This is a genomic window from Paenarthrobacter sp. NPDC056912, assembly GCF_042786555.1.
GTDB lineage: Bacteria > Actinomycetota > Actinomycetes > Actinomycetales > Micrococcaceae > Arthrobacter.
This window is the reverse complement of record NZ_JBHUCD010000019.1, coordinates 31,769-87,519: the sequence shown is the minus strand read 5'-3', so window position 1 is coordinate 87,519 and position 55,751 is coordinate 31,769. Positions and strand designations below refer to the sequence as shown.

Annotated in this window: 53 protein-coding genes; 18 read left to right on the top strand and 35 right to left on the bottom strand. The window is 64.1% G+C overall.

Annotated elements, in window-relative coordinates:
- Positions 1-24: 24 nt before the first annotated feature.
- On the bottom strand, positions 25-2,574 hold the full coding sequence (locus tag ACFRJ9_RS18985; RefSeq protein WP_377671131.1) for a LuxR C-terminal-related transcriptional regulator: 2,550 nt from the start codon (positions 2,572-2,574) through the stop codon (positions 25-27).
- A gap of 255 nt (positions 2,575-2,829) precedes the next feature.
- Here ACFRJ9_RS18985 and ACFRJ9_RS18980 point away from each other — a divergent pair, with 255 nt between their 5' ends.
- Positions 2,830-3,330: a potassium channel family protein gene (locus ACFRJ9_RS18980; RefSeq protein WP_377671129.1), complete on the top strand. Its 501-nt coding sequence runs from the start codon at positions 2,830-2,832 to the stop codon at positions 3,328-3,330.
- A gap of 83 nt (positions 3,331-3,413) precedes the next feature.
- On the opposite strand, the gene ACFRJ9_RS18975 is transcribed toward ACFRJ9_RS18980, so the two are convergent.
- The 3 genes from ACFRJ9_RS18975 to ACFRJ9_RS18965 all read right to left on the bottom strand — a co-directional run bounded on the left by ACFRJ9_RS18975 (position 3,414) and on the right by ACFRJ9_RS18965 (position 5,282).
- On the bottom strand, positions 3,414-3,812 hold the full coding sequence (locus ACFRJ9_RS18975; RefSeq protein WP_377671127.1) for an SHOCT domain-containing protein: 399 nt from the start codon (positions 3,810-3,812) through the stop codon (positions 3,414-3,416).
- A 54-nt stretch (positions 3,813-3,866) separates the two neighbouring features.
- Complete coding sequence (locus ACFRJ9_RS18970) at positions 3,867-4,145, bottom strand: hypothetical protein (RefSeq protein WP_377671124.1); 279 nt, start codon at positions 4,143-4,145, stop codon at positions 3,867-3,869.
- A 306-nt stretch (positions 4,146-4,451) separates the two neighbouring features.
- Entirely contained in the window at positions 4,452-5,282 is an 831-nt protein-coding gene (locus tag ACFRJ9_RS18965; RefSeq protein WP_377671122.1) for a class II glutamine amidotransferase, read from the bottom strand.
- Between the two features lie 130 nt (positions 5,283-5,412).
- Between ACFRJ9_RS18965 and ACFRJ9_RS18960 the strand changes: the two genes are divergently transcribed.
- From ACFRJ9_RS18960 to ACFRJ9_RS18945, 4 genes are read left to right on the top strand one after another with little or no spacing between them, the layout of a single operon-like run.
- Positions 5,413-5,841 (top strand): DUF6325 family protein, encoded by a 429-nt coding sequence (locus ACFRJ9_RS18960; protein WP_377671120.1) that lies wholly within the window; start codon positions 5,413-5,415, stop codon positions 5,839-5,841.
- Positions 5,842-5,866: 25 nt separating this feature from the next.
- A complete protein-coding gene (locus tag ACFRJ9_RS18955) occupies positions 5,867-6,139 on the top strand; it encodes an SHOCT domain-containing protein (RefSeq protein WP_377671118.1) in 273 nt (90 codons plus the stop codon).
- Positions 6,136-7,455, top strand: coding sequence for a hypothetical protein (locus ACFRJ9_RS18950; protein ID WP_377671116.1), 1,320 nt, complete (start codon positions 6,136-6,138; stop codon positions 7,453-7,455). Before ACFRJ9_RS18955 ends, ACFRJ9_RS18950 begins: the two co-directional genes overlap by 4 nt.
- 33 nt (positions 7,456-7,488) lie before the next feature.
- The gene (locus tag ACFRJ9_RS18945; protein ID WP_377671113.1) at positions 7,489-8,784 is read left to right on the top strand and encodes an ion channel protein; all 1,296 of its coding nucleotides are present in this window, start codon (positions 7,489-7,491) and stop codon (positions 8,782-8,784) included.
- Between the two features lie 17 nt (positions 8,785-8,801).
- On the opposite strand, the gene ACFRJ9_RS18940 is transcribed toward ACFRJ9_RS18945, so the two are convergent.
- Complete coding sequence (locus tag ACFRJ9_RS18940; RefSeq protein ID WP_377671111.1) at positions 8,802-9,353, bottom strand: hypothetical protein; 552 nt, start codon at positions 9,351-9,353, stop codon at positions 8,802-8,804.
- A 203-nt stretch (positions 9,354-9,556) separates the two neighbouring features.
- Between ACFRJ9_RS18940 and ACFRJ9_RS18935 the strand changes: the two genes are divergently transcribed.
- Genes ACFRJ9_RS18935 through ACFRJ9_RS18925 form a run of 3 tightly spaced genes read left to right on the top strand, consistent with a single transcriptional unit; the run spans position 9,557 to position 12,877 of the window.
- The gene (locus ACFRJ9_RS18935) at positions 9,557-10,972 is read left to right on the top strand and encodes a DUF2252 domain-containing protein (protein ID WP_377671108.1); all 1,416 of its coding nucleotides are present in this window, start codon (positions 9,557-9,559) and stop codon (positions 10,970-10,972) included.
- Between the two features lie 60 nt (positions 10,973-11,032).
- Complete coding sequence (locus tag ACFRJ9_RS18930; RefSeq protein ID WP_377671106.1) at positions 11,033-11,410, top strand: PLDc N-terminal domain-containing protein; 378 nt, start codon at positions 11,033-11,035, stop codon at positions 11,408-11,410.
- 60 nt (positions 11,411-11,470) lie between these two features.
- Positions 11,471-12,877: an ATP-binding protein gene (locus ACFRJ9_RS18925; RefSeq protein ID WP_377671103.1), complete on the top strand. Its 1,407-nt coding sequence runs from the start codon at positions 11,471-11,473 to the stop codon at positions 12,875-12,877.
- Here the strand turns inward: ACFRJ9_RS18925 and ACFRJ9_RS18920 are convergent, their stop codons facing one another.
- From ACFRJ9_RS18920 to ACFRJ9_RS18890, 7 genes are read right to left on the bottom strand one after another with little or no spacing between them, the layout of a single operon-like run.
- Entirely contained in the window at positions 12,878-13,282 is a 405-nt protein-coding gene (locus ACFRJ9_RS18920) for an acyl-CoA thioesterase (protein WP_377671100.1), read from the bottom strand.
- Between the two features lie 7 nt (positions 13,283-13,289).
- The gene (locus ACFRJ9_RS18915) at positions 13,290-14,648 is read right to left on the bottom strand and encodes an MFS transporter (protein ID WP_377671098.1); all 1,359 of its coding nucleotides are present in this window, start codon (positions 14,646-14,648) and stop codon (positions 13,290-13,292) included.
- A gap of 2 nt (positions 14,649-14,650) precedes the next feature.
- Positions 14,651-17,041, bottom strand: a complete 2,391-nt coding sequence (locus tag ACFRJ9_RS18910) for a bifunctional salicylyl-CoA 5-hydroxylase/oxidoreductase (protein ID WP_377671095.1) — start codon at positions 17,039-17,041, stop codon at positions 14,651-14,653.
- Positions 17,042-17,055: 14 nt separating this feature from the next.
- Positions 17,056-18,741 carry an AMP-binding protein gene (locus ACFRJ9_RS18905; protein WP_377671093.1) on the bottom strand — a complete coding sequence of 562 codons (1,686 nt, stop codon included), beginning with the start codon at positions 18,739-18,741 and terminating at the stop codon, positions 17,056-17,058.
- Between the two features lie 44 nt (positions 18,742-18,785).
- Complete coding sequence (locus ACFRJ9_RS18900) at positions 18,786-19,658, bottom strand: acyl-CoA thioesterase (RefSeq protein ID WP_377671091.1); 873 nt, start codon at positions 19,656-19,658, stop codon at positions 18,786-18,788.
- Between the two features lie 3 nt (positions 19,659-19,661).
- Positions 19,662-20,144: a cupin domain-containing protein gene (locus ACFRJ9_RS18895; RefSeq protein WP_179017946.1), complete on the bottom strand. Its 483-nt coding sequence runs from the start codon at positions 20,142-20,144 to the stop codon at positions 19,662-19,664.
- Between the two features lie 32 nt (positions 20,145-20,176).
- A complete protein-coding gene (locus ACFRJ9_RS18890) occupies positions 20,177-21,037 on the bottom strand; it encodes a fumarylacetoacetate hydrolase family protein (protein WP_377671088.1) in 861 nt (286 codons plus the stop codon).
- 137 nt (positions 21,038-21,174) lie between these two features.
- Here ACFRJ9_RS18890 and ACFRJ9_RS18885 point away from each other — a divergent pair, with 137 nt between their 5' ends.
- On the top strand, positions 21,175-21,573 hold the full coding sequence (locus ACFRJ9_RS18885; protein ID WP_377671086.1) for a RidA family protein: 399 nt from the start codon (positions 21,175-21,177) through the stop codon (positions 21,571-21,573).
- 39 nt (positions 21,574-21,612) lie between these two features.
- Entirely contained in the window at positions 21,613-21,957 is a 345-nt protein-coding gene (locus ACFRJ9_RS18880; RefSeq protein ID WP_377671083.1) for an iron chaperone, read from the top strand.
- On the opposite strand, the gene ACFRJ9_RS18875 is transcribed toward ACFRJ9_RS18880, so the two are convergent.
- The 12 genes from ACFRJ9_RS18875 to ACFRJ9_RS18820 all read right to left on the bottom strand — a co-directional run bounded on the left by ACFRJ9_RS18875 (position 21,958) and on the right by ACFRJ9_RS18820 (position 33,561).
- Positions 21,958-22,761 carry an IclR family transcriptional regulator C-terminal domain-containing protein gene (locus tag ACFRJ9_RS18875; RefSeq protein ID WP_377671081.1) on the bottom strand — a complete coding sequence of 268 codons (804 nt, stop codon included), beginning with the start codon at positions 22,759-22,761 and terminating at the stop codon, positions 21,958-21,960.
- Between the two features lie 230 nt (positions 22,762-22,991).
- On the bottom strand, positions 22,992-23,660 hold the full coding sequence (locus tag ACFRJ9_RS18870; protein WP_377671079.1) for a 3-oxoacid CoA-transferase subunit B: 669 nt from the start codon (positions 23,658-23,660) through the stop codon (positions 22,992-22,994).
- 2 nt (positions 23,661-23,662) lie between these two features.
- A complete protein-coding gene (locus ACFRJ9_RS18865) occupies positions 23,663-24,346 on the bottom strand; it encodes a 3-oxoacid CoA-transferase subunit A (protein ID WP_026547714.1) in 684 nt (227 codons plus the stop codon).
- Between the two features lie 3 nt (positions 24,347-24,349).
- The gene (locus ACFRJ9_RS18860) at positions 24,350-25,570 is read right to left on the bottom strand and encodes a thiolase family protein (RefSeq protein ID WP_377671077.1); all 1,221 of its coding nucleotides are present in this window, start codon (positions 25,568-25,570) and stop codon (positions 24,350-24,352) included.
- A 77-nt stretch (positions 25,571-25,647) separates the two neighbouring features.
- Complete coding sequence (gene pcaC, locus ACFRJ9_RS18855) at positions 25,648-26,088, bottom strand: 4-carboxymuconolactone decarboxylase (RefSeq protein ID WP_377671075.1); 441 nt, start codon at positions 26,086-26,088, stop codon at positions 25,648-25,650.
- Positions 26,085-26,888, bottom strand: coding sequence for an alpha/beta fold hydrolase (locus ACFRJ9_RS18850; protein ID WP_377671073.1), 804 nt, complete (start codon positions 26,886-26,888; stop codon positions 26,085-26,087). Before ACFRJ9_RS18850 ends, pcaC begins: the two co-directional genes overlap by 4 nt.
- Positions 26,881-28,302 carry a lyase family protein gene (locus ACFRJ9_RS18845; protein WP_377671070.1) on the bottom strand — a complete coding sequence of 474 codons (1,422 nt, stop codon included), beginning with the start codon at positions 28,300-28,302 and terminating at the stop codon, positions 26,881-26,883. Before ACFRJ9_RS18845 ends, ACFRJ9_RS18850 begins: the two co-directional genes overlap by 8 nt.
- Positions 28,299-28,892 carry a protocatechuate 3,4-dioxygenase subunit alpha gene (gene pcaG / locus ACFRJ9_RS18840; protein WP_377671067.1) on the bottom strand — a complete coding sequence of 198 codons (594 nt, stop codon included), beginning with the start codon at positions 28,890-28,892 and terminating at the stop codon, positions 28,299-28,301. The genes ACFRJ9_RS18845 and pcaG overlap by 4 nt, the downstream gene beginning before the upstream one ends.
- A gap of 4 nt (positions 28,893-28,896) precedes the next feature.
- Positions 28,897-29,766: a protocatechuate 3,4-dioxygenase subunit beta gene (pcaH, locus tag ACFRJ9_RS18835; RefSeq protein WP_377671064.1), complete on the bottom strand. Its 870-nt coding sequence runs from the start codon at positions 29,764-29,766 to the stop codon at positions 28,897-28,899.
- A gap of 42 nt (positions 29,767-29,808) precedes the next feature.
- A complete protein-coding gene (locus tag ACFRJ9_RS18830) occupies positions 29,809-31,680 on the bottom strand; it encodes a bifunctional sugar phosphate isomerase/epimerase/4-hydroxyphenylpyruvate dioxygenase family protein (RefSeq protein WP_377671061.1) in 1,872 nt (623 codons plus the stop codon).
- Entirely contained in the window at positions 31,680-32,585 is a 906-nt protein-coding gene (locus ACFRJ9_RS18825; protein WP_377671059.1) for a shikimate dehydrogenase, read from the bottom strand. The genes ACFRJ9_RS18830 and ACFRJ9_RS18825 overlap by 1 nt, the downstream gene beginning before the upstream one ends.
- A gap of 205 nt (positions 32,586-32,790) precedes the next feature.
- A complete protein-coding gene (locus ACFRJ9_RS18820; protein ID WP_377671056.1) occupies positions 32,791-33,561 on the bottom strand; it encodes an IclR family transcriptional regulator in 771 nt (256 codons plus the stop codon).
- A gap of 202 nt (positions 33,562-33,763) precedes the next feature.
- Between ACFRJ9_RS18820 and ACFRJ9_RS18815 the strand changes: the two genes are divergently transcribed.
- The gene (locus tag ACFRJ9_RS18815) at positions 33,764-35,086 is read left to right on the top strand and encodes an MFS transporter (RefSeq protein WP_377671054.1); all 1,323 of its coding nucleotides are present in this window, start codon (positions 33,764-33,766) and stop codon (positions 35,084-35,086) included.
- Between the two features lie 98 nt (positions 35,087-35,184).
- On the opposite strand, the gene ACFRJ9_RS18810 is transcribed toward ACFRJ9_RS18815, so the two are convergent.
- Both ACFRJ9_RS18810 and ACFRJ9_RS18805 read right to left on the bottom strand, forming a co-directional pair.
- Complete coding sequence (locus ACFRJ9_RS18810; protein WP_377671052.1) at positions 35,185-36,552, bottom strand: S-layer homology domain-containing protein; 1,368 nt, start codon at positions 36,550-36,552, stop codon at positions 35,185-35,187.
- Between the two features lie 117 nt (positions 36,553-36,669).
- Positions 36,670-39,387 carry an FG-GAP repeat domain-containing protein gene (locus ACFRJ9_RS18805; RefSeq protein WP_377671050.1) on the bottom strand — a complete coding sequence of 906 codons (2,718 nt, stop codon included), beginning with the start codon at positions 39,385-39,387 and terminating at the stop codon, positions 36,670-36,672.
- A 272-nt stretch (positions 39,388-39,659) separates the two neighbouring features.
- On the opposite strand from ACFRJ9_RS18805, the gene ACFRJ9_RS18800 reads away from it, so the two are divergent.
- Positions 39,660-39,896: a hypothetical protein gene (locus tag ACFRJ9_RS18800; RefSeq protein WP_090822585.1), complete on the top strand. Its 237-nt coding sequence runs from the start codon at positions 39,660-39,662 to the stop codon at positions 39,894-39,896.
- Positions 39,897-39,922: 26 nt separating this feature from the next.
- Here ACFRJ9_RS18800 and ACFRJ9_RS18795 read toward each other — a convergent pair whose 3' ends face one another.
- The 4 genes from ACFRJ9_RS18795 to ACFRJ9_RS18780 form a co-directional block, all read right to left on the bottom strand.
- Positions 39,923-40,210, bottom strand: coding sequence for a MoaD/ThiS family protein (locus tag ACFRJ9_RS18795; protein WP_377671047.1), 288 nt, complete (start codon positions 40,208-40,210; stop codon positions 39,923-39,925).
- Between the two features lie 7 nt (positions 40,211-40,217).
- Positions 40,218-41,384: a WD40/YVTN/BNR-like repeat-containing protein gene (locus ACFRJ9_RS18790; RefSeq protein WP_377671045.1), complete on the bottom strand. Its 1,167-nt coding sequence runs from the start codon at positions 41,382-41,384 to the stop codon at positions 40,218-40,220.
- A 164-nt stretch (positions 41,385-41,548) separates the two neighbouring features.
- Positions 41,549-42,310, bottom strand: a complete 762-nt coding sequence (locus tag ACFRJ9_RS18785) for a glycoside hydrolase family 16 protein (RefSeq protein WP_377671043.1) — start codon at positions 42,308-42,310, stop codon at positions 41,549-41,551.
- A gap of 47 nt (positions 42,311-42,357) precedes the next feature.
- Complete coding sequence (locus ACFRJ9_RS18780) at positions 42,358-42,558, bottom strand: hypothetical protein (RefSeq protein WP_377671041.1); 201 nt, start codon at positions 42,556-42,558, stop codon at positions 42,358-42,360.
- Between the two features lie 405 nt (positions 42,559-42,963).
- Here ACFRJ9_RS18780 and ACFRJ9_RS18775 point away from each other — a divergent pair, with 405 nt between their 5' ends.
- Genes ACFRJ9_RS18775 through ACFRJ9_RS18765 form a run of 3 tightly spaced genes read left to right on the top strand, consistent with a single transcriptional unit; the run spans position 42,964 to position 46,386 of the window.
- Entirely contained in the window at positions 42,964-45,495 is a 2,532-nt protein-coding gene (locus ACFRJ9_RS18775) for a CHAT domain-containing protein (protein WP_377671038.1), read from the top strand.
- Complete coding sequence (locus tag ACFRJ9_RS18770) at positions 45,492-45,839, top strand: CU044_2847 family protein (protein ID WP_377671036.1); 348 nt, start codon at positions 45,492-45,494, stop codon at positions 45,837-45,839. The genes ACFRJ9_RS18775 and ACFRJ9_RS18770 overlap by 4 nt, the downstream gene beginning before the upstream one ends.
- Positions 45,840-45,879: 40 nt before the next feature.
- Positions 45,880-46,386, top strand: coding sequence for a universal stress protein (locus ACFRJ9_RS18765; protein WP_377671034.1), 507 nt, complete (start codon positions 45,880-45,882; stop codon positions 46,384-46,386).
- A gap of 307 nt (positions 46,387-46,693) precedes the next feature.
- On the opposite strand, the gene ACFRJ9_RS18760 is transcribed toward ACFRJ9_RS18765, so the two are convergent.
- The 4 genes from ACFRJ9_RS18760 to ACFRJ9_RS18745 are packed head-to-tail and all read right to left on the bottom strand — an operon-like array spanning position 46,694 to position 51,700.
- Positions 46,694-48,085: a GntP family permease gene (locus ACFRJ9_RS18760; RefSeq protein WP_377671031.1), complete on the bottom strand. Its 1,392-nt coding sequence runs from the start codon at positions 48,083-48,085 to the stop codon at positions 46,694-46,696.
- Between the two features lie 23 nt (positions 48,086-48,108).
- Positions 48,109-48,744 carry a bifunctional 4-hydroxy-2-oxoglutarate aldolase/2-dehydro-3-deoxy-phosphogluconate aldolase gene (locus tag ACFRJ9_RS18755; protein WP_377671029.1) on the bottom strand — a complete coding sequence of 212 codons (636 nt, stop codon included), beginning with the start codon at positions 48,742-48,744 and terminating at the stop codon, positions 48,109-48,111.
- Positions 48,741-50,393, bottom strand: a complete 1,653-nt coding sequence (locus tag ACFRJ9_RS18750) for an amidohydrolase family protein (RefSeq protein ID WP_377671026.1) — start codon at positions 50,391-50,393, stop codon at positions 48,741-48,743. The genes ACFRJ9_RS18755 and ACFRJ9_RS18750 overlap by 4 nt, the downstream gene beginning before the upstream one ends.
- 11 nt (positions 50,394-50,404) lie before the next feature.
- The gene (locus tag ACFRJ9_RS18745; RefSeq protein ID WP_377671024.1) at positions 50,405-51,700 is read right to left on the bottom strand and encodes an alanine racemase; all 1,296 of its coding nucleotides are present in this window, start codon (positions 51,698-51,700) and stop codon (positions 50,405-50,407) included.
- Between the two features lie 234 nt (positions 51,701-51,934).
- On the opposite strand from ACFRJ9_RS18745, the gene ACFRJ9_RS18740 reads away from it, so the two are divergent.
- The 3 genes from ACFRJ9_RS18740 to ACFRJ9_RS18730 are packed head-to-tail and all read left to right on the top strand — an operon-like array spanning position 51,935 to position 54,109.
- Positions 51,935-52,942 (top strand): sugar kinase, encoded by a 1,008-nt coding sequence (locus ACFRJ9_RS18740; RefSeq protein ID WP_377671021.1) that lies wholly within the window; start codon positions 51,935-51,937, stop codon positions 52,940-52,942.
- Positions 52,902-53,708, top strand: a complete 807-nt coding sequence (locus ACFRJ9_RS18735) for an IclR family transcriptional regulator (RefSeq protein ID WP_377671019.1) — start codon at positions 52,902-52,904, stop codon at positions 53,706-53,708. Before ACFRJ9_RS18740 ends, ACFRJ9_RS18735 begins: the two co-directional genes overlap by 41 nt.
- Entirely contained in the window at positions 53,705-54,109 is a 405-nt protein-coding gene (locus ACFRJ9_RS18730; RefSeq protein ID WP_377671017.1) for a RidA family protein, read from the top strand. Before ACFRJ9_RS18735 ends, ACFRJ9_RS18730 begins: the two co-directional genes overlap by 4 nt.
- 308 nt (positions 54,110-54,417) lie before the next feature.
- Here the strand turns inward: ACFRJ9_RS18730 and ACFRJ9_RS18725 are convergent, their stop codons facing one another.
- Positions 54,418-55,341 carry an AEC family transporter gene (locus tag ACFRJ9_RS18725; protein ID WP_377671015.1) on the bottom strand — a complete coding sequence of 308 codons (924 nt, stop codon included), beginning with the start codon at positions 55,339-55,341 and terminating at the stop codon, positions 54,418-54,420.
- Positions 55,342-55,751: the final 410 nt, after the last annotated feature.

Sequence of the window (55,751 nt, the reverse complement as noted above, 5' to 3'; positions counted from 1 at the left end):
AAGCGGCCTCGCCGGAAAGGAGCCTTACAGGATTCCCCGTGCCGCGGCGATCTTCAGGACGTCGCGCCGGCTCGCAGCTCCGAGCTTCCGGTAAATGGACCGCTGGTGCGTCTTGACCGTGTTCACCGATATGAACAAAGCGCTGCCAATATCGGCCGCGGTCATCATTGAGCGCATGTAGGTAAGGACCTCAAGTTCTCGCTCTGTGAGGCTCCAGTACAGGAACGTCGTCATGCTGTCGTCATGCGTGCTTGGCGTCATCCGCGCGGCTACAAATGCTTCGTGGGCCGTGCCCCACACGGCGTGCTGGACAAGGAGACCCGAAAGGTCGTCATGGCGTTCAGCGAATGGTCGCAGGACGCACTGCGGCTCGGCCAGGGAGATCGCGTGCTCAATCCGCTCATGGGCGGTGGTCATGTCACCGGACTTCGCAGCAATAAGCGACTCGGTCAACGCCATGCTGGTTCCGATATAGGCGTTGCGTTGGCGTTCCGGAAGGGATTCGGTGCAGCGGAGGGCGTCAGCGAAATTCCCTCCACGCCTGAGCAACTCGGCCAGGAACGTTTCCACCAAAGGAGGGTGTCCTCCCACACCCAGCGGCTTGACCATCGCCAAGGCACCGGCAAGGTCTCCACTGGCTTCTGCAAGTTTCGCTCGTGCCATGACGGAAAATGTCTGCCAGGAGGGCCCAAACAGCCCACGGTTCTGAGGCGAGGCCAACTGGCTGCGCGACGCGGCAACCTGGACCTCGTCGCCTCCGGCGCAATCGATCAGGACCCGGTAGAAAGCGCACAGTTTGGCTGCGGAAGTCACCCCGTTCCCCGCATGCTGGATCTTGTCCAGATGGCTCCGTGCGCTCACAAGGTCGTCCACCCAATAACAAGCGATTCCCCGCGCCAGCCAAGCGGAGTCCCCTGGACCGTCCGCGCTCCAGCCGAGGTCCTGGGCGCTTTCCAAGGCGTAGAGGGCAATTTTGTCGGCTCCCATCAGGTCGCCGGCGGCCGCATGGGCCAGCGCGATTTCCGAGGCCACCCCCACCCTTTCTTCCACTGAGGCATCAATCCCCCGAACTGTGCCCGCAACCGTATTAGCCAGCGGAGACCCGTCGCGCCCATGGATGTCCGTCCGCCTTAGGAGCGCCACCTCCGTCGTCGGTTCGCCGGCGTGGCCGCCGTCGTCGTTCTGCACGGCCGCGGCATGTCCAGCTGCCGTGACACTGTCCCGTGGTAGCAGTCCGAGCAGGTCCGCAAAGGATTCGAGCCTCTGCCTGCGCCCGGCGTCAATGTCCGCAACACCGGCCAGGGCTCGGCGGTTGAGGACCGCAGCGGACGAAACGTCTCCAGCAAGCGAGCGGCAGACAGCCCTGATCAGGAGGACTTCGGCGTCATCACACCAGGGCGCCGCAAGGTCGAGGCACAGCTGTTCCAGGGCGTGCAGGCCGTTGCGCAGGAGATACTCCACCCAGCGGCCTCCCAGCGCTTCCGCGGCCAACTGGGGTTCACGGCCCATCAACGCCTGCGCCACGCTTTCGGAGACGTCGACATCCTCGTAATAGCGGGCGGCGACCCGATGAAGATGCTCCGCAAGGACGGGGTTCCTGTACTCCAGAATTCCGCGGCATTGTGCTGCAAACAGCGGCTGCCAATGATAGACAGCCTCGTCCTCACGGAAGTCTGTCTCCTCGAGGAAGAGTCCCTTCCTCAGGCACTCCTGGAGCAGGATTCCGGCTGTAGGCAACCCGGACAGCTCGATTGCCAGTCCGCGCTCAAGCCAGTCGCAGGTGGTGGCGCGCAAAACGAAGTCGGCCAAGGGCTCGTCGAGCTGGCTGAGGACTTCCTCGGCGATGTAGTCCGCGAAAGCACTCTCCGAGGTGAACACACCGGAAGCGCCCTCCGGTTCAGTCTGCGCCTGGCGCACCCCCAGGAACGCTGCATGAATGGCCACAGGCCACCCTGCCGTCGCGGCCCAGATCTCTTCCACGTCCCAGCCAGGTGCCCGTCCGAGGCCATCGGCGAACCGGGCGGCCTCCTCCAGGGTGAATGCCAGGTCTCCGGTGCGGAACTCCTCCAACCCCCCGCTGTAACGCAGCCGCTCAAGTCGCAGCGAAGAATGGTCCCGACCAGAGAGAACCAACTTCAAGGAGGGGGGCGCAGACCGTGTCAGCACCCCCACGATGCCGTCCACCAATCCGGGCCCGGCCAAGTGAACGTCGTCGATGACCACGGCCAAGGGCTGATCAAGCAGTTCCAAGGCCCCCAGAAGATGATCATAGGACGCTGCTTCGTCCTGGACGAGTGCCCGGTCATGGCTAAGGAGGACTTCATTCATGGCAGGAAAATCTCTGGCCGCTGCTGATTGGATGGCAGCCAGTATGCCCCGGAACAGCCGTTCAGGCTGTGCATCAAAGCGGTCAAGGGTGAGCCACGCTGACGGCATGGGCGTATTGCGGACCCAGTCACTCAAGATAGTGGACTTGCCGTAGCCCGCTGGGGCTTCAACAAGTATCAGCCGGCGCGAACCGGCGGCCACGGACAAGCCATCATTGAGGCGGGGACGCTCAATTGCAGCGTCCACGCTACGGGGCGGCTGGATCTTGAACAGTGGACTGGGCCCAAATCCGCTTGCGGATAAGTGTCCCACGAGGCACAGAATAGGCCTCGACCGCTCCGGTATCAAGGCTTCCCGGATACGGCAGCGCAAGGCACGTAGGCGTCGTACCGGCGGCGCCGCGCCGCAGCCTGGCCAAGGTCGGGCGGGGTTAGCATGAGTCATGCTCCGGCAGCGCCGCGCAAAACGCCCGGCACTGCTCACTTCATCGATGGATCGACTATGCGACGAGTGGTATTAGGTGCGATCGCACGGACGGCTGCCGTGGTGGCCGCCACCCTTCTCCTGTACTTCTTCGTACCGGTAGACGGTTTTAACGAACACAATCCTGCCGCTGCCTGGTTCCGGCTGGCGGTTGTCGCACTGGTGTTTCTAGGGGCCATGAGCTTCCAGGTCCGGCGGGTGGCGTACGCCAAAGCCCCGCTGGTGCGCGCTGCGGAGGGCATCGTGCAGATCGTCGTGTTGTTCGTCAGTCTTTTCTCGCTGCTCTACACCGCCATAGCCACATCCGACCCACTCGCATTCACCGAGCCCCTTGACCGGCTGGATGCGCTGTACTTTACGACCACCACCCTGGCTACGGTGGGGTTCGGCGACATCACGCCGGTCACCGACTTGGCCCGCGCCGTAGTGACGGTGCAGATGCTTGCCGGGCTCGGCCTCCTGGTGGTGGTGGGACGGGCGTTCCTCTTCGCAGCGAAACGTCCGCGCCCGCAAGCATAAGCCGCGCCCGCACGTAAAGACCGCGTCAGCCGACGTCGTGACGTCTGCCGGCGCGGTCTCTGGGATCGCGGTCCCCGGGATGTTCACACGGCTACTTTGGCCTTGATCGCTGCGAATTCAGTTGCGGTGATGGTTCCATCATCGAGCAGGGCCTTGGCCTTGGAAATCTCGTCACTGGGGCTCGAGGTGGGGCCTGAGGTGGCAACGCTCCTGATGTAGGCCTCGCCTGCTGCCTGGCGCTGCCGGGCGTTCTCCATGGAGCGCTGGGTCATACCGTTTCCGCGGGCAATCAGGTAGACCAGCACCGTAAGGAACGGTATAAAGACCAGGGCGAACAGCCAGATGGCTTTCAACCAGCCGTTCAGGGCGTGGTCCCGGAAAATATCGCCGATGATCGCAAACAGGGCGTACATGTAGCCGAAGAAGGCGTAAATGGTGAAGAACCACCAGAAGATGTCCCAAAAGTTTTCAAAGAAATTCATTGTGATCTCACATGCTCTCATTCAGGGTGGCGGCGTCCACAGGGAACGCGGTCTCTAGCATTTGATGTCTTTGCTGAGGTTGGACACGGCAGTCTCAACGCCCGCTGCTTCGTCCTTAAGTGATGCGACCGCTTCAGGAACCGTCGCCTGGTCACGGACATCGTTGACAGCAGCCTCGAATTTCTTTTCAGCCGCCTTCACGGCCTCCAACCGGTCCTGGGTAATGTCCGCCGCCTTCTTGTTCAGCTCGTCAGCGGCCTTCACCACCTCGTCCCGCGCTGCGCGGATTTGCTCGATGGTCGCTTCAGGCGTCAGTAGGTTTCTGAAACTCACAACGGCCGCGTTGTAGGCTGAGGCTGCGTTGCAGACATCCTCCGTTTTTGCCTGTTCTTTCGCGATGCTGGCACTGGCGGAGGCTGTGCTTGTACTTCCCGAATTGCTGGGCCCGCAGCCCGTGAGCAAAACAATTGCCATCCCGACTGCCACTGGTCCTGCCAGGACCGGGTGCGGTCTCCACATAAGAGGTTCCCTTCTGAGCTCGACTGCTGTTTCACAGCCCCTATGGCGGCCGCGTAGGAACATTGTTGATCTGGCACACAGGGCTAACCTCATCCCCTGAGGATGAAATGCCGGTCCCTGCTAGGCCGCCGTCGGCGTGAAGGGGAGGATCTCGGCTTCAGCGCCGCGCACCAGGATGCAGGTGGATTCAGGGATCTCCTGCCATGCTCCGTAGAGATCCCCCAGTGGCTCGGAAACCACTATCCGGGACTCGCGTGAGAGGCCCTTCAAGACATCGTTGTCCGGATACTGCGCCTGGAGGGTTTCGATGTCGGTGCTGTGGAACAGGGACCGGGAATTACCCTCGCTGGAATAGCGGAAAGCCCAGGTGGTCTCGCCGTCGGTGGTGGCTATTGTCATCTGCATCGGATCTTCGATCCCGTGACGCCGGCCCGTCCTTTCGACAAATTCGACGGCGGCAGCCACCGCCGCTCGAACGTCTTCCGTCAGACCGAAGCTGAGGGCAAGGTAGAAGAACAATTCGGAATCCGTCGATCCCAGGATCTCAGGGTAGAGCTCCGGCTCGACCGCCAACGCCAGGTCCCGTTTGATGGTGGGGAAGCCCCTGATGGCCCCGTTGTGCATCCATAGCCAGTCCTCATGCCGGAAGGGGTGGCAGTTTGTTTGCTGCACGGCCGAACCTGTGGAGGCGCGAATATGCGCGAAGACCCGCTCTGAGGATGCCTGCGCGCAGAGTTCGCGAAGATTGACGTCATGCCACGCCGGTTCCGTGCTGCGGAACAGGCCTGGTGTTTGCCGGGTTCCATACCAACCGACGCCGAAGCCGTCACCATTGGTGGTTTCCACGCCGAGGCGCGAATGCTTGCTTTGCATGACGAGTGAGTTGGCGGGCTTGTAAAGAAGTTCCTCCAAACTCACCGGTGAACCTGAGTACGCTAGCCAACGGCACATGTCGGCCTCCCTTCATTTTTCATTGCAGCACGGAGGCCGCCCCGGGCAGATCACCCGACTCGGATGAGACCGAACCACGTCAATCGGGGGGAGTATTTAAGCACTGCAGCTCGGCGAACAGGAGTCCACCATGAAAGTCGGACCAGTTGAAGTGATCATCTGCGCGTTTCGACAACCGGAGGTGGATGCAACCGTCGTGGCCGCATTGGGCGGGGCGGTCAAGTCGGGTGCGGTAGCGCTCATGGACCTGGTCCTGCTCACAAGGGACCATAACTCGGTTGTGCACGTGCGCGACCTGGAAGACCACCTGCAGGCCGATTGGTCGGACATGATGGTGTATCCGCGGCCATTTACCCTCCTCAGTGACGCGGACCTTGAAGTCGCCGCCGAATCCATCGGAAACAACGAAACCGCTTTGGTGGTGGCTCTTGAGCATCGTTGGGCCCAGCGCCTTTCCGACGCGGTCCGGGAGTCAGGAGGGGTGACCACACTGTACGCGAGGATCCCCAACGAAACCGTTGTCACAGCCCTTGAAGCAGACGGTTTCTCGGTTGGCTGAACGATCCATGGACCAAGGAATTCTGATGACATTTGCCAGAAGCGGCCGGCCGGGGCTGCTCGGAAACATTGCGCGATCCGCTGCCCTGTCCGGGGCAGCTCGAGTCGCTGCAGGTTCCCTCGAAGAACGCAGGCGTTCCCTTTGGGGCAAGGAACATGTGGTGCCGGCCGCCCCATCCGGAACTCCGGCCGGAAGGGAAAGGCTGGCCGACCAACTGGCAGTACTAGCGGAGTTGCACGCTGCAAAAGTGCTGACGGACAGGGAATTTTCTGCTGCGAAAGCCAGGCTCCTGGGATGAACACCCAGGACGAGGAAATTCTCCGTTTGCGGGCCCAAGTGGCGCGCCTCCAAGAGGAACAGGATTCGGGACAGGACGCCGAACCAGCCAAACGGAAGGGATCCGCTGCTTTGGTGGCACGCTGGACGGCAGCTGTTGTGCTGATTGTCCTCACCGGCGTGCTGGTGCTCAGCGCTGTTCCCGCCATGTACCTGCGGGCCCAGTTACTCGACACCGAGCGGTACGTGGAAACCGTGGCGCCGCTCGCGGCAGACCCCGCAATTCAGAGCGAGATTGCTGACAAGGTCACCAACCAAGTCACAGCAGCGGTCGACGTCGAAGGAATCACGCGGGATGCGCTGGCTGAGCTCACCCAATCCACGCCGCGCGTGGCTCCGGTCCTGGCCGGACTCGCGCCGGCGATAGCCAATCAGTTCGAGTCCCTGGTCCACACTGCGGTCACCAACTTTGTAGCCACACCCCAGTTCCACGATCTTTGGATCCAAGTGAACCGCGCCGCGCATCAAGGCCTGGTGAATCTTGCTGAGGGGAAGAACGACGGCATTGCCAGAATCGACGATAGCGGCGCCGTCACCATCTCCACCAAGGAGATCATCTCCCGGGTAAAAGAGCGGCTTATTGAACAGGGGGTCGGCATAGCCGCAAGGATCCCGGAGGTTGACTCGCACATCACGCTGTTCCAGTCCCCGGAGCTTGTGCGGGCAGCCCAGGCCATCAACGTTTTGGACCGGCTGGCACCCTGGCTTGTGGGGTTGTCGATCGTGGCCGCCCTGGGTGCCATTGCAGTGACGCCCCGGGGTGGAAGACGGCGCACCACCATCTGGGTCGGGCTGTCCATTGCCATAGCCATGGCGTTATTGGCCCTGGCACTGGCAATCGGCCGCGGCGTTTACCTCAATGCGGTGCCGCCCGAGGTGGTGTCCGCAGCCGCGGCACAAAGCCTCATTGATACACTCATCGTGCCGCTGAAGACCACATTGCGGCTGGTGTTCGTGGTGGGGCTGCTGGTAGCAATCGTTGCCTTCATTGGCGGCCAGTCGCGCGCGGCCAAGCAGCTCAGGCAAGGTGTAGCCAAGGCCGGAGACTTCCTCTCCGGAAAACTCGGAGGCGGTCCAGCCAAACCCTGGCAACTCGCCTTGGCGCGGTTCCGCCGGATATTGGAAGCGTCCATCCTGGGGATCGCGGTACTTGTGCTGATCTTCTGGGAGGACCCCACTGCGGCCGTGGCGATCTGGACGGCAATAATCGCCGGCCTGCTGATCCTTCTGGTGGAGCTCCTTTGCCGTCCTGCCAATGTGCCGCAGGAATCCCCCTGATGATCCGGGTCCGGGCAATGGGGGCTGAGGTACGTGACAGCTGACAACGCTCTTGACGTACCATCCCTTCGGACGCAACTGGCATTGTCCGTCCCGGCGCTCGTCGTTGGTGTTTCCTCAGCAGTGGGATTGTTCGCAGTAGACGAGCTGGCCCATGGGATTGAGCACCTCATCTGGGCTGCACTCCCCGAAGCATGGGGCGTAGACCCGGCATCAGGATGGTGGATCTTTGCAATCCTCAGCTTGACGGGGCTGGCCATTGGCCTGATTGTGCAGTTCGTGCCGGGCCATGGTGGCCGAGACTCTGCCACCACCGAACTCGTCGCTCCCCCGCTCAAACTGTCGGCAGTCCCGAGTTTGCTCGCCGTGACGGTCCTTGGCCTGGCGGGCGGTGTCAGCCTGGGACCGGAAATTCCCATCATCGCCTTCAACACGGCCCTCATGGTTGCGTTGGTCGGCAGGTTCTGGCCGGTCATCAGCAGCGAACTCGCGGTCATGGTGACTGCCGCGGGAACCATTGGTGCGCTTTTCGGGACTCCTGTGGCGGCTGCGCTTGTCTTTACGGGTATTGTGGCCACGTTCAAAGCCGGAGGCGCGTTGTGGGACCGGTTGTTTATCCCGCTGGTTTCAGCCGGTGCAGGGGCTGTGACCATGAGGTGGCTGGATGGACCCCAGTTGCCCGAGCCGGGTTTTCCCCTGATCGGCACACCCGATGCCGCAGACCTCGGCGGCGGCATCGCGGTCACTGTGGTTGCCACGCTCGTTGGTCTTGGCGCCGCGTTGGTATTTCCCTACGCACACCGCTTCTTCCATGGGCTAAGGCATCCGGCTCTCTACATCACGTTCGGCGGGATCCTCCTGGGCCTTCTGGGTGTCCTCGGCGGACCGATCACCCTGTTCAAGGGCGCGCAACAGACCGCCGACCTGGTCCGCAACCACGCCGACTACTCACTCTGGACGCTTGCGCTCATCATCGTGGTTAAACTCGCTGCCCTTGTCATCGCTGCAGCCGCAGGATTCCGCGGGGGCCGGATCTTTCCTGCGGTGTTTATCGGTGCAGCGGTAGGAGTCGCAGCCAACGCCGTCATGCCGGCCATGCCGCTGGGCCTGGCTATCGCCTGTGGCGTCATGGGGGTTGTCCTTCCCGTGGCGCGCGATGGATGGGTGGCCTTGTTCATCGCTGTGGTGGTGGTCGCTGACGCAACGGTTCTACCTGTCCTGTGCGTGGCGATCCTGCCGGCCTGGTTGTTGGTGTCCCGAACGCCGGAGATGCTGATCCACGAGGCTCCCCCACCCGTCGCCCAGGGGCTGCGCGCCGGACAGGCATAGGAATGGCTGGCCCGCTGCTACTGGTGCACACATCCCGGTGGTTCCGAGTTGCCGCTGACAGTGAAGTCCTCACATGTCAGGAAAGCGGCCTGGTTCGCGCCCAGCACGAACGAGATGGCGGCGATGGCCATGACCGCCGCCACCACAATGAACCGCCACTTCAGCGGCAAGTCTTCGCCGAATTCCGGCCAGACCACACGTGCCAAGACCCAGATCGTGGCAGGGATCCCGAGAATCGCAACAGTGCCGCCAAGGGTTTCCACCGCCCCTCCCCAGAAGCCTTCGTCGTCTTTGAAGAAGATCGCCAGGACCAGCCACAGAGTAGGGATGGCCAGCGCAACGGCCCTGCCCGTACGGTTGCGGTCTTCGGTACGCCGGACCAACACCACCAGGAGCGCAGCAGTTGCCGCGGCCCACACGGTAAGGATCTGTTCAAAGAACAAGATCCCCCATGCACCCAGGGTGAATGAGGGCCACCAGACGGCGATGCTCATGCCGACGGCCACAACAGCCGTGCGCCGGGACGGCTTCCTGACGGCGGGGGCTGGTTCTTCCGGTGAAACAGGCACGCGTGTCCTCAGGATCCCGTGCCTGGCGAATCAGGGCGCCGGCTGAAGTTCATCTGGATGACCTCTTCCTTGAGGCTGACGGATGGGTGTCAACCACTGCGTTCATCATGCTGGCGCCCGTCAGCCCTGTCATCACTCCCCGGGGATGAACCAGCGCCGATGGCGAAAGATCCGATTGACTTCCTATTCCAGAGCCGGAGGGCATGTGGGACGATTCGGAGATGCATGCCGATGGATCACCCCATCACAGTGACTCAATCGCCCGCGCCCGCGCTGCGGGCCGTGCAGCCCGGCGAACAATGCCGCGTCGTGAACAGGCGGCTTACAGGCCGGACCCGCGCGACGCCGTCGAGATCCTTGAAGGCCAGCATTCCACGCGCCTCCCCGAACTGATCCCCGTCCGCATAGGCCGCATGCTGGAATCACCCTTTTCGTTCTATCGCGGGGCAGCAGCCGTCATGGCACAGGATCTGTCGAAAGCGCCGGTGACCGGACACACCATCATTGCTTGCGGCGACGCCCATCTGGCCAACTACGGTTTCTTCGCCAGTCCCGAGCGCCGGCTGATCTTTGACCTCAACGATTTCGACGAAGCCTATCCGGCGCCTTGGGAGTGGGACATCAAGCGCCTGGCCGCCAGCGTCTGGGTGAACGGGCGCAATGGTTCGCACACCGAGGAACAATGCCGCACGGCGGTGGAGGCGTGCCTCCGGCGATACCGTGAGACTTTCCAGCCGCTCTATCAACGCACGGCGGTGGAACGGTACTTCCTCAACGTTGATGCCGAATTCCTCCATTCCACCAAGGCCATGGCCACCCGCCACGTGAAAACGGCGGGGGAAAAGGCCCGCCAACGCACCTCCGAGCAAGCCTTGACCAAGCTCACCCGGAGGACGGCGGCAGGCGTTCCGCGGATCGTGGACCAGCCACCGATCGTCCGCCACCCGGACGTCATGGACTTGCCCCGAATGGAAGGGCTGGTCTCCCGGTATCGGAAGACCCTCCGCGCAGACACGGCACTGTTGATGAGCCAGTTCAGGCTGGTGGACTACGCCCTGCGGATCGTTGGAGTAGGGAGCGTGGGGAGGCGCAACTGGGTGTTGTTGTTCGAGGGCCCAGCGGGTGAGCCCTTGTTTCTGCAGGCCAAAGAGGCGGGACCGTCAGTTCTGGAAACCCACGGACGGGCGGGCCAAGGGCCGGAACCCGTGGACGGTCTCCTCAGCAACGGTGAGGGGCGCCGGGTGGTGGGAGCCCAGCGCATCCTGCAGGCACAGTCCGACCCCTTCCTCGGTTGGATCAGCAACGTGGAGGGCCCCGACGGCGTACCGCGGGACTTCTACATCCGGCAATTCCGGGACATGAAGGGTTCCTTCGCGTTATCCGAACTCAGTGCCCGGGAGTCGGCAGACTATGCCGGGCTGTGCGGGGGGATGCTCGCCAGGGCACACTCCCAAAGCGCGGACAGCGCCTTCATTCCGGGTTACCTGGGCAAGGGCGGGTCCTTCGACGCAGCAGTGACTGGCTGGGCCAAAGGCTACGCGGACCAGACCGAACACGACTATGAGCAGCTCCAACGGGCTGTTCGTTCCGGGCGCTTGAAAGCCGAAGCCGGTGTGTGACTTCCGGGCCCGGCCGCTGCTGGTTCAATCACCATCCGATAGTTCACACCTGGAGCTGGAATGAATATTTTCGAAGCGATTTGGTTTGCCATCGGCATTGCCCTGTACGTCACCTACCTGATTGTCCTTTTCCATATCGTGGCAGACATCTTCGCCGACTCGAGACGCTCGGGATGGAGCAAGGCCCTGTGGGTTGTGGGACTTCTTTTCCTGCCTGTCCTTGGTGGACTGGCTTACCTGGTCTTCAACGGTCAGAGCATGTCAATGCGGAGGGCAGCCAGGGCCGACGTCGCCAGGGACGACTTCCAGAGGTATGTCCAGACCGTCGCCGGAACCAACGTGGCGCAACAGATTTCCGAGGCCAAAACCCTCATGGATGACGGCGCACTGACTGAAGCAGAGTTTGCGGCGCTCAAGGAACGCCTGCTTCGGGCGTAACTGGCATTCATCCGAAGGGGGTGATGCCCCGGGTATCGGGTGGGCGGATCATTAATCTCCGTGACTACCAAGACATCAATCAATGAAGGTGCCACCGCCGCCTCAGTCGACGGGCGCTATTTTCAGTTGGCCGGGCCCAACCACTCGGCCTTTGAACCCGGGACGTTCGTGGTCATTCACGGGCAAGACAGCCAGAAAATGCTTGGCCAGGTGGACGACCTCACCTTTCGGATCGGCAGTCCCCTCCAAGGTGCAGGCAGGGTCTTTGGCACCATTTCCGACGACGGCCGCAGCCTGGATACGGCACGGTTCCACCCGTTTTCGTCCGCCCGTATCCAAACGGCGGATGCTTCAACCGTCGGCCTCCTCTACGACGATGCCGCGGCGACCGTCACCATTGGCTCGTACGGATCCGACCACACCCCCGCCCGCCTTCTGGCACGCCGTTTCAACAGGCACACGTTCTGGTGCGGGCAGAGCGGTTCGGGAAAAACGTACGCGCTGGGCGTGGTCCTGGAGCAACTGATCCTTCACACCGGCCTCCCGATTGTCATCTTCGATCCGAACGCGGACTTCGTGCGGCTGGGCGATCCGCCTGAAGGCAGCGATGCCGCGGGGACGGGCTTGCCGGCCGATCGGGATATCCGGGTTCTCCGCTCTTCTCCGTCTGAAGGCGACTCGCTCCTGGTGCGTTTCACGGACCTGCCGTTGCGGGCCAGGGGAGCAACCCTCCACCTCCATCCGCTGGAGGACCGTGCGGAGTACAACGAGCTCATGCGGCTGGAAGAAACAGTCGGCACTTTGGACCCGGTAAAGGTTGTGCCGCGGTTACGGGAGCGCGGCACCCCTGCCGCCGATGCCTTGGCCGCCCGCGTCGAAAACCTGCGAGTGACTGACTGGACCGTATGGTCGGGACCGCGGGAGACCGCCGTCGAGGTTGTGCGCGACCGTCCCGACGCCACCGTCCTGGACCTTGGCGGTTTTGCGTACCCGGACGAGCCGCTGGTGGTCGCAATGGCCGTGCTCGAGGACCTCTGGGCACGACGCGAGGAACGCCGCCCGATCCTCATTGTCATCGATGAGGCCCACAACCTCTGTTCGCCGGACGGGGACAGCCCGCTGCAAGTGGCGGTAAGGGAGAAAATCATCCAGATCGCTGCGGAAGGGCGAAAGTTCGGCCTCTGGCTACTGCTCTCGACCCAACGCCCGTCCCGCATCCACCCCAGCATCATCTCCCAATGCGACAACCTGGCCCTCATGAAGATGGCGTCGCCGGTGGACCTGGAAGGAATCGCAACCATCTTTGGCTTTGTCCCTGCCGCCCTAGTGGCCCGTTCACCGCAGTTCCGGCAAGGAGAGGCGCTCTTCGCCGGCGGTTTCGTGCCCGCCCCGACGCTGGTGAGGATGGGAAACCGCCTGACGCGGGAAGGCGGCGCCGATATCAGCGTCCCCCTCAGAACGCCCTAGTCACACGCCCTGCGCAGCGCCCACAGCCCGGACGAAATGCTCCGGCCAGGGCTGGGCGCTGGTGGAGCCGTTGGGCAGGTGCACCGTGGTGACCGTCCCGAAAGCGGCGACGTCGCCGCCGTCGGACACGACCTCAAAGGCCATGGTCAGCGAGGTCCGGCCGAGCGCATGAATCTTCACCGTGGCGGTGATGCGCTGGCCGAACCACAGCTTGGCCTTGTAATTGATGACTTGCTGGACGCGGGGAGCGCTGGGGAAATAGTCCGGCAATTCCAAGGATCGGAAGAGCTCGGCCTCGGCAGCTTCAACCCAGCGCAGGATGGCTGAATTGTGCTGGTGTCCGGAGGCGTCCGTGTCCACCCATTCCACCGTGCGTCCGATGCTCGCCTCCGGAAAACTGTCCACGATTCTCCTAGCGGACGCCCACGGCGGCGTCGTCCGGGTCAACGTCGACGGCGGCAACAGGCACCTCGGGTTGGGGCTTGGGAATCATCGCCACAGCACCGGCTGCCAGTACCGCGATGCCTGCGAAGATCGCGAAATTCGCCTCGAAGGGCAACTTGGAGCCGGCAATCCAGCCACCGATCAAGGGTCCGGAGATGGCACCCAACCGGGCGAAGCTCAAGGCCCAACCAGTTGCCGTACCGCGGACCTTGGCCGGATAGTAGTCGGCGATGTAACCGGTCAGGACCAGCGAGGTGGAGATGGAACCGACACCCGCGAAGGCCACGAACAGCAGGTTGACCACCATGGTGTTCGGGAAGACCAACAGCATGATGCCCAGGCCGCCCAGGATGTAGAACACCACCAGGATGAGCTTCTTGCCGTACTTGTCAGCGGACCGGCCCAGGAGCAGGCCGCCGATGGCGGAAGCGAGGCTGAAGACCAACAGGAACGTGAGGGACGAGCCGAGGTCGTAGCCGGCCTTCTTCATGATGCTCGGCAGCCAGGTGTTCAGGCCGTAGACCAGTACCAAGCCGCAGAAGAGCGAGATCCAGAAGAACACCGTGGACCGCAGGTACTTCGGCGAAAACATAGTGGTAATGGTCTTCCACCACGGATCGGCCACCTGGGCACCGGAAGGAGCAACCGCGACCACCGGGCGGTAGTCGGCAATCTGCAGCTTGGCGGCCAACGCCTTGGCCTCGGACCTCCGCCCCTTTGACTCAAGGTATTCAAGGGACTCAGGGAGGAACTTCCAGATGATCGGAATCAGCACTACCGGTGCAGCACCGATGGCGATGACGGCACGCCATCCACCGAGGGGCAGCACAAACAATGCAGCCAAAGCCGCGGCAACAATGCCCAACGAATAGCCGGAGTACATGAGGCCGTAGTTGTAGGACCGCTTGTTGGGGGCCGAGTACTCGATGGTCAGGGCAGCTGCCACGGGGATGACACCACCCATGCCCAGACCGCCAATCAGCCGGAAGATGCCGAACAGTTCCGGCGTGGGAGCCCACGCTGCACCTGCCTGCGTGAGGGTGAAGATCACCATGGAGGCCAGGAGCATCTTCTTTCGCCCCACGAGATCGCTGAGGGTACCGATGAACAGAGCTCCGATAAGCATGCCGATCAAGGCATATGAACCCAGCCCGCCCAGAGCCAGCGGGCTGAGGTTCCATTCCTTGTACTCGGCAAGAGCCGGGAGGATAGCCCCCAGAACGCCGACGTCATACCCTTCAGCGAGGATCGCGATCCAGCAGCAAAACAGCACCAGGCCGGTGGTCTTCCTGGGCACGTTCCAGTCGTTGACCGGTGCGGCGGCCATGGCTACTTCACCAGGACCGATACTGCTGCGGACGCGGGGGTCCAGCGAAGGTGGGTATTGGCCTCTTCGATGTCCGCTTCCTTCAGCAAGGACAGGCGAGGACGTACGGCATCCGTGCGGCTGCTCGGCGGCTTCCGGCGTCCCGCCCGGAACTGCGGAATCCACTCAGCGCCGGGTCCCTGGTACTCCTGCTCTGCCGCAGCGTGAAGTGTCCACTGGGGATCGTAGAGGTGCGTGCGGCCCAGGGCGATGAGGTCCGCGCGCCCGGCGAGGAGGATCGAGTTCACGTCGTCGTAGCTGGAGATGGCGCCGACGGCGATCACGGCCACGCCTGCGGGGGCGGCAACTTCCTGACGGATGCGGTCGGCAAACGGCGTTTGGTAGCTGCGGCCGAAGGCCGGCTTCTCTTCCTTGGCCACCTGGCCGGTGGAGACATCCAGGCCGGCAGCGCCGTGGGTTACAAAGGCCCGGGCGATCTCCACGGAATCGTCGGAGGTATTGCCACCCTCGATCCAGTCCGTGGCTGAGATGCGCACCGTCACAGGCTTGCTGGCAGGCCAAGCCGCACGAACGGCGTCGAACACTTCCAGCGGGAACCGCAGCCGGTTCTCCAAGCTGCCACCGTATTCGTCGGTCCGTTTGTTGGACACCGGCGAAAGGAAGGAGGACAACAGGTAGCCGTGGGCGGCGTGGATCTCCAGGAGGTCGAACCCTGCCTGCTCGGCGCGGACGGTCGAGGCCACGAACTCTGCCTTGATGGCGTCCATGCCGGCGCGGTCCAGTTCGGCGGGGGTTTGGTTCCCGGGACCGTACGGCAAAGCAGAGGGAGCAACGGTGCCCCAGTTGCCGGACTCAAGCGGCTGGTCGATGCCTTCCCACATGAGCTTGGTGGAACCCTTGCGGCCGGAATGACCCAGCTGGGCACCAATCTTGGCGGTGGAACGGGCGTGCACGAAGTCCACGATCTCATTCCAGCTGTCGCGCTGCTCGTCGGTGTACAGGCCGCTGCAGCCGGGAGTGATGCGGCCGGCTTCGGAAACGCAGACCATTTCGGTCATGACCAGGCCTGCTCCGCCCAATGCCTTGGAGCCCAGGTGCACCTTGTGGAAGTCACCGGGGATTCCGTCAACGGCGGAGTACATGTCCATCGGGGAGACGACGATGCGGTTCTTGAGCTCCAGCCCGCCAATGCGGAAGGGCTGGAACATGGCCGGGGCAACCTCGGCGAGCCCCTGGGACTCGGCGAAATCGCGGTCCACGGCATCGGCGAACTCGGGATCGCGGAGGCGCAGGTTCTCCTGGGTGATACGGCGGCTACGGGTGAGCAGGTTGAACGCGAATTGCGTAGGGTCCTGGTCCTTGTACTGGCCGATGCGCTCGAACCACTCCAGCGATGCCTGGGCGGCGCGCTGCGTGGAAGCCACCACCGGGCGGCGCTCGGCCTCGTACGCCACCAGCGCGGACTCAACGTCCGGGTGCTCGTGCAGGCAGGCGGCCAGCGCCAGCGAATCCTCCATGGCGAGCTTGGTGCCTGAGCCGATGGAGAAGTGGGCAGTGTGGGCGGCATCGCCCAGCAGCACCACGTTGTTATGGCGCCAGCTCTCGTTGCGGACCGTGGTGAAGTTGATCCACTTGGAGTTGTTGGTGAGGACCTCGTAGCCGTTCAGCTCCTCGGCGAAGATCTCCCGGATCTTGGCGATCGACTTTTCGTCGGAGACGCCCGGAGGGAAAATCTCGTTGGCGGTTTCATCGAAGCCCGCCGCATGCCACACGTCCTGGTGCATTTCCACGATGAACGTGGAGCCCTCATCCGAGTACGGGTAACCGTGGATCTGCATGACGCCCCACTCGGTTTCCTTCACGAAGAACTTGAAGGCTTCGAACACCTGGTCCGTACCGAGCCACATGAACTTGTTGGTTCGCGGGTCCAGGTCGGGCCGGAAGGAATCGGCGTACCGGGCGCGGATCTGCGAGTTGATGCCGTCAGCGGCCAGAACCAGATCGTAGTTTGCTTCGAGTTCCTCGATGGCCGGGGCCAGGGTGCTGAATCGAACGTCGACGTTCAACTCGATGCAGCGGCGCTGCAGCAATTCCAGCAGTTCCTTGCGGCTCATGGCAGCGAAGCCCTGGCCGCCCACGGTGGTCATCTCGCCGCGGAAGTGGATGTCGATGTCGGACCAGCGCGCGAACCTGCGGCTCATGTACTCGGCCACTACCGGATCAGCGTTGCCGATGCCGCCCAGCGTCTCATCGGAAAATACGACGCCGAAGCCAAAGGTGTCGCTGGCAGCGTTGCGTTCCCAGAGGGTGATGTCGTGTGACGGGTCCAGCTGCTTCATCAATGCTGCGAAGTACAGGCCGCCCGGGCCGCCTCCAACAATTGCGATCTTCATGGTGGTGCTCCTTCTCAGGCCTGGCTCTGGCCAGCGGGGGTAAGTTGTTCGGTGGTGCTCGCGGGGTTCGCCGGATTGTCCTCTGCGAGGATGCCGTCGCGGAGCTTGAAGTGCTGGAGCTTGCCGCTGGGGTTGCGGGGCAGCTCGGTGACGAAGCGGACATCGCGGGGGTACTTGTACGGGGCGATGGTCCGCTTAACGAAGTCCTGGATTTCCTTGCGCTTCCCGGCGTCGCCAGTGACGCCCTCACGCAGGACGACGAACGCGCAGACGATGCTGCCGCGCTCCGGATCCGGCCGGCCGATGACCGCGTTTTCCACCACGTCCGGGTGCTGGTCGATGGCCGCTTCAACCTCGGGCCCGCCGATGTTGTAGCCCGAGGAGACGATCATGTTGTCCGAGCGGGCCTGGTAGGTGAAGTACCCGTCCGCGTCCATGGAGAAGGTGTCGCCCGTGACGTTCCAGCCGCGGACCACATAGTTCGCCTGACGTGCATCGTCCAAGTACCGGCAACCGGTGGGGCCAATGACGGCCAACCGACCGGACTGTCCGGGACCGAGCTCGTTGCCGTCCTGGTCCAGGATAGTGGCCCTGAAGCCCGGTACGGCGCGACCGGTTGCGCCCGGACGGATGTCATCCCCGGCCGCCGAAATGAAGACGTGCAGCATTTCGGTGGCACCGATTCCGTTGACCAGCCGCAGTCCGGTGGCCGCACGGACGGCCTCCCACGTTTCCTTGGAGAGGTGCTCGCCTGCGGAAACTGCGATGCGCAGGCCGCGAAGAAGGTCCCCGCGCTCCTCTTTGAGGATGGCCCGGTAGGCCGTAGGGGCCGTGAAGAGGATGGTTGCCCCGGCAGCTGATGCATGCTGGGCCAGTTCCACGGGGCCAGCCTTTTCGGTCAGGAGCGACGACGCACCGAACCGCAGCGGGAAGACCACCAGTCCCCCGAGCCCGAAAGTGAAGGCCAGCGGTGGCGAACCGGCAAAGACGTCATCGGCGGTGGGCTGCAGGATGTAGCGGGCGAAGGTGTCGGCATTGGCAAGAATGTCGCGGTGGAAGTGCATGGTCACCTTCGGCACACCGGTGGTGCCCGACGTCGGCCCCAGCAGGGCAACGTCGTCCGCGGAGGTGTCCACGGCAGTGAACTCGCCGTTCTTGCGTTCGCAGCGCGAGGTGAGATCGCCGTCGTCGTCGGATCCGTACGTCAGGACGGTGACATCATCGCCGGCCGCGATCGTGAGTTCGTCCGCGAAACGGTGATCTGAAATCGCCACTACCGGCTTGGTGAGCTGCATCAGGGTGGAGACCTCGCTGGAGCGCAGCATGGGCATGGTGGTGACCACCACCGCGCCGGCTTTCAGGACGCCGAGCCAGGCAGCGACAATCCAGGGATTGTTGGGGCCGCGCAGGAGAACACGGTTGCCGGGGACAACACCGAGGTCTTCGGTGAGAACCTGGGCTACCTGGTTGGAACGCTGCTGGAGCTGACCGTAGCTCCACACCGTGCCGTCCGGGGTCCGCAGGGCCGGACGGTCCGCGCCGTACTGATCAACAGCGTCGTCGATCAGCACCGCAGCGGCGTTCAGCCGTTCCGGGTAGTGAAGTTCGGGGAGGGTGAATTCAAGCGCCGGCCAGGTGTCGGCGGGCGGCAGGTGGTCACGGGTGAACGTGTCCACGTGGGCCGATGGCATCATGCTCATGGCCGTTCCTTTCAGTGATGCGTCGTTGAAGCTGGTGGGTGGTTTCAGGCGCCGGCCCGGATCATGCCCTCCTGGGCCACCGTGGCTAGAAGCCTTCCTTGCTGATCGAAGAAGCGGCCCATTGCCAGGCCCCTGTTGCTTTGGCCGGATATGGCTTCCTGGGCATATAGGACCCAGTTGTCCGCGCGCCCGTCCCTGTGGAACCACATGGAGTGGTCCAGGCTTGCCGTTGCCAGTCCCGGACTGGACCAGTTGAGCCCGTTGACTCGGAGCAACGGCTCCAGGATCGTGTAATCGCAAACGTAGGCGAGAGCTGCACGGTGGAGGTCGGCGTCATCCGGCAGGGCGTCAAAGGCTTTGATCCAGATGGCTTGCTGCGGCACCGATCCGCCTTCCAGCTCGATGTATACCGGACCGGGAATATGCCTCATATCGAAGCTTCGACCCGTTGACCAGTAGTCTGCGGCCGCACCGTCAATTCCGTCCAGCGCTTCCGCCGCAGTACGCAGCGATTCGGGCTCGACGGCGGCAGGAGCCTCGGGCTGGAAGTCCGGACCGTCCTCGGGAACCTGGAAGGAACCCATCGCGGCATACACGGGTTTGCCGTTCTGGAAGCCCCGGACCGTGCGGGTAGAGTACCCCCGGCCATCCCGCAGCCGCTCCACCTCGTAGCGAACACTGGAACCGATGTCCACGGGACGCATGAAGTAGCTGTGCATCGAGTGCAACTGCCTGTCAGCATCCACCGAGCGCATCATGGCGGCAGCAGCCTGGGCAACCATGTCTCCACCGTAGGCTTTTGGCCACGGCACGTACTGGGTGGTTGCCTCATACGCTTCGTCGAAGACCTCGGCCGTTGTTGGCGTGAGCTCCACGGCTTTGAGGAAGGTCTCCGACGTCAGGGTTCCGGTGATCATGGCTTAGGCCCGGCGGTAATCGGCGAGGGTTTCGTCGGCGACGTCTTCGAGGTTGACCACGAGGTTCTCCGGCGTGCGCGCGGTGAGCCAGACGAGTTCTTCCGTGATAGACATGTTGGCTTCGACGTGCGGCATGAAGGGCGGTACGAACACCCAGTCCCCGGCCTTCATGTCGATGAACTCGGAGTAGTTCTCGCCGAAGTAGATGCGGCCGTGGCCGCGGAGCACGTAGCCGCCGGTCTCCGCCTCGCCATGGTGGTGCGGGAGTGAGCGGTAGCCGGGGGTGTTGGACACCTGGCCGAACCAGATCTTGGTTGCCGGGGTGTGCTGGATGCTGACGCCGGAGACGCGGATGCAGTCGCCGGACTGGGCGGTGTTGGTGTCTTCAGCGCCGGCGCGGGTAACTACGGGGACAACTTTGCCGTCGGCCTGCGCGTAGATGGAGTTATCGCCTTCGAGGCGGTATTCGGTGGTGGTCTGGCTCATGTGATTTCTCCTTGGTTTCCAGGCTGGGGTGTCTATGCGGTTACTGCTATTGGGGCGTGGATCCGGAACTGGTTTTCCAGCCGGCCGATCCCTTCGATTTCAGTGGCGAGGACGTCGCCATCTTTGAGGTAGCGCGGCGGAGTCATCCCCATGCCCACTCCCCCGGGTGTTCCGGTGAGGACCAGGTCACCGGGACGCAGCACGGTGAACTGGGAGATGTAGGACAGGAGCTGGGCCGGGCCGAACACCAGGGTGCTGGTGTTTCCCTGCTGCACGAGTTCACCGTTGACATAGCCACGGACCTCGAAATCCTCTCCGGCCTCGTCAGCGGTCAGCATCACCGGACCCACCGGAGTGGTGGCGTCCCAGGCCTTGCCTTGGAACCACTGAAGGGTCCGGCTCTGCCAGTCGCGCATGGAGACATCGTTGGCAACGGTGTACCCGGCAATGGCCGCACGGGACTGGTCCTCGTCCGCCCGGTACAGTTCTGAACCCACCACGACGGCGAGTTCGGCTTCCCAGTCGACGCAGCCGCTGCCGTGTACTTCTACGGCGTCGTTGGCTCCCACCAGGGTGTCCGCGTACTTGGCGAACAGGGTGGGGAACTCGGGAAGCTCACGGCCCATCTCCTGGATGTGATCGCCGTAGTTGAGGCCGCAGCAAATGACTTTGCCGGCGCGGGGCAGCAGCGGCGCGAGGTCGGTCTCCGCTGCCGCCATGACCTGCTGGTCGGCTGCCGGGGCCGCTGCTGCCTTCTCGACGAGCAACCGCCACTCGGGCAAGGCCAGGAGGGCGCCCACGTCAGAGGCGGGAAGCGCGAGGTAGGACTCTGCGCCGATGGCGAGTGCCGCCGTCGTACCTCCGCCGGCCGTGCGCAAGGTGGCAAGTTTCATTGCGGGATTCCCTTCGAGTTTTTTCGATGTGTCGACTTTTTTACGATCGTCACATATGCTCAACGTAGCACGACAGATTTGATCTGCACAGAGGCTTTCCCGAATTTTTTGCAGTCGCCACGACCAGGAGGAACAGCATGAGCCACAAGACAATCAACCCGGAGTCGCTGCCCAAGCCTTCAGGATTTGCGCACGGTATTCTTGCCGGCAATACGGTGTTCCTGGGTGGGCAAACTGCCTTGGACAAGAACATGGACATCGTTCCCGGCGGCATCGTGGAGCAGTTCACGCAGGCGTTCTCCAACGTTTTGACCACACTGCGCGAGGCCGGCGGACAGCCCGAAGACCTGGTCAACGTCACCATCTACCTCACGGACGTTGACGACTACATGGCGAACGGCCGTGAGATCGGGCGTATCTGGCGCGACATGGCCGGCTCGCAGTATCCGGCGATGGCGGGCATCGGCGTCACGCGGCTGTGGCAGAAGGAAGCCCTGATCGAAATCCAGGGCATCGCGGTGATTCCGGAACGCTGATCTCTGGCCTGACGGGCGCCAGTGGGGAAGCATGTCCCTATGGGAACCGTCACCGAATACCTGCAGAACGTCAGCACCGCCAACCGCGGGACGCTGGAGCGGATAGTTGAGATCGCCCGGGAGCTTGCGCCCGAGGTCGAAGAAGGCACCAGCTACGGAATGCCCGCCCTGCTGTTGAATGGCAAGGGATTTCTCAGCGTGCTGGAAACCAAGAAGCATCTGGCCCTTTACCCGTTCAGCGGGCAGATCCTGCCAGAAATGTCGGAGGAGTTAAGCGGCTTTTCCTGGTCGCCGGGGACGTTGCGGTTCTCCGCCGACAATCCCGTGCCGGACTCGTTGGTACGCCGGATTCTGGAGACGCGGTTGGCAGCGATCCGGAGCTAGTCAGTGCTTGGCTGAGACGTCCTGCGAGATGGCGTTGGCGGTGGCAACCACTTCCTGGCGCACAGACTCGAGGTACGCGTCCGGGTCCGGCTGCGCTGCGACCGCCTGGGCCTGCAGCGACACGTTGATCGCCGCAACGTTGTCGCCATTGTTGTGGTTCCACACCGGCGCCGCGATGGACATCAGCCCCAGCTCCAGCTCCTGGTCCAGCAAGCACCAGCCTTGCGTACGGACGCGCTCGACGGCGGCCCGCAAGTCGGGCACGCTGGCGACGGTTCGCGGCGTGAGCGGGGTGAGTTCCGCCGTCGTGAGATAGGCCTCAAGCTTGGCCTGCGGCAATCCGGCGAGCAGGACCCGACCCATGGAGGTGGCGTATGCCGGGAACCGTGTGCCGACGGTGATGCCGACGTTCATGATGCGGCGAGTGGCGACTCGCGCCACATAGAAGATATCCAGGCCATCGAGGACCGCAGCGGAGGTGGACTCCCCCAGCTTCAGGCTGAGTTGTTCCAGGTGAGGCTGGGCCAACTGCGGCAGGGACAGCGCCGACAGGTACGAGTAACCGAGCTGCAGCACCTTGGCCGTGAGCGCGAACGTTTTTCCGTCCGTTCGGACGTAGCCGAGCTCAACGAGCGTGTGCAGGAACCGCCGGGCCGTGGCACGGGTCAGGTCCGTGCGGGCAGCCACTTCACTGAGGGTCATCAGCGGATTGTTCGCGTCGAACGCCCGGATCACGGCGAGGCCCCGGGCCAGCGACTGGACGTATTGGTCGCTGGCCTGCGGGGTAACTGCGGAGTCGGTCATGGTTACCAATCCTAGGGTGCGTTGCGGGGCCTGCTCTGCGCGCGATTCCAAGACAGGGCCCACGCCGCCCGGGTTCCCTGACCGAGCTTGCGAGGTTAGGGAGGCGGTGGGGATGCAGAGCGGGCCTCACAACGCGGGGGAACCCACTTGCGGGGCCTGCTCTGCGCCCAATGCTCAGGAAATGACGCGCAGAGCGGGCCTCACAACGCGGGGGAACCCACGTGCGGGGCCTACTCTGCCTTCTTCAAGGGCAGCGGCACGAGCTCCTGGATCTCCTCGAAGGTGCAGCCGAACGTCTCGCGGACGGTGACGCCGTCGGGGCCGGTGAGGAACACAGCTTTGTCCGTGTACACGCGGGTCACGCAGCCGACGCCGGTGAGCGGGTACGTGCACTGTTCCACGAGCTTGGAAACACCCTCACGCGTCAGCAGCGTCATCATCACGAACACGTCCTTGGCGCCCGTCGCGAGATCCATGGCGCCACCGACGGCGGGGATCGCGTCCGGGGCGCCGGTGTGCCAGTTGGCGAGGTCGCCGGTGGCGGAGACCTGGAATGCGCCGAGGACGCAGATGTCCAGGTGCCCGCCGCGCATGATGGCGAACGAGTCGGCGTGGTGGAAGTACGAGGCTCCGGGCAGTTCGGTGACGGGGATCTTGCCGGCGTTGATGAGGTCGCCATCGACGTCACCGCCTTCAGCTGCAGGGCCCATGCCGAGCATCCCGTTCTCCGTGTGGAGCGTGATGTTCTGTTCCTCGGTGAGGTAGTTGGACACGAGTGTCGGCTGGCCGATGCCCAGGTTCACGAACGAGCCCGGTGCGATGTCGCGGGCCACCAACTGGGCGAGCTCGTCGCGGCCCAGCGGCTTCCCGGACGTCTGGATGCTTGTTTGGGTGCTCATGCTCAGGCCACCTGTTCTGCGCTGGAACCGCCGACGCGGACCACACTGTTGACGTAAATACCCGGAGTCACCACGTTCTCCGGATCCAGGGAACCCGTGGGAACGATCTCCGAGACCTGCACAATGGTGTGCTTTGCAGCGGCGGCCATGATGGGGCCGAAGTTCCGGGCGGTCTTGCGGTACACCAGGTTGCCCTTGCCGTCGGCCTTGAGTGCCTTGATCAGCGCCACGTCGGCGTGGATCGGCGTCTCGAACACCTGCCACTTCCCATCCAGCAATCGGGTTTCCTTGCCTTCGGCCAACGTGGTTCCATAGCCGGTGGGCGTGAAGAATCCGCCAATCCCGGCACCGGCAGCACGGATGCGCTCGGCCAGGTTGCCCTGCGGAACCAGCTCCAGCTCGATCTCGCCCGCGTGGAATTTGGCATCGAAGTGCCAGGAATCGGATTGCCGCGGGAAGGAACAGATCATTTTGCGGACCCGGCCTTCCTTGATCAGCAACGCCAGGCCCTGGTCGCCCTGGCCGGCGTTGTTGTTGACCACTGTCAGGTCCTTGGCGCCGCAATCCATGAGGGCATCGATGAGTTCGAACGGCTGCCCGGCATTGCCGAACCCGCCGATCATCACCGTGGATCCGTCCTTGATGCCGGCCACAGCCTCGCCAACAGTGTCAATGAAATTCAGCATGACTTAGACTCCTTCCGAAACACCAGCGGTTACGTTTTCCAGCACCACAGCAAGGCCTTGGCCCACGCCGATACAGATCGCCGCGACACCCCAGCGCTGCCCGGACGCCTGCAGGGAGCGTGCCAGCGTGCCCAGGATGCGGGTACCGGAGGCACCCAGCGGGTGGCCCATCGCGATCGCGCCACCGTGACGGTTCACGATTGCGGGGTCGATCCCCCACGCGTCAACACACGCCAGCGATTGCGCGGCGAACGCTTCGTTAAGTTCGACGGCGCCAACTTGGTCCCAGCCGATGCCGGCCTTCGCGAGGGCCTTGTTCGCGGCCTCCACCGGGGCGAAGCCGAAGAACTGGGGATCGTTGCCGTGGGCACCACGGCCGGCGATGCGGGCCAGCGGCTCCAGGCCAAGGATCGACGATGCAGCCTCCGAACCGATCCACGCCGCCGAAGCACCGTCAGACAACGGCGAGGCATTCCCAGCGGTGACCGTACCGCCGTCGGGCCCGGAAGCCTCGGCGCGGAACACGGTCTTCAAACCGGCAAGCTTCTCAGCGGAAGAACCGGCACGGATGCCCTCATCCCGGACCAGGTCTGTGCCCGGAACCTGTGACACCAGGTTGTCGTAGAAACCTTCGTTCCACGCCGCGTCAGCCAGGTTGTGCGAATCCGCAGCAAAAGCATCCTGGCGCTCCCGCGTGATCCCGTACTTCTCGCGCAAGCGTTCCGTGGCATCGCCCAAGGAGATGGTCCAGTCCTTGTTCATGGCCGGGTTCACCAGGCGCCAACCCAACGTAGTGGACGCCAAGGTCATGTCGCCGGCCGGGTAGGGCTTGGAGGTCTTCGGCAGCACCCAAGGGGCCCGGGACATGGACTCGGCGCCGCCCACCAGCATGAGCTCGGCGTCGCCTGCGTTGATCTGGCGGGAGGCAATGATCGCCGCGTCCAGGGACGAGCCGCACAGCCGGTTGACCGTGGTGCCCGGAATGGCGACGGGCAGGCCAGCCAGCAAGGTAGCCATACGGGCCACGTTGCGGTTTTCCTCGCCGGCACCGTTGGCGTTGCCGAACACCACCTCATCGATCCGCTCAACATCCAAGCCGGGAGCGCGCTTGACGGACTCGCGGACCACATGGGCGGCAAGGTCATCGGGACGGACAGCGGCAAGGCCGGAGCCGAACTTGCCAAAGGGCGTGCGTACGGCGTCGTACACGAAAGCCTGGTTCATGGAGTTTCACTTTCTATCAGCCCAACTGGCTGGCAGTAGAGGTTGTTATGAGGGCTCAGAACAACCACTATTGCGACCTAGTTGGGGGTGGAGGATGCGTCGATCTCGGCGAATACTTTTTGGGCCGTCTTGAAGGCCGAGTTGGCCGACGGCACACTGCAATAGATGGCGGTCTGCAGCAGGATTTCCTTGATTTCGTCCCTGCTCAGGCCGTTGTTGAGGGCTGCCCGGACGTGCATGGCGAGCTCCTCCCAGTGACCGTGCGCCACCAGCGCCGTAAGGGTGACGGCAGAACGCATTTGCCGGCTCAGTCCGGGCCGTGTCCAAATGCCACCCCAGGCGATCCTGGTGATCATGTCCTGGTAGTCCTCGGTAAAGGAATCCTTGTTGGCGTTCGCCCGGTCCACATGCGCGTTGCCGAGCACTTCGCGGCGGACCACCATGCCGGCGTCGTAGATGTCCTGCGCGGTGGCGTCGGGCTGAACTGCGCCGTTCCGTTCGGGTTGCAAAGAGGTCATCGTCCGTTCTCCTTCATGAAGGTGCGCATCAGTTCAGCCACTACGGCCGGTGCTTCCGCGGGCGCCAGGTGCGCGACGCCGTCGAGCGTTTCCACTACGGCCAAACCGCCACCCGATCGAATACCGGCGGCTGTCTCTTCAGCCAGCGACGGCGGCGCAACGGAATCCTCGACGCCGGCGATCACCTGGGTAGGGACGGTGATGCTGCCCAGTTGCTCACGGACGTCGAACTCGGCGAGGGCTTCGCAGCAGAAGGAGTAGCCGAAGCGGTCGGCGTCGCGGAGGGCGTGCAGGAGGCGGCTGCTGATCTCCGGCTGGCGGTCCATGAAGCCTGCACCGAACCATCGTCCGGCAGAACCTTGGATCATCACGGGTGTGCCGAGTTTGCGCACAGTTTCGGCGCGCTCCAGCCAACCTTCGGGGGTGCCGAGCTTGGCGCCGCTGCACTGGACGGACAGGCTGCGGAGGCGGTCGCCGTGCTTGATGCCGAGCTGCAGGCCGGTGGCCCCGCCCAGCGAGACGCCCGCGTAGTGGAAGCTCACGCCCGGCGAAACGGAATCGACAAGATCGACGACGGCGTCAGCCAGTTCCGCGATATCGAAGCCTTCGGTGGTGGTCGGCGAGATGCCGTGGCCGGGGAGGTCCCAGCCGATGACGTCGTAATCGTCGCCCAAGAGGGCCGCGGTTTCGGTCCAGAGGATGGTGGACGTGCCGAGGGACGGACCCACCACCAGGAGCGGCTTGGCTCCCAGTTCGCGCTGCGGGGACAGCAGCACGGCCTTGACGGTTGGCTTAGCCACGGGTGGCTCCCTTCGATGAGAATCCAGTGAAGTCGGGGTAGGCAGCGAGGATCCGGCGGTTGATCTCCTGAGCCTCGCCAAGGTAGCTCGCGGGGTCCAGGAGGGCTTCGAGTTCCACATCGGGCAGCTTGTCCGCAGGAACCGTTTCGCGCAGCAGCTTGGTATAGATGCGGGACTGCTCCGCGGCCGGGGCCTTGAGGGTTTCGTCGACGACGGCTTGCAGCTTCTGCTTTCCGTCCTCGCCGAGCAGAGGTGCGACGGCGGCCGCCACACCTTCGCTGAGCAGAAGCGGCCCGGAGAGTTCCAGGTTCCTGCGCATCGCTTCGGGGAAAACGCGGAGGCCTTCCGTGAGCTCCCTCAGCTGTGAAGCCGCGCCCAAAGCAAGGGCCAGCAGCTGCCTCAGGGCCGGCCATTCGCTGTGCCAGGCACCGTCCGGGCGTTCGTCATTGAAGGTGGCCGCTGCCAGATGAAGTTGCGATGCGAGGCCGGGCGCCTGCAACGCTGCACTGCGGATGAGCACGGACAGTACGGGGTTCTGCTTCTGCGGCATGGCCGAGGAAACTCCCCGTCCGGCGGCCAACGGTTCGCCGAGCTCGGCAACTTCCGGGCGGCTCAGGAACAGCAGGTCCGCGGCGATCTTGCCGAAGGAATCGATGAGGGCGGCGAGCCCGTCGCCGAGGGCCGTGACAGGCAGGCGGTTGGTGTGCCACGGGGCGTGAGCCGGGGCCAGGCCCAGCGTTGACGCCAGGGAATCGGCCAGCGTGAACGGCGTCGAGCCAGAGCCCACAGTCAGCTTGGTCCCGGACGCCAACGTCCCGCCGGCCCCGCCGAACTGGACCGGCAACTCATGCGATGCCAAGCGTGCAGCCGAAGCTGCGACACCCTGGAACCATTTCGCAGCCTTGAGTCCGAACGTGTAGGGAAGCGCATGCTGCGTCAGGCTCCTGCCCACGCACAGCGTGTCCGCATGCTGTTCCGCCAAGGTGGCGAGCGCCGTCGTCGTGCCTTTGACGTCGACCAGCAGCGCAGAAACGGTGCGGCTGGCAAGAAGCATCAGAGCGGAGTCGAGGACGTCCTGGCTGGTCAGCGAGGTGTGGACGGCTTTGCCGGCGCCGATCCCGTCGGTGTCCAACTCCTTGACGCGGCTGCGCAGGTCACCGAGCAGCGGGATCACCGGGTTGCCGCCGCCTTGGGCGCGCTCGGCCACAGAAAGAACGTTGTACAAGCCAGCATCGGCGGCTTCGGCCACCACAGCGGCGGATCCGGCGGGGACGAGCCCAGCCTCCTCGAGGACGGCAGCCCAGGAGGCTTCGACGTCGAGGATTGCCGCGATCACGGCACGGTCGCCCGTCAGCGACGCCACAGCGGGCGACGCCGAAACGGGGCTCAGGAGGCCGAAGTCGCCGTTGGTCATGCCGGGTTTTCCGTATTAATGTCCAACGAACCGTCCTGTTGGAAGTCCAGGAACACGGTCTCGTCGCCGCCCTGCAGGCGGATGTCCCAGGTGAGCCCGCCATCTGGATCGCGGCGTGCGATCAGGGTCTTGCGTCGTTCGGGATCCAGGGAGCTCAGCAAAGGATCGTTCGCCAGTGCATCCTCGTTCTCCGGCAAGTACACGCGGGTAAAGAGGCGGTTCATGAGGCCGCGGGCGAAGACGGCCACGGCGATGAAGGCCGCCGCTCCCGGCGCCGTGGGGCCGGGGTTGACCGTTGTGAAGGTGTACACGCCGGAGTTGCCCACGGAGCCGCGGCCCCAGCCGGTGAACGTGTAGCCGTCCCGGACCAGGGAGCCGGTGCGCTGGACGATGTTGCCTTCGGAATCCGGCTGCCAGATCTCGAGGATGGCGTCCGGAATGGTGTTCCCAGCGCCGTCGTACACCGTGCCCTGGAGGCGGATGCTGCCGGGGCTGCCGGGTGCCAGGAGTTCGTTGTCCTTGTTAAAGGGAAGGGCGTAACCGTAGAAGGGGCCAACGGTCTGACCCGGTGTGGGTGCCAGCTTGCTCATGCGCTTACTCCTCGTCCCCGGCGTCGCCGTATGCTTCGTTTTCCGTCCAGGTCCGCTTGGAGCCGGTCAGGATGATGTCCCACTTGTAGCCGAGGGCCCATTCGGGGCTGGTCAGCTCATGGTCGTACTGTGCCACGAGGCGGTCGCGGGCATCCTGGTCCACGATCGACTGGTAGATGGGGTCCAGCGGGAAGAGCTGGTCGCCCGGGAAGTACATCTGGGTGACGATGCGCTGCGTGAACTCCGAGCCGAACATGGAGAAGTGGATGTGCGCCGGACGCCAGGCATTGAGGTGGTTCTTCCACGGGTATGCGCCGGGCTTGATGGTGGTGAAGCTGTACGAACCGTCGTCGCCGGTGATGCAACGGCCGACGCCGGTGAAGTTGGGGTCCAGCGGCGCGGGGTGCTGGTCGCGCTTGTGGATGTAGCGGCCCGATGCGTTGGCCTGCCAGATCTCCACGAGCTGACCGGCAACCGGGCGGCCGTCGCCATCATGGACGCGGCCGGCGACGATGATCCGCTCCCCCTGGGGCTCACCGTTGTGCTGGATGGTCAGGTCCGATTCCAGCGCGTGCACGTCCTGGTGCCCGAACGCGGGCGAGTAGAGCTCGATGGTCTCCGGATCCGCGTGGTGCAGGCTCTTGGTGGGGTGGCGCAGAATGCTGCTCCGGTACGGCGAGTAGTCCAGGCGCGGCATGGTTTCGGGACCCTTGCCGTTCTTCAGGGCCTCGGCGTAGCGGTCTCCGATGGACTTGATCTCAGCACTGAGATCCGCCTGCGTTTCCACTTTCTTGGAATCGTGCGCGGCGTGTGGCTCAGCGGGCGGCACGAGCTCCTCGGATTCGAGCTGCTGGACGGTCTGGTCTTGCGGCACGGCCGGCTCCTTTCGGTTGATGGTTTCTCTGTGGTTTCGGGCCTAAACCCGGTGGAGCGAGTCGTATTGGACGGCGTGGCGAACCGGGGCGTTGGGCGCCCCATAGCCGTCGTAGTTGCCTCGACGCTCCACCATTTCGAAGAACACACTGCCCACGGTGGCGGTGTAGAAGTGGAGGAATTCGCCGTTGGCGTCCCGGTCATACAGGAGGTTGAGTTCCTTGAGGGTGGCCAGGAAACCGGGTTCAAGATCGAACCGGGCATCCAGGTCCTCGTAGTAGTTGGCGGGAATCTGGAGGAACTCGAGGCCGCGATCCCGTGCGGACCGGGCCGTGGCCACGAGGTCGCCCACGGCGAAGGCGATGTGTTCCTGGTACGTTTTGCGGGCGCTTTGCGCTTGCTGCGCCGGAGCCAGGTTGAGCACCAGCCTGACCGCGCCATCCGTGGTCTCCATGACCTGCGAGCGCACCAGGCCGCTGGGGCTGGGAACTTCGGCGAACGGCTGCGGTTCCAAGGCTAGGGCGCTGGTGTAGAAGAGGACGGCTTCGTCGAAGTGCTGCCACGGCTGGGCGAGGTTTACGTGGTCGATCACAGCGTTCTGCCCGCCGGTCACGTGCTCCAAGCCCTCACCAAACTCGTGGGTCCACGCGGCGGTGCCGTCCGGGCTTCCCTGGCACAGGAAGATTTCGGTGGAGTCCGGCGCGGAGATGCCTTGGAAGACCTCTTCGTCGGCTTGGACTTTGCGTGCAACCACGGGAGCCTTGAGTTGCTGGGCGCGAGCGGAGGCAATCACTGGAGAGTCGACGTCGAACCCCAAAGCGGCGATAGCCGGTTCCGAGTGCGAGGCCGCTTGCTCGTTGATGATCACGCGGGCCTGGCCCATGGTCCAGAGCTGGACGTCCTTGGTGCGGTGGCGGCCCTCGAATTCGAAGCCGAGCTGGCCCAGGAGCTTCTCCAGCTGCGCGGTGTCGTCCGCTTTGACCTCGGCGAAGTTGAAGCCGGCGGGTTCGTTCACCTTGGGCAGCGTGGCGAGTTCCATGGGATAACGACGGCGGGACGCGCCACCGTTGGCTGCTGCGGCGTCCGCTGAGGTGCTCGCCAGCCACTTGGCGCTCTGCTCCTCCAGCCAGATCAGGGAGCGCATGGCATCCACGGCCGTGCGCTCAACGTCCGACTGGCGGAACACGTCATTGAAGACTTCCAGCGAGACAGGGCCCGTGTACCCGGCGCGGACAACGTGGCCCATGAACTTGGCGAGCTCAAACTGCCCTTCGCCGGGGAACACGCGGTAGTGGCGGCTCCAGGACAGCACGTCCATGGAGAGCTTGGGGGCGTCAGCAACCTGGACAAAGAAGATCTTCTCGGCGTTGATGTCCTCGATCGGCGCGGTGTCCCAGTCGCGGGAAAGGATGTGGAACGAGTCCAGGCAGGTGCCGAGGTTGGGATGGTCCACCATCTCCACCAGGCGGTACGCATGCTCGTAGTCGTTGACGTACTTGCCCCAGGCCAAGGCCTCGTAGGCAACCTTGACGCCGTGGTCCCCGGCCAGTTCGGCGAGCTCGGCCAGCTGGGACGCTCGGAGTTCGTCGTCGTTGATGGTTGCCGTGGCCACGTTGGAGCAGACCAGGATGGTGTCCATGCCCAAGCGGGACATGAGCTTGAACTTGGCCTCCGCCCGGCGAAGGTTGGCCTTCAGCAAGTCCGGGGTGACGCCGTCGAAATCCCGGAACGGCTGGTAGAGATCAAGGCCCAAACCGAGGTCGGCGGCCATTTTGCGCACGTCCTCGGGACTGTGCGGGGACGTGACGAGGTCCTGCTCGAAGATCTCGATGCCGTCGAAGCCCGCGATGGCGCAGGCCTGCATCTTCTCCTTCAGCGTGCCGGACAGGCAGACCGTGGCGATTCCGGTGCGCATCAGTGGGCCGCCTTAGCGAGGACGGGCGCTTTCGCGTCTTCCGCCGCGATCAGCTCCAGGAAGTGTGCCCGCATACGGTCACGGTCGGCGTCGCGTCCGGTGAAGAGCTGGAACGCGTCGGCCGCCTGACCGACAGCCATCCTGCCGCCGTCGAGCACCTCGCAGCCTTTGGCGCGGGCCTCGCGGACCAACTGCGTTTCGATGGGGCGGTAGACGATGTCCGCCACCCAGTGGCGCGGTTCCACGAGGGTCATGTCCAGCGGCAGGCCCGGGTGGGCGGCCATGCCGATGGGGGTGCAGTGCACCAGGCCGTCGGCGAGGGGCATGATCTCGCTCAGTTCCCCGGGAGTGCGCGGCGTGACCGTGGCGGCGGGAAAGAGTCCGCCGAGTTCGGCGGCACGTTCCGCCGCACGAGCCGGATCCATGTCCACCAAGTCCAGTGTGCTGACGCCGGCTTTGAGGAGGGCATAGGCGACCGCGGAACCGGCACCGCCTGCACCCAGCTGGACCACGCGGTCCAGCTTGGCGTTCGGGAGTCCGTTGCCGAGGGCAGCGCCGAAGCCGGAGAAGTCTGTGTTGTGGCCGATAAACCGACCGTCCCGAATCAGGACTGTATTGACGGCACCCAGGCGACGGGCGTCGTCGGAGATGTCATCAAGGTGCTCAAGCACCAGCTGCTTGCACGGGTGCGTGATGTTCAGGCCGTTGAAGCCCAGGCGCTGGGCTGCGGTGAGGAGATCCCCGACGGCGGCGGCCGGCAAAGCCAGCTCCAGCAGGTCGATGGGGCGGTACAGCAAGCGAAGGCCCTGCACATCGGCTTCGCGTTCGTGCATGGGCGGCGTGAGCGAGGGCATGACGCCTTCGCCTATGAGGCCCACCAGAACGGACTCGGCTCGGTTGCTCATCCTAAAGCTCCTTTGACTTCAGCACCGCCGGGTTTTTGGCGCTTTCTGGGGCGCCGCTTCCCGGGGTGTTATTTAGGTTACTACAAGTGTTCATATTCCGCACGCATGTTCTTATCGCGAACAAACGTAGGGCGCGCACCCAACTAGCTGGCATTTGTGGTTGTTCTGAGCGCTGAAAACAACCACAAGTGCCAGTCAGTTGGGGTTAGCGCTGGGGCAGGCGGGCCGCGAGTTCGGCCGCGGCTTCCTGCAGGGTGGGGACGTGGGCAATGAGCTCCTCCATGGTCAGGCGGAACACCGGCACGGCCACGGCAAGGGAGGCGAAAGCGTGCCCCTGGGAATTCAGGACCGGCACGGCCACTGCACGCATGCCAACCTCGTTTTCTTCATCCATCACCGCGTATCCCTGGCGACGGACCTGCTCGATCTCGGCACGGAATGCGTCGCGATCGGTAATGGAGTGCTCCGTGAGCGCATCCAGCGGGAGTTCCTCAAGCAGGCGCTTGCGCTCGATCTCCTCCTCGAAGGCCACGATGGCCTTGCCCACGGAAGTGGTGTGAAGCGCCCCCAGATGGCCGGGGTCGCTGGTGACGCGGAAGGTCTTGGGGCCATCCACCTTGTTTACCGTCAGATGATGATTGCCGTCCCGCACCGACAAGATGGTGGCCTCATGCGTACGTTCAGTCACGCGCTGAAGGACAGGCAGGGCTGTTGCCGCAAAGCCGTGGTGATTCGAAACCCGCTGGCCGAGCTGGAACACCCGCAAGCCCAGGTGGTAGCGCCGGCCATCCGGCTCGTAGTCGACAAAGCCATCGCGCGTCAGCGAGCCAAGGAGTCGATACGTTGTACTGAACGGCAAGCTTGCGCTTCGCGCCAAGTCGGCGGCGCTGGCACCCCTCGGTTCATTGCCCAGCAGTACCAAAAGGCTCAAGGCCTTTCCGACCATGTCGGTTTTTGTGTCGTCTTTCACACTCATAACTCGATGCTCTCACATAGTGAGAGCTATTTCTAGATGGTGGTGACTTCTCTTGACAAGTGACCCCACTCACAGCCACTATTGCTGTATTGCACAAGTAGCTCTCACCATGTGGTTACTTATGGGATGGTCCAGCGGCAAACTCGTTCTGGTCTTCCCTTGAAAGCTTTATCCGCGACATCGTTGTCAAAGAAGGAAAACCATGAGCCAAACAATGCCGTCAGCGACGCCAGGCACTGAAACAACCACCGGAACCCCCAAGAAAGCCGCGCTTGCCAGCTTCCTGGGCAGCGCCGTCGAGTACTACGACTTCTTCATCTTCGGATCGGCAGCGGCCCTGATTTTCCCGCATGTGTTCTTCCCGGACGCAGACGCCAACGCAGCCATCATGTCCTTCGCTACCTTCGGCTTCGCCTACATTGCCCGCCCAGTGGGCGCTGTCATCCTGGGCCACTTCGGTGACCGGATCGGCCGGCAAAAGGTCCTCATGTTCACCCTGGTCCTGATGGGTGCCGCCACCTTCGTGATCGGCTGCCTCCCCGACTTCAAGACCATCGGCTGGTGGGCGCCCGTCCTGCTGGTTCTTGCCCGCCTTTGCCAAGGCCTCTCTGCCGCAGGCGAGCAGGCCGGCGCCTCGTCCATGACGTTGGAACACGCCCCGGATAACCGCCGCTCGTTCTTCACCTCGTGGACCCTGACCGGCACCCAGGGCGGCCAGATCCTGGCAGCCCTCGTCTTCATTCCCGTCGTCGCACTGCCGGACGAAATCAAGTACGGCATCGGCTGGCGCATCCCGTTCTGGCTCAGCGCCGTGGTTGTCATGGTGGCCTTCTTCATTCGCCGCACCCTGCACGAGCCGCCCGCATTCGCCGAAGCCAAGAAGAACAACCAGATCTCCAAGCTTCCCGTTGCCGACCTCCTGCGCCTGCACTGGCGCGACGTTCTCCGCGTGGTCTGCTGCGCATTCATCGCCGCAGTGAGCACGGTCTTCGGAACCCTTGCCATCAAGTACGCCCAGGATGTTGCCCACGTCAACAGCACCATTACCCTCTGGCTGGTTGTTGCGGCCAACGTGGTGGCCCTCGGAACGCAGCCCCTGTTCGGCATGCTCGCGGACAAGATAGGCCGCAAGCCCGTCTTCATCTACGGAGCCATTGCCAGCGCCATCATGACGCCGGTCTTCCTGCTGACCCTTGAATCCGGCAACGTCCCCCTGATGTTCCTGGTCTCCGTGGTGTTCTTCTCCTTCGGATACGCTGCCGCCAACGCCGTGTGGCCGTCCTTCTACGGTGAAATGTTCAGCACCAAGGTCCGCTTCTCCGGGCTGGCCATCGGTACTCAGCTCGGCTTCCTCATGGCAGGCTTTGCCCCGGCCATCGTGACCGCACTGGGTGGTACCAAGCCCGGTGGATGGGTCCAGATCTCCATCTTCACCGCCGTCATCTGCGCAATCGCTGCCGTCTCGGCCATGACGGCCCGCGAGTCGGCCAAAGTCCCGACGGCGGAACTCGGCCTGCACAAGTAGCCCACCAATCCTGCCCGGTTACCCGGGTCCGAGCAGCGAAAAGCCCGGCATGTCCCCCGACATGCCGGGCTTTTCGTTATATGGGAAGGAGCTGAAGGCTAGCTGTCCTGCGCGTTGAACCTGTACATGAAGGCAGCCATGGCATCCCGGTTGATGGGCGTCACGGGCCGGAAGGTGTGATCATCCCAGCCGGTACTGATTTCAGTGGAGGCCAACCAGGAAATTTCCTTGTAGAACTGTCCATTGGCCGGTACGTCCACGAAGGCGGACTTGGCAGGGGCAACGTAGTCCGAGACCTTGGAGAAGCGGTACAGGAAAGCGGCCATCGCGTCCCGGTTAACTGGTTCAAGTGGCCGGAATGTCCGGTCCGGCCAGCCACTGGAGATTTTGGTGGAAGCCAGCCAGGCGATTTCCTTGTAGAACTGGCTGCTGGCGGCAACATCCAGGAACGGCGAGGTGGCCGGCGGAGTGAAGGCGGGTTGCCCGGCCAGCCGATACAGGAAAGCCGCCATGGCGTCCCGGTTCACGGGAAGGAAGGGCCGGTACGTGGAATCGGGCCAGCCGGTGGAGATCCCGGTTGAGGCCATCCAGCTGATTTGGTGGTCGAACTGCTGCCCTTCAAAGACGTCCGCGAACCGCTTGGGCGACCAGTACGTCAACGTTCCGACCCCGGTCTGCGCTCCGCTGGTCACGGCGATTTCCTTGGCCTCGGATTGATCGGCCACGTTGCCGGAATAACTGGGGCCGGCCAGCCTCACGTTCGTCGTGTTGCCCCGGAGACGGTAGGAACCCGTGGCCAATCCGGAAATAACAAAGTTGCCCTGCGTATCCGTGATGGCTTTCCTGCTGCTGAGGGAGCCATCACGCGTGTAGGCCTCAACAACGGCGAGCGGCAGCCCGTGCCCTTCAGAGTCACGAAGGACTCCCGTGATGGTTCCGCCATCTTCACCGCTGAAGTCGAAGCGGGTCTTTTCTTCATGGGCGGCCAGCGTGATGGTCTGGGCTGCGGCGAAGCCCTTGTCCTCGGCTACGCCGCTGTAGTACTGCCCCTCATAGGCGTAGCGCGCTTCGTAGGCCCCCAGGTCGGCCGACATATCCAAGGCAAGCTTGTACTGGCCGGGCTGAAGTCCGCTGACGGTGTAGGAGCCGCCGCTCACCTTGACCTCCTGCAATACCTTTCCAGCGAGATCAAGCACGGACACGCGATGCAATCCGTTGTTCGTGGACGGCCATGCCGTGTTCACCCAGCCGCTGATGCTGGCCCCGGCGTCACCGGTCAGGTTGGCGTCATGGACATCCTGCTCCCCGGCAATGGAAATGGTTGATGCCTCGGCGAACGATGCTCCGCCTCCGTACCAGGAGGTCAGGACACCTCCGGTAGCTCGGATCCGTAAGTCGCCTTCCGGGAGACCGCGCCAAAGCGCCCACGCCGAATCTGCAAAGAGACCACGTTGAATTTCCCCCATCACGAATGAACCGGCCGCCAGCGCAGAGCGATGGAACGGCGAACTTCGGCCAATGCTAATGCCTTGGCACGACAGAAACGGAATCAGGGTCTCACCTCTGATGGGTCCTGCCGAAAGCTACCGCGGGTCCAGAACCACCGACTGGAAACTCCCCCGGCCGGTCCCCGTGTAGAGGAACAACGCCCCGTCTCCGGCAACGCCCACCACGGACGGATTCCCTGTGCCTGTGAAGCCATTGCCGAGGGCGGCGAACGTGCTGAAAATGTTCCATCCCGTGCCCAAGGTAACCCGGGCCAGGAAACCGCCGCTGCCGTTGCCGGGGTAGAGCCACAACGAACCGTCGGTACCGCGGGCCACGATGTCCTCGCGGCCATCGCCGTTGAAGTCGCCGCCCTGCATCACAGCATCGAAAATGTTCCACCCGGTCCCGATCTGCCGCCACGGCTGGAATCCGCCGGTCCCGTTGCCGGGGTACAGCCACAAGGTCCCGTCGCTTGCCCGCGCCACAAGATCAGCCTTGCCGTCCCCGGAGAAGTCGCCCGGAGCCAGCAACTGCGTGAACCCCTGCCAGCCGGTCCCGATCTGCTGCCGCGCCAGGAACTGGCCCGTCCCGTCCGTCGGGTACAGCCACAGCACCCCATCGGAAGTCCGCGCTACAAGGTCGGGGTGGCCATCGCCGTCGAAATCTCCGGCGCTGACGACTGTCGTGAAAGCGTTCCAGCCCGATCCCACCTGCACCCGCAGCGAGAAGCCGCCCGAACCGTTGCCCGGGTAAAGCCACAGCGTGCCGTCGGTGCCCCGGGCCAGGATGTCGGCCACGGCATCGCCGTCGAAATCACCGGCCTCCCACACCTGGCTGAACTGGCCCCATCCGGCGCCAATGGCCAGGCGATTGGCGAAACCGGTGCCGCTGCCAGGGTAGAGGCGCATGGTTCCCGCAGAAGTCGCGGTCAGGACATCCGCACGCTGGTCGCCGGTGAAGTCCTGGCCTCCCACCAGGTCGCCAACGCTGTTCCAACCACTGCCGACGGCGGTACGCGGCAAGAAGCCTCCCTTGCCATTGCCGGGGTAAAGGTAGAGGGTGCCGTCGCTGGCCCGGGCAAGGAGCCCGGCGGAACCGCCGCCGAAGGAACCGGCCGTGGTGAGGCTCGTGAAGCCATTCCAACCGTTGCCGATCTGCGACCATCCGCGGAAACCGCCTTGGCCGTCGCCGGCGTAGAGCCATAGGGTGCCGTCAGGCTTGGCGGCGATCACGTCGGGCCGGCCGTCTCCGTCGAAATCCCCTGCGCCGACCAAGCTAGAGAAACCTTGCCAGCCGGAGCCGATCTGCCTCTTGGCCAGGAAACCGCCCTTGCCGTCACCCGGGTACAACCACAAGTCACCGTCGCTGGTGCGCGCCAGAATGTCACCCACGCCGTCGCCGTTGAAGTCGGGAGAGCCCACGACGGCGTCGAAAATGTTCCAGCCGGAACCCACCTGGCGGGGGTTGTCCAGCCTGTTGCCGGGCAGTCCGGCGTAGAGCATCAGGGAGCCGTCAGCCTCGCGGGAGAGGACGTCGGCGAGCTTGTCGCCGTCGAAGTCGCCCACCGAGAAGCGCACCTTCGCGGTGAGTTTCGGGTCCGCGAAAATGGTGACCGACGCCGAGGTCTTGCTCACCGTGTTGATGGTGACTTGAGTGCCGGTGTAGGTGGTGAAGGTGCTTCCGGCCTGCCATGCGTGGTTCGTCGCGTAGTAGTCGTCCTGGAACGGGATGGTGGAGGGCATCAGAATCAGGGACGAGGCGATGGTGGCACCGCCGCGCTGGACAATCTTGACTCCCATGTTTCCGGGCTTGCCGGCGGTGCCGAGGTAGTCGTCGTAACCGGCCGGTTCCCTTAACTCCAGGTAGTAGACCTCTTTGCTGATGGGGTCCGTGAACTTGATGGCACGCTGGGCTTCGGTGCCGCCCCAGGGTTTGAGCGTGTACGTCTTGGCGCCGGTGGCCACTCCGACGTCGCGGATTTCATCGCCCCGGCCCAATCCGGCGTAGTCCCAGAACGTGGAGCTCAGGACCGGCGAAGCGTACTGCGCAGCGCCCATGATGTCCGTGGTGTCGCCGTACTCGCGGATGTAGCAGGAGGGATCCGTGAACCGGCCGCTGCCGTCCACGCCGACGTCGGACGCGCCGCTGCCGCACTGCAACGCATCCGCGTGCATCATGCCTATGACGTGACCGAACTCGTGGCTCAGCACGTTGTTGGTGAATTTGCTGATCTGCGGCAGGAGCACCCGGCCGCTGTAGGTTCCGCTGCTGTAGCCGGCGCCGAGCGCGTTTCCGGACAACGTGGACGTCGGAATGAAGATGACCAGGGCCGTGTAGGGGCTGGGGCTCCACTTCAGTTCACTGGTGATGGTGGAAATGATGGTGCTGTAGCTCTGCGTGGACCTGGCTGCCGACTGGTGCCCGGCAACCTTGCTGTTGACGCTCATGGTCAACTTGTCGGCCGTCATCGCCTTCCAGTAGTTACTGGTGGCTGCCACGGCCTTCTCGGCGTCGGCCATCGAGACCGTGTTCGAGTTGTCCGCCAACTTCGCTGTCACCAGCCGGACGCGGATGTTTCCGCTAGGCCCGGTGGCGGCCACCCCGTTGTCAGGAAAGGTGCCGAAGGGAGTGGCGAGCCCGGACGGGGTCTCGAACGTATGCTCCGAGTGCGGCGTGCCCTCCACGAACTGGACGTTGGGATTGTCCGGCCCTGGCAACGGTACGGCCGTTGCCGGGCTCTCCACGAAGAACAGGCCGGCAGCAAACACCACCAAGCCTGTGGACAGTGCAATCGATCGCCGCAAAACACCCATGAAATCTCCCCGGGGATGGAGCCTGCGGTTCCCGTGAGTCTCAGGAACCGAGATCAGGCTACAGCCGCGGCGGCGGGGGCCAGCGGAAGCGCGTGCCAACCGCTGGCGCGTCTCCCAACCGCTGGTGGTCCCGTCGTCGGGCCCGTCCCGGAAACGCAACCATCCCGGAATGCTAACCGGACCCTAACCGCGCCGAAATACCGCGGCAACAATGCCGCGCCACACTGGAATAGCCGGCAAGTGCAGGCACCAGCTCCAGCCAGGAGGACACCATGCTGAAGGAAGTCACAACTCACACAACACGAATACGCGCGATCAGCCAGCTCCACCGCGGAGACGAGATCGAAGCCCGACTGTCCGTGGGACCCGCCTACGATGACGTGGTCATCCGCCGCGGACGTGTCCAGGAAACGGCACCGGGAATCGGCGTCGTCTGGATCATGGATCACGTCTCCGGGATGAGGAAAGCCATCAACACCGACGAATGCAGCGTTTGGCGCGTCGCCTGAACCCCGGCTTGACCCCTTACGCCCGCTCAGCCGCCGGCCACGGACTGGACAATCAAGACCTCCTGGCCGGCCGCAACCTCCGTTTCAAGACCTTTCAAACGCCGGACCTCATCACCGTTCACGTAAATATTCACGTAGCGGCGGAGGGCACCGGTTTCATCACGCAAGCGCCTGGCCAGCACCGGATAATCTCCGGTCACCGAATCCAGCAGCTCACCCACGGTCACAGCCCCGTCGGCGGACGCAGTCAGATAGGACTGTCCGCCGACGAGAGGCTGCAGGACACCGGGCAGCAAGACCGTAAAGTCAGCCACAACGGACCTAACCAGGTACCGGAGCGCTGGTCTTTTGTGCCAGCTCTCCGTCGTCGCTGTGGCTACCAACCACGACGGCGGCCCTTACGCACAGCACGTCCGGCAAGTGCGAGGCCACTTCAGTAAAGGCCTCGCCCTCATTGTCGCTCGCGTACACGGACCCGCCACGGGTGCCGAAGTACACCCCCACGGGCTCGGCAGTATCCACCGACGCAGCATCACGCAGCACAGCGTTGTACTCGCGGTCAGGGAGGCCCGTGTGCAGTTCCGTCCAGGAGTTGCCGGCGTCATCGGTACGGTGCACGCTGAGCTTGCTGTCCGGGGGGATGCGTTCGCCATCGGCCTTCAACGGAATCACCCACGCCGTTCCTTCGCGGCGCGGGTGCGTCAGCATCACGAACCCGAAGTCAGCAGGCAGCCCCTCGGCGATGGAGTCCCAGTTCTCACCGCCATCGTCGGTGCGGTACACGCCGTGATGGTTCTGCGCATACAAACGACCCTCGACGGCGGCATCCGCCGCGATCTTGTGAACGCACTGGCCGAACTCGGGATTGGGATCCGGCATGAAGTAGGCCGAGATTCCCTTGTTCCGGGGCTCCCAGGACGTCCCGCCGTCGAGAGACCTGTAGACGCCGCCCGTGCTCATGGCGATGTGGACCTTCTCGCCGCTGGGATCCACCACGATCGAGTGCGCCGCCGCGCCGCCGTAACCGGCGCCCCAATCGTTGCGGTGGGGGTGGTCCCACAGTCCGCGGTTCAACTCGAAGTGCTCGCCGCCGTCGGTGGATTTCCACACTGAAATCGGCTCGCAACCAGCCCAAACGACGCCGGGGCGGGAGTCGGCGTCGGGGTAGATCTGCCAGATGCGCTCCAGCGCGGCGTCGGTGCCGTCGGGGAACTTGATGGCGCCCTGCTCGGGCTCGGTCCACGTGACGCCAAGGTCATCGGAGTGGGCCACGGTAGGTCCCCAGTGCTCGGAGCGCACCCCCACCATGATCCTGGTTTTGCCGTCCCGCGTGTCTATCCCGATGCTTGGTATCTCGCTCATCAGGAAGTACGGGCCGGAGAGGGACCAGTCCGTGCGGTCCGGGCTGGTTGCCAGCCACAGGCCTTTCTTGGTCCCGATCGCTAAGACATAACTCTCTGCGGTATCTGCGGTTGCCATGGTCCCCATGCAACCATCCGGGCGAGTGGGTGGCAACGGTTTTTGGGTGGGATGGGGCGGAAGATAGCGCGGACTTGTCCCCGAACACTTCAGCTTCTGCGACTTCTCATTCCAATCAGGGTGGTGGGAGCAGACCCGGCAGAGGCTGAATCAGACCCGGACCAAGCCACCTCTTAGCCCCCCGCCCCAATCACCGAATGAATCATTGCGGTCTTCGGGTAGTCCCGCGGTTCACGCTGTTCCGTCGCGGGAAATTCGAAGAGATCGATCATCAGTTGCTGCTGGTAAAGCAGCCGCTGCGGGCTGGACATGATCACTTGCCCATCAACGGAGAACTCAGCCCCTTCCCCGGACCAGCGGACACCGTAGGTGTGCGGTTGGGTGGCGTCAATCGGCAGCTGGATGTCGCGGACGTCGCTTGTCAGCCGCGGATCGTGATGCGCTTTGATACCGACACGGACGGTACTGCTGCCTGGCGCGATCTTGTCTCCGAAGAGTTCGGCGATGCACAGCTCCCCTGAATCTGCAGGGCCGGACTCTTCAAATCCAACCAGCCAGATGCCCAGCATGCAGGAAGGGTCCGCGGAGGCGCTCACCCGCACCTGGACCTCACCCGTCACCGGCGTCCACAACCGACGAGCGGGCTGAGGAGTTTCAACGAGGAGCCCATCGAGGCGGTGACGGTGCGTGCCACGCGTGGACCCCGCGTCCCCGGAGAACGTCCCGGTTTGGAGGTTGCTGACCCGGAAGGTCCCATCCGCGTCCCGCCACGCCGGTTGGTCCGCATCAACGCGCAGTCGAAGTCCCGCGGATGTGAAGTCATACCGGGCCTGCGAGCGCGCTGGCTCGGTCCACTGCGGGAGGTAGTGGTCCACCCAAAGCTCGTTGTTCAGCACAGGACCGGTAAAGCGCTCTTCAAAAGTTTCCCTAGGCACGGGGAAATACTAAGCGAGCCGCCGGGCGAGAAGCCTTAAACCCGGTGTCAGTCCACGAACTCCGACTGCGTCTGGATGAAGTCCCAATCGGCATCGGTCAGCACGCCGCTGACTTTGTCCGGATGGGGGCCTCCAGCCTCGGCTATGTGCTGGAGCACCGGCAAAGGAAGTTCATCGGTGCGCAGGTTCTCGCGAAGCCATTCCTTGCTGTCCAGGTGCAGATCGAGCCACCACATGTAGATTTCCATCGCGGACCGCCTTTCCTCGCATTAACCGTAGGCCGGGGCAGGGACGTCTACAAGGGTTGGTCGCAACGACGGTTGAGCCATCTGCTCAGGCACCGCGCCACGTACGACGACGACGCCTGGGTGAGTGCCGCCGTCGTGCCTTTGTGGGGCGGCTGGCTTGGTGGCGGTGGGCGGCCACCACCCACTTTGCTTTGGCGAGGAGCAGGACGCGCCGTATTTCCCGGCGTGTCCCGCCATGTTCCGGGTCAAAGTGGGTCGTGGCGGCGCGCCCCTCCAGCGGAACGCCTGCAAGTCCTGCAGCCAGCGGCCCTTGTCAGCAACGGGGCGAAGGGCCAATCTATTCGTAAGGGCACACCGGCGCGCAGCTTCTGGGGGTCGGCCCGCCCGTCGCACAAGGGATCCGCGATGGACTGTGACATCGAGCTGGAAATCGATACCGGCTCTGCACGCGGCGAATATACGGTGCACGTGGTCCGTGCACCGGCGGGAGGACACGCTTCAGGGATGTTCACCCTGGACGTTGACGGCATCCTGGACAGGCTCCCCCAGCTTGAAGCCACTGTTCTGGCCTCGGCCGTTGCTGCCCGTCGAACCATGCCCGTTGCCGAGCTGGCCGTGCGCGAAGTGGGCCAGGAATTGTTCCAAGCACTGTTCACGCGTGAGGTTTACGGCACGTATCGGGCGAGCCTGGGTGCTGCGCAGCATGCCGGCCAGCAGCTGAGGGTGGTGCTGAGGTTGGCGGCTCCGGAGTTGGCCACGATGCCGTGGGAGACACTGTTCGACCCCGAAACGGAGACCTATCTCTGCCAGACCGAGCCTTTGCTCCGGCACGTCCCCGCGCCGGACTACAACTTGAACCCCTTGGATGTGGCTCCCCCGCTGCGCATCCTGGGGATCGTGGCCTCGCCGCGGGATCTCCCTGCCCTCGATGTCCAGGCTGAGAAGGACCATCTGAACAGTGCCCTGGCCGGCCCGGTGTCGGAAGGCCGTGTGGAGCTGGTGTGGGCGAAGAGCGGGACTTGGGATGACGTGCAGTCCATGCTGCTCGCGGGGCCGTGGCATGTGGTGCATTTCGTTGGACATGGCGATTACGACTCCCGGACGGACGAGGGCAGGATCGCACTCGTCGGGCCGGACGGCAGGGCTGCAATGGTCCGCGCGGTCCGACTCATGGCGTTGCTCAGCGTGGCCGCTCCGCGTCCACGGCTTGTGGTGCTGAATTCGTGTTCCTCGGGTGAGATGGGTCAAGCGGACCTCTTCTCAGGTACGGCGTCGGCCTTGGTTCGGAGCGGAATCGGCGCGGTGGCGGCCATGCAGTTCGCCATCAGCGACTCCGCCGCCATCGCCTTCGCGCACGGTTTCTACGCTGCGATCGCCAACGGGCGGACGGTGGACGAAGCCGCCCGCGTCGGCAGGATCTCGGTCATGGCCAGCCCGGACGGCACTCTGGAGTGGGTCACCCCGGCCCTCTACGTCCGCGGCGGCTCCACTCAACTGTTCACGCTCACCGGCACTCCGCGCGCCCCGGCATCTGATGAACGTTCGACGGCGGCAGCACCGTCGGGCGGTCCGGCGCCCGTACCAGCAACCGCAGGTCAGGCGGCTGCGCAGGCCGGACAGACGCAGGCCGCACAGACGCAGGCTGCCCAAGCCAACGCCGAGCAGGCAATGAAGCGCGCCCAACTACGCGCCCTGTATGTGCAGGCTTCCGCCGAGTTGAGGGCCCGACGCAACGAGCAGGCCGTTGAACTGTTCGACGACCTCCTGACATTGGAGCCCGGATATCGGGATGCAACGGTGTTGAGGGACACTGCACGGAAGCGGCTGGACATGGCCCGGACCTACCGGGCAGCGCTGGAAGCGGAAGAGTCCGGTGATTGGTTGGCCGCGGCAGACGGCTTCGCGCTGGTCCAGGAGGATCCCGAGTACCCGGATGCAGCGGCCAGGAAGCAGGACTGTGAACGCCAGCAGCGTGTCTCGGATTTGCAGGGTGAGCTGCGGTATCACTCGTCTTTGGGCTCTTGGGAAGCAGTGCTGGACGTGTCTGCGGAGCTGGCCACTGTGGACCCGGCAGCAGCAGATCCCGACGGGCTCGCCAGTGCCGCGGAAGCTGAAATAGAGAAGGCGAAACCGAAGGAACCCCCTGCCCAAGTACCCGCGGAAGAAGAACACCACGGTTCGTACACCGCCGCGGACCTGCCTCCCAAGACGCCGAGGAGCACCGCTGCGAATCCCGCACCTGCGGCGAGCCCGGTGTCCAGGCTGAAAGCACCACAAACCCCAACGCGGGCCCCGGCACTTGCCGGAGTACCGGCGTCGAGCGCCAACGTACGCGAACAGAACGCTCCCAAGCCAGCCGAACCCGGAGCCAGCAACAGCGCGGCCCCGCTCGCCTGGGGTGGCGCGGCGCTGGCGGTGGCCGGCGGCGTGGGCTTTGGATTTGCGGTTTTCTTCATGTGGTTCGACGAGAACTACTGGCAGGACAACGGCGGGGACATAGTGCTCCGGCTCCTTTACGGGTTGCTGACCCCGTTCGGATACCTGTTGTTGACGGTGGCGGGCTTGCCGAACCGGACAGCGCAGGGTCGGCTGGCGATGGCGGGCGTGATTGTTTCGGCGGCGATCTTCGGACTGGCGGGGCTTAATTTCACAGTGGAAGTGGCGGCCGTCGTGTTCAGTTTTGCCCTGGCCGCCTTCGGGCTGTGGGCCGGCGTCCTGGCCCTGAAGCAGCCTGCGCAGCGCACGCTCGCTTGGCTTTTGCTGTTGCCTACGGTGTTGCAGCCGATCATCTGGATCCAGGGGAAAGGCGTGTTCATGCAGAGCTGGTATATGTCGCAGGCTCTTCCGTTGCTGCTGCATCTTGTGGTGTTGTGCGCGGCCGGCCTCGGATTCATGGTGGCGGCCCGCAAGCTGCGTGACGCGGGGACCTCGCCATGAGCCGCCTGGTGGAGTTCACCACCGACGACGGCGGCACGGTAGTGGTGGAGGTGGCGAGCGCTGCGGGGAGCCTGGTGACCAGGGGCGGCGACCACGCGGGCGATCATTCCGGGGTTTTCGCCCGCGCCCAGCAGACTTTCGAGCGGGCACTGGCGCACGTGCGTCCTGCGGTTCAAGGTGTGATCGACGAGCTGCTGAGCCTGGAAAACCGGCCGGACGAGGTCAGCGTGGAGTTCGGCATCGACCTTCATGCAGAGGCCGGGGCGTTCATCGCGTCGGCGAGCACTGCGTCCAATTTCAAGGTGCGGCTCACCTGGAACAAACCAGTCCAGCCAGCGCCCTAAATAGCCTGTTCATCGGCACCCCGCGGCGCAACAATTAGCTATGGCTGCGGAAAATTTCAGCGGACGGATTCCCTTGGTTGTGGGCGTTTTGCCGGACCAGCATGTGGAGGTTCTGCAGACCGCCAGGACCCTCGCCGAGCAACTCGGCGTGCCGCTGGTGTGCGCGTATGTGGACGAGGCCAGCTACCTCGTGGAATGGGACCCGGCGCGGGAGGCCCACCGGATGTCCCTGCATCCTGAGAAGGACGACGCCGATGTCCAGGCCGTCCGCGGTGATCTGGGCCGAGTCATCGCGGAAGCCATGGACGGCGGCACAGCGGATTGGACGTTGAGGCTGCTGGCTGGAGATCCTGCGCGGGCCCTGGGCCGGCTGGCCTCGGACATCAACGCTTCCATGATCATTGTGGGGACCCCCGAACCCGGGTTGGGGCACCGGATTTCGGAGGTCCTGAACGGATCGGTGGCGGCGTGGCTCAGCCATCATCAGCGCCGCCCTGTGCTGATAGTGCCGCAGAAAAAGAGGCATGAATCCGCCTCGAAAAACTAAAGCGAAAGTACTAATTCGAGGTGGTGGCAAAGGCGTCGCACGGCACGTAGAGTGATTACTGCAGGTAGCGAAAGCCCCTGCTCAAAGGCCGCTCCGGAGTGCGTATCCCCCAATAACGCACTCCGGAGCTCTTTGTTTTAAGCGGGCTTTTGGTGTGTGCCGCTACGACCTTCTTTGACGCGCAAACGGCCCCGACACACCTTTTTGAAGGCGTGTCGGGGCCGTTGAGATATCAAAGAGGGTCGTGACGGTGCAGGCTCACCAATACCAACTCACGACGCCGGCACCCGGCTTGGGTGCCGCGGGGTCACCTGACGAACGTGTACAGCAGCGCCGCCATTCCGAAGCCCACAATGGAGAGCACGGTTTCCAGCACGGTCCAGGTCTTCAGGGTGTCTTTGACGGACATGTTGAAGTACTTGGAGATGATCCAGAACCCGCCGTCATTGACGTGGCTGGCGATGATGGAGCCCGAGGAAATGGCCACCACAATCAAGGCGAGCTGCGGCTGGGTGTACCCGGTAGCCAGGCTGGGTGCCAGGATGCCACCGGTGGTGACGATCGCAACCGTGGCCGAACCCTGGGCGATGCGCATGCCTGCGCTGATGACGAACGCCGAGAGGATGATCGGCAGGCCGGCCTGCGACAGCGAGTCCGCAACAGCCTTGCCAACGCCGGTGGCGGAAAGGACGGCGCCGAAGAAGGCACCGGCACCAACAACCAGCAGGATCATGCCCACCGGACGCAGCGAGGAGCCCGTGATTTCGCTGAGCTCAGAGGAAGTCATGCCGCGGCGGATACCCAGCAGCCACATGGCAAGCAGCACGGCGACGGTCAGCGCGATGGCAGGGTTGCCGAAGAACTGGAGCACGTCCCGGAAAACCCCTGGCGGAGCGAAGATGTTGCCGAACGTGCCGCCCAGGATGAGGATCATGGGCAGGCCGATAGCCAGCAGCACCAGCCCGATGGAGGGTTCGTTGCCTTTGGCCTGATCCGATTCGGGAACGATCCTGTCTTCGGGGACGGAGACCATGACGCGCTTGCCGATCCAGGTGCCCCACAAAATACCGGATGCGAACCAGGCGGGGATGCCGCAGATGAGGCCCATGAGGATGATCCAGCCGAGGTCCACGTGGAACAAGCCGGCGGCAGCAACGGGTCCCGGGTGCGGGGGCAGGAAAGCGTGGGTTACGGAGAGGCCTGCCAGCAAGGGAAGGGCGTACAGCACCAGGGACTTGCCGCCGCGGATCGCTGCAACGTAGACCAGTGGCGCCAACACGAAGATGCCGATGTCGAAGAACACCGGGATACCCAGCACGAAGCCGGTGATGCCCATGGCCAGAGGGGTGCCCTTTTCGCCGAAGATCTTCACGAGCCTGGCGAGCAGCACTTCCGCGCCACCGGATCGCTCCAGAATGGCGCCGAGCACCGTACCAAGGCCGATGATCACCGTGATGTGGCCAAGGATGCCCGCGAAACCCTTCTCAATGAGGGCGTCGCTGCTCTTGGTGGCCGAGCCCACCAGGGCTTCCACCGAGATCCCGCCCACCAAGGCCACGATCACACCGGTTCCCACCAAGGCGATGAACGGTTCGAGTTTGACCTTGATGATCAGGAACAGCAGGAGGGCAATGCCAGCGCCTGCCAGGAGGAGCAGGCCGGCGGTGTCGTGCCGCAGCCATTCAAGAAATTCATTCATGGGCGTTACTTTCTCGGTTAGTCCTACTTGAGGGTGCCGGTGAAGGCGGCGGCACGTGCCGCGATGTCTGCCCAGTCGCCGGCAGCAACCGCTGCGGGCGGGACTACGCTGGTGCCGCAGCAGACTGCGGCAGCACCGGCGTCGAGGTAGCTCTTGGCGTTGGAGGCGTCGATGCCTCCCGAAGGCAGCAAGCGGATGCCCGGGTACGGGCCCTGCAGGTCCTTCAAGTACGCCGGGCCGAGCTGCCGGGCGGGGAAAATCTTGACCGCGGCCGAGCCCAGGTCCAGGGCCTGCGCCACCTCGGTGGGAGTCATGGCGCCGAGGCTGAACGGGATCCCGGCGGCCACTGCGACGGCGGCGACCTCCGGGCGAAGGCCCGGCGTCACCAGGAACTTCGCGCCGGCGTCGATCGCTGCCCGGGCTTGGTCCGCTGTCATTACCGTGCCGATTCCGACGGCGGCACCGTGGTCCGCCGCGGTCTCCGCCGCGCGCTTGACGTGCTTGAGTACGTCCGGCGTGGTGAACGTCAGTTCGACGCTGCGGATTCCGCCGTCGGCCAGTGCCCGGCAGAGATCCGCGGCGTCGGTGATGGACGGAGCGCGAACCACTGCCAGGGTGCGGTCGGCTTCGAGCTGCTGGAGGAATTGTTCGGGGGTCATTGTTGTCCTTCTCGGGTGAAGCCGTCATTGTGTCGGCGCAGGGCACGGCCGGCGCGGGCGCCGGTGGGCTGGCCGCCGTCGATCGCTGCCGTGCCATTGACGAAGACGTACTGGATGCCGCTGGCGGCTTGGCGGGGATTTTCAAAAGTGGCTTCGTCGCGGATGGTCTCGGGGTCGAAGAGCACGACGTCGGCCGCGTAGCCCTCGCGGACCAGTCCCCTGTTGTGGAGCTTGAGTCGTGCGGCGGGGCGGCCAGTGAGGTGATGGACCGTTTCCTCGAGGCTGAGCAGCCCGAGGTCGCGGCTGTAGTGGCCGAGGTAGCGCGGGAACGTCCCCCAGGCCCGGGGGTGTGGCTTGGCGCCGACCAGGAGTCCGTCGCTGCCGCCGGTGTGGGTGCGGTGCTTCATGATGGCCTGCACGTTTTCCTCGTGGCCCACGTGCTGGAGGATGCCGGTGCCGAGGCGGTCTTCCGTGAGGATGTGCACGAAGACATCGAAGGGTTCCTTGCCCGTTTCAACGGCGATGTCCCTGATGGTCTTGCCCACGTAGCCTGCGAGTGCCGGGTTCTGCACTCCGCTGATTTCCAGGGTGTCCCACTCGGCAACGACGCCGTGGCAGCCGTCGGAGCCGTAGATCTCCACGGTTTCCCGGATTTTGGCCCTCGTTTCGGGGTCGGCCAGCCGGGCCAAGGTGGCGTCGGTCCCGCCGGACGAGGCCCAGCTCGGGAGGATGGCGCTGAGCGTCGTGGCCCCCGGGAGGTACGGATACGTGTCCAGGGTGATGTCCACGCCCTGGCCCAAGGCTTCATCGATCAGGTCCAGGAGTTCCCCTGCACGGCCCTTGTTTTCGGCGAAGTTCATGGTGGCGTGGGACAGGTGCAGGGCACAGCCGGTGTCGCGGCTAAGCCCGATCATTTCGGCGTAGGCATTCAGCGCGCCCTTGCCGTAGGAACGATGGTGCGGCGCGTAGAAGCCACCCATTTCCCCCACAGTCCGGAGGAGCCCGGCAAGTTCCTCGGTCTGCGCGTACATGCCCGGGGTATAGGTGAGGCCCGAGGACATTCCCACGGCCCCCTCCTCCATCGCCGTGCGGATGACGTCCTGCATCTGCCGCTGTTGCTCCGGCGTGGGGTCTCCCTCGGCGAAGCCCATCACCATAGCGCGGACAGTTCCCTGGGGTAACAGGTAGGCGGCGTTGGTGGCGATGCGCCCGCCGTCTTCAACCCTGTCCAACCGGTCGAGGTACTCCCCCACGGTCCGCCAGTTCCAGTCGAAATCGGCCGGATTGTCGTTCCAACCAGCGATCTTCTCCCGGACACCGGCCAGAGTGGCATCGTCAACCGGCGCGTAGGACAGGCCGTCCTGGCCCAGCAATTCCGTGGTGACACCCTGGCTGAGCTTGGCGTAGTGCTCCCTGTTCACCAGCAGTTGCAGGTCCGAGTGCGCGTGCATGTCGATGAAGCCGGGGCTCAGGACAAGTCCTGTGGCGTCGATGACGCGGTCCGTTTCCGCTGCGGCGCGGGATTCAGCGGTGAGGGTTCCGGCGTCGACGACGGCGGCAATCACCGCACCGTCCAGCAGGACGTCCGCGGTGCGGCGGTCCGCTCCGGTTCCGTCCACCAGGGTGGCGTTGCTGATGAGGGTCTTCATGGCGTTGGGTCCTAGAAGAAGGTATGGATGAGGTCGACGACGGTCTGGTCGCCGTTGGTGTCGGCGAGCACCGGGATGACGGTCCATTTATCGAACGCGGTGCACGGGTGGGACAAGCCCAGCCTGACAACGTCGCCGGGGTTCACCGAGATGGTGCTGGCGTCGAAGGTCATGAAGCTGTGCTGATCGTTGACCGAGGTGATTTCGGCTCCGAGTAACGGTTCCATGGGTCCGCCAAGGGTAGGGCCGATGAGCTGCGGCTCGGGCAGTCCTTCGTCGAAGGGGAGGTCGCGCTTGCCGGCGTCGAGGATGGCCAGGCCGGGTTCGGTCTGCGAAACAACGCGTGCCCAGCCGTACATTCCGGCCGTGAACGGCTGGTCGCCTTCGCGGGAGAACGGCGAGATTCCGCGGTAGAAACCGTCGTCGTGGACGATGTAGGCGCCGCTGCGGATCATGAGGTCCACGCGGGGGCCGGTTCCGCTGTTGATGCACGGTGAGAGGACTGTGACCACATCGTCGAAGTACGCGCTGCCGCCGGCCGTGAGGATCACGGAGTCGGTGCCGTACAACCCTTCGGCGAGCAACTGCTCGTGAAGCAGCCGCATCGTGGCGAGGTAGCCGCGAACGGCGGCCAGGCCGGCGTCGTCCGCTGTGTGCGCGAGCGAGCCCTCGTAGCCGCTGACGCCCACAAGCCGAAGGTTGTGCGAGGCGGAGATCGCGCGGGCAACCTCCAGGGCAGCGTCGACGCCGCGGGCGCCGGTCCGGCCGCCGTGGGCGCCGAGTTCCACCAGGACATCCAGCACGGCATCGCTGCCGGCGAGGGTCCGGTTGATGACGTCCACGGTTCCCAGGGAGTCGATCCAGGACAGGATGGTGGTGTCCGCGGGCTGGGCGGCTACCCACTGGATCGCGTGCGGATCCGTGAGGCTGTTGGCCAGCTGCAGGTTCCGGACTCCGAACTCGCGGGCCACCCTGAGTTGCGCGAAGTTAGCCAGTGTGATGCCCCAGGCGCCACGGTTGAGCTGCTCGGTCCAGAGCTGCGGCGACATGGTGGTCTTGCCGTGCGGCGCGAGCAGGACGCCGTGGTCCGCGCACCACTTGGCCAGGCGATCGGCGTTGCCTGCGAGCGCCGAAGCGTCGAGTGTCAGCAGTGGCGTCTGGAGGTCGGCCAGCGTGTGCTTGGCGGCGAGGAAGCCCGCGTGTGTGGTCCCGTTGGCGGTTGCCGGCACGGCCTTGTGCCGCCAGTCGAGCCTGCGGTCTGCGAGGCCGGCCACGGCGGTTGCCGAAATGGCTTCGGAAGTGTTCACGCGTTCATTCCCTTCGCGGTGCTGCGTTTTTGGAGCTGCGTTGTGGGGTTGTGTGTCCTTGCGTTGCGTATTTTGCAACGCTGGTTGCAAACCTGCTGGTGATATGTCTAACATGGTGGCGGATTGAGAGTCAAGGCCGCGGCACGTCCGCAGAGCCGTCCAATCCGCCGCGGAACGCTCCGTATCGCGGCGTCCGAGTGCCGCTGAAAAGCGCAAGACCGAGTGCGGGAGAACATGCTTTCAGCTGTCTGTGTTGGCGAGACGATGGCCATGCTTACCCCTGTCCACGCCGTACCCCTCCATCTCGCCACCGAACTCCACTTCGGAATCGGCGGTGCGGAGTCGAACGTTGCCATGGGCCTCGCCGCGATGGGCCTGGACACCCACTGGGTCAGCCGGGTAGGCCGCGACGGCTTCGGCACACGTATCCTTCGCGACCTCCAGGATCACGGCGTAGGCGTCTCCGGAGTAGAGGTGGACGACTCCCTGCCCACCGGCCTGTACGTGAAGGTCCCCGCCCAGGAATCAGACCCCGACGGCGGCAGCTCGGTGTTGTACTACCGGCAAGGATCCGCGGCATCGGCCATGGGACGGGACACTCTGGGCAATCCGGCAGTTTCCTCCCTGCTGGAAAACGCCGCACTCATCCACCTGAGCGGAATCACCGCCGCACTCTCTCCCGACTGTCTGGCACTCTTGGAGGCCATCCTCACCGCACCGCGGAACGGCCGGACCATCAGCTTCGACGTCAACTGGCGCGAAGCCCTCTGGACAGGCCAAGACCGTTCTGTCCTCCAGCGCCTGGCGAACCTTGCCGACGTCGTGCTTGTTGGAAAAGACGAAGCCGAGCACGCCTTCGGCACCACCGACGAAGCCGAACTCCGCCGGATGATGCCCGACCCCGAAGTGCTGGTCATCAAGAACGAGGCCATCAGCGCTATCTCCCTGAACCGGACCGGCACCCGGGAAGAGGTTCCCGCACTGTCCGTCGCCGTCGTCGAGCCTGTTGGTGCCGGTGACTCGTTCGCCGCCGGTTACCTCAGCGGCATGCTGTTCGGACTGGGTCAGAAGGAGAGCCTGCGCCGCGGGCACGCAGCGGCAGCGTGCACGCTGACCGTTCACGGCGACCGCGGCCCGCTGCCCGACGCCGCCGAGCTCGCAGCCATCCTCGATTCTTCGGATGACGCCTGGGCTGCTATTCATGTTGAAGACGGACAATTCAACACCAGAACCGGAGCGTGACACCTTGAGCCAGAGCCTCATGCGGGCCATCGACCTGCTCGCCGAACTCGCCGCCAAACCCGCCACCTTGGACGAGCTCTCGTCCAAAGCCTCCGTGCACAAAACCACCGTGATGCGGCTCCTTCACGCCATGGAGGAGAAGCGCTTTGTGGTGCGCGACGAGGATCAGCGGTTCATGCTCGGCTCCAAGCTGTTCGAACTGTCCTCCCTGGCACTGGAACAACGGGACATCCGCAAAGTGGCGCACCCGCATCTGGCCGAACTCAACGGCCTTACCGGGCACACCGTCCACCTCGCCGCGTTCGAAGGAAGCGACGTGGTGTACATCGACAAGTTCGAGTCCCACCACCCCGTCCGCATGTACTCGCGCATCGGCCTGACTGCATCGCTGCACTCGGCCGCCGTATCCAAAGTCCTCCTCGCCGACATGCCTCGCAGCCGCCAGGAAAAGATCGCGGCAGGACTGGACTACATCAAAGTTACCGAGAACACCCTGACCTCACCGGAGGCCCTCCTGGCCGAACTGGAGCAGGTCAGGATCCAAGGCTGGGCCCACGACAACGCCGAGCACGAAGCCTTCGTGCACTGCATCGCGGCCCCCATCCGCGACGCCAGCGGCGCCGTTGTAGCCGCAGCCTCTTGTTCGGTACCGGTAGTGATGCTCAGCTATGAAGGATTGCTGGAGCTGCTGCCCGACCTCAAAGCCAGCACCGAGGCCATCTCCAACGACCTCGGCTGGATCAGCCACGAAAGGAACTCAGCATGAGTGAAAAGACCGTAGTACTGACCGAAAACGCCCCCGCCCCGGCGCACGTATTCTCCCAGGGCATCAAAAAGGGCGGCATGTTCCAGGTTTCCGGCCAGGGCCCCATGGACCCCGCCACCAACCAGTACATCGGCGAGGGCGACGTTCGCGTCCAGACCCGACGCACCCTGGAAAACGTGAAGGCCATCCTGGAAGCCGGCGGATCCTCCGTTGAGGACGTCCTTATGTTCCGCGTCTACCTCACCACCCGCGACGACTTCCCCGCCATGAACGAGGTCTATGGCGAATTCATCCGCGAGAACGTCCCCAGCGGTTTGCTGCCGAGCCGCACCACCGTGTTCGTGGACCTGCCGCACGAGGTCATGCTGGTGGAGATCGACGCCCTGGCTGTTACTGCGTAACCCTCTCTCACATCCCTACCGGATTCGAGCGACCCTCCCTCACTTCCCCAGGAGGTTCGACGGCGGCACTTACGTGAGTGCCGCCGTCGAGCGTTTAAGCGTGATTGGGTAGGCGGTCCGCCACGACCCACTTTGATTGTTCAGGCGGGGCAACACGCCGCATTGCCGGGCGTGTCCGGCCCTTCCCGGATTCAAAGTTGGTGGTGGCGGCCCCCCCTATTTTTGGATGCGGCTCCCCAACGCTTGGGATGTGAGAGAGCGTTCGCCAAAAAGGGCACTGAAGTGAGAGAGGGCTGGGCGTTGTCGGCTTAGCCGAACAGCCAGGCCGCCCCGAGGAGCAGCGGGACCGCCAGGATGCTGGTGAACACGGCCGTCGATTGGGCGATGCCTTGGCCCACTCCATATCGGACCGAGTACAAGACCACGTTCTGGCCGGTGGGCAGGATCGCGCAGGCCGTGACAACGAAGGTACTGAACGGGTCCAGATGGAAGACGAACGCAGCAAGAACCCACGCGAGCACGGGCTGGACTGCCGACTTAAGAATGACGGCGATGGTGGTGGGCACGCGGTCATCGACGCCGGGGCGGACTGACAACCCGTGCAGGGACATGCCGAAGATGATCAGCATCAGCGGGACAGCCAACTGAGCCACCAATGCCAAGGGATCCAGGACCATGCCGGGCAGTTCAATCCCTAAAGCGCTGACCACGATGCCCAGGATGGCTGCCACGGTGACCGGGTTCCGGAAGGGGATGGAGAGTATGCGCCAGACAGAGACCTGCCTACCCGAGGGATCCATGAGGTCCAGGATTGTCAACGCAATCGGCGTGACAATAGCGAGCTGGAAGAGCATGATCGGCGTGACATACGTGGCGCTCCCCAGGATGTACAGCGACAACGGAACACCCAGGTTGGTGGAGTTCACGATGCCTACGGACAATGCGCCGATAGTGGTCCGCCGGACGCCCCAGCGGCCAATCGCACCAGCAACGCCGAACACGAGCATGACGACCACGGCTGTTACCACGGAGATCAGGCCGGTTGCGCTCAGAACATCTGAAATGTGCCGCGATGCGATGGCCGAGAACATCAAGCAGGGCAGCCCCACCATGAAGGTCAATGTGGAGAGGACCTTGCTTCCTTCAGGGCCCAGTGCCTTGGTCCGGCCGAGGATGTAGCCGATGAGCAGGACCACACCGACAACAAAGAAACCCTTGAGGACTCCGTCCAAACCGCTTTCCTCAATCCATTCTTCGGGAGGGCCGGCTGATGACGCAGGCTGACTGGGGACGGATTCAGCCTATCGGGATGCTCGGCGTTGCGCGCTAATTGGTGGTTGGCTTGCGGCGTGTGCCGTCACGACCCACTTTGACTTCCAGACCGCCCCAACACGCCGGGAAGCGCGGCGTGTCGAGGAGCGCACGGCCTCAAAGAGGGTAAGGAAGCAACGACGCCCCGGCGCCACAACGGTGACGCTGGAGGCCTAAGCCACGATCGATGCGTACGACGGCAGCACTCGGGTGAGTGCCGCCGTCGCGCGTCAACTGGTGGTTGGCTTGCGGCGTGTGCCGTCACGACCCACTTTGACTTCCAGACCGCCCCAACACGCCGGGAAGCGCGGCGTGTCGAGGAGCGCACGGC

What these genes read in the sequence shown, in the direction of transcription:
- ACFRJ9_RS18980 (WP_377671129.1), top strand. Translation starts at nt 2,830, where the DNA reads ATGCGACGAGTGGTATTAGGTGCGATCGCACGGACGGCTGCCGTGGTG.
- ACFRJ9_RS18975 (WP_377671127.1), bottom strand. Translation starts at nt 3,812, where the DNA reads ATGAATTTCTTTGAAAACTTTTGGGACATCTTCTGGTGGTTCTTCACC.
- ACFRJ9_RS18965 (WP_377671122.1), bottom strand. Translation starts at nt 5,282, where the DNA reads ATGTGCCGTTGGCTAGCGTACTCAGGTTCACCGGTGAGTTTGGAGGAA.
- ACFRJ9_RS18960 (WP_377671120.1), top strand. Translation starts at nt 5,413, where the DNA reads ATGAAAGTCGGACCAGTTGAAGTGATCATCTGCGCGTTTCGACAACCG.
- ACFRJ9_RS18955 (WP_377671118.1), top strand. Translation starts at nt 5,867, where the DNA reads ATGACATTTGCCAGAAGCGGCCGGCCGGGGCTGCTCGGAAACATTGCG.
- ACFRJ9_RS18950 (WP_377671116.1), top strand. Translation starts at nt 6,136, where the DNA reads ATGAACACCCAGGACGAGGAAATTCTCCGTTTGCGGGCCCAAGTGGCG.
- ACFRJ9_RS18935 (WP_377671108.1), top strand. Translation starts at nt 9,557, where the DNA reads ATGTGGGACGATTCGGAGATGCATGCCGATGGATCACCCCATCACAGT.
- ACFRJ9_RS18930 (WP_377671106.1), top strand. Translation starts at nt 11,033, where the DNA reads ATGAATATTTTCGAAGCGATTTGGTTTGCCATCGGCATTGCCCTGTAC.
- ACFRJ9_RS18915 (WP_377671098.1), bottom strand. Translation starts at nt 14,648, where the DNA reads ATGGCCGCCGCACCGGTCAACGACTGGAACGTGCCCAGGAAGACCACC.
- ACFRJ9_RS18910 (WP_377671095.1), bottom strand. Translation starts at nt 17,041, where the DNA reads ATGAAGATCGCAATTGTTGGAGGCGGCCCGGGCGGCCTGTACTTCGCA.
- ACFRJ9_RS18905 (WP_377671093.1), bottom strand. Translation starts at nt 18,741, where the DNA reads ATGAGCATGATGCCATCGGCCCACGTGGACACGTTCACCCGTGACCAC.
- ACFRJ9_RS18900 (WP_377671091.1), bottom strand. Translation starts at nt 19,658, where the DNA reads ATGATCACCGGAACCCTGACGTCGGAGACCTTCCTCAAAGCCGTGGAG.
- ACFRJ9_RS18895 (WP_179017946.1), bottom strand. Translation starts at nt 20,144, where the DNA reads ATGAGCCAGACCACCACCGAATACCGCCTCGAAGGCGATAACTCCATC.
- ACFRJ9_RS18890 (WP_377671088.1), bottom strand. Translation starts at nt 21,037, where the DNA reads ATGAAACTTGCCACCTTGCGCACGGCCGGCGGAGGTACGACGGCGGCA.
- ACFRJ9_RS18885 (WP_377671086.1), top strand. Translation starts at nt 21,175, where the DNA reads ATGAGCCACAAGACAATCAACCCGGAGTCGCTGCCCAAGCCTTCAGGA.
- ACFRJ9_RS18880 (WP_377671083.1), top strand. Translation starts at nt 21,613, where the DNA reads ATGGGAACCGTCACCGAATACCTGCAGAACGTCAGCACCGCCAACCGC.
- ACFRJ9_RS18875 (WP_377671081.1), bottom strand. Translation starts at nt 22,761, where the DNA reads ATGACCGACTCCGCAGTTACCCCGCAGGCCAGCGACCAATACGTCCAG.
- ACFRJ9_RS18870 (WP_377671079.1), bottom strand. Translation starts at nt 23,660, where the DNA reads ATGAGCACCCAAACAAGCATCCAGACGTCCGGGAAGCCGCTGGGCCGC.
- ACFRJ9_RS18865 (WP_026547714.1), bottom strand. Translation starts at nt 24,346, where the DNA reads ATGCTGAATTTCATTGACACTGTTGGCGAGGCTGTGGCCGGCATCAAG.
- ACFRJ9_RS18860 (WP_377671077.1), bottom strand. Translation starts at nt 25,570, where the DNA reads ATGAACCAGGCTTTCGTGTACGACGCCGTACGCACGCCCTTTGGCAAG.
- pcaC (WP_377671075.1), bottom strand. Translation starts at nt 26,088, where the DNA reads ATGACCTCTTTGCAACCCGAACGGAACGGCGCAGTTCAGCCCGACGCC.
- ACFRJ9_RS18845 (WP_377671070.1), bottom strand. Translation starts at nt 28,302, where the DNA reads ATGACCAACGGCGACTTCGGCCTCCTGAGCCCCGTTTCGGCGTCGCCC.
- pcaG (WP_377671067.1), bottom strand. Translation starts at nt 28,892, where the DNA reads ATGAGCAAGCTGGCACCCACACCGGGTCAGACCGTTGGCCCCTTCTAC.
- ACFRJ9_RS18830 (WP_377671061.1), bottom strand. Translation starts at nt 31,680, where the DNA reads ATGCGCACCGGAATCGCCACGGTCTGCCTGTCCGGCACGCTGAAGGAG.
- ACFRJ9_RS18825 (WP_377671059.1), bottom strand. Translation starts at nt 32,585, where the DNA reads ATGAGCAACCGAGCCGAGTCCGTTCTGGTGGGCCTCATAGGCGAAGGC.
- ACFRJ9_RS18820 (WP_377671056.1), bottom strand. Translation starts at nt 33,561, where the DNA reads ATGAGTGTGAAAGACGACACAAAAACCGACATGGTCGGAAAGGCCTTG.
- ACFRJ9_RS18815 (WP_377671054.1), top strand. Translation starts at nt 33,764, where the DNA reads ATGAGCCAAACAATGCCGTCAGCGACGCCAGGCACTGAAACAACCACC.
- ACFRJ9_RS18810 (WP_377671052.1), bottom strand. Translation starts at nt 36,552, where the DNA reads ATGGGGGAAATTCAACGTGGTCTCTTTGCAGATTCGGCGTGGGCGCTT.
- ACFRJ9_RS18805 (WP_377671050.1), bottom strand. Translation starts at nt 39,387, where the DNA reads ATGGGTGTTTTGCGGCGATCGATTGCACTGTCCACAGGCTTGGTGGTG.
- ACFRJ9_RS18800 (WP_090822585.1), top strand. Translation starts at nt 39,660, where the DNA reads ATGCTGAAGGAAGTCACAACTCACACAACACGAATACGCGCGATCAGC.
- ACFRJ9_RS18790 (WP_377671045.1), bottom strand. Translation starts at nt 41,384, where the DNA reads ATGGGGACCATGGCAACCGCAGATACCGCAGAGAGTTATGTCTTAGCG.
- ACFRJ9_RS18780 (WP_377671041.1), bottom strand. Translation starts at nt 42,558, where the DNA reads ATGGAAATCTACATGTGGTGGCTCGATCTGCACCTGGACAGCAAGGAA.
- ACFRJ9_RS18775 (WP_377671038.1), top strand. Translation starts at nt 42,964, where the DNA reads ATGGACTGTGACATCGAGCTGGAAATCGATACCGGCTCTGCACGCGGC.
- ACFRJ9_RS18770 (WP_377671036.1), top strand. Translation starts at nt 45,492, where the DNA reads ATGAGCCGCCTGGTGGAGTTCACCACCGACGACGGCGGCACGGTAGTG.
- ACFRJ9_RS18765 (WP_377671034.1), top strand. Translation starts at nt 45,880, where the DNA reads ATGGCTGCGGAAAATTTCAGCGGACGGATTCCCTTGGTTGTGGGCGTT.
- ACFRJ9_RS18760 (WP_377671031.1), bottom strand. Translation starts at nt 48,085, where the DNA reads ATGAATGAATTTCTTGAATGGCTGCGGCACGACACCGCCGGCCTGCTC.
- ACFRJ9_RS18755 (WP_377671029.1), bottom strand. Translation starts at nt 48,744, where the DNA reads ATGACCCCCGAACAATTCCTCCAGCAGCTCGAAGCCGACCGCACCCTG.
- ACFRJ9_RS18750 (WP_377671026.1), bottom strand. Translation starts at nt 50,393, where the DNA reads ATGAAGACCCTCATCAGCAACGCCACCCTGGTGGACGGAACCGGAGCG.
- ACFRJ9_RS18740 (WP_377671021.1), top strand. Translation starts at nt 51,935, where the DNA reads ATGCTTTCAGCTGTCTGTGTTGGCGAGACGATGGCCATGCTTACCCCT.
- ACFRJ9_RS18735 (WP_377671019.1), top strand. Translation starts at nt 52,902, where the DNA reads ATGTTGAAGACGGACAATTCAACACCAGAACCGGAGCGTGACACCTTG.
- ACFRJ9_RS18730 (WP_377671017.1), top strand. Translation starts at nt 53,705, where the DNA reads ATGAGTGAAAAGACCGTAGTACTGACCGAAAACGCCCCCGCCCCGGCG.